The 57,671-nt window shown below is 44.0% G+C and carries 54 protein-coding genes and 1 pseudogene (2 of these 55 cut by a window edge); 26 read left to right on the top strand and 29 right to left on the bottom strand.

What is annotated here, in order from left to right; translation table 11 throughout:
• Both A3712_RS09140 and A3712_RS09135 read right to left on the bottom strand, forming a co-directional pair.
• Positions 1-328: the 5' portion of an AzlD domain-containing protein gene (locus A3712_RS09140; protein WP_063523174.1), read on the bottom strand. The gene continues 8 nt to the left of window position 1, outside the view; only the first 328 of its 336 coding nucleotides appear in the window; the start codon lies at positions 326-328; its stop codon lies off the left edge, out of view.
• Positions 329-330: 2 nt separating this feature from the next.
• Positions 331-1,068 (bottom strand): AzlC family ABC transporter permease, encoded by a 738-nt coding sequence (locus A3712_RS09135; RefSeq protein WP_063523173.1) that lies wholly within the window; start codon positions 1,066-1,068, stop codon positions 331-333.
• A 303-nt stretch (positions 1,069-1,371) separates the two neighbouring features.
• Here A3712_RS09135 and A3712_RS09130 point away from each other — a divergent pair, with 303 nt between their 5' ends.
• The 3 genes from A3712_RS09130 (at position 1,372) to A3712_RS09120 (ending at position 3,817) form a co-directional block, all read left to right on the top strand.
• A complete protein-coding gene (locus A3712_RS09130; protein ID WP_063523172.1) occupies positions 1,372-1,752 on the top strand; it encodes a RidA family protein in 381 nt (126 codons plus the stop codon).
• A gap of 54 nt (positions 1,753-1,806) precedes the next feature.
• Complete coding sequence (locus A3712_RS09125) at positions 1,807-3,081, top strand: L-cysteine desulfidase family protein (protein ID WP_063523171.1); 1,275 nt, start codon at positions 1,807-1,809, stop codon at positions 3,079-3,081.
• 88 nt (positions 3,082-3,169) lie between these two features.
• The gene (locus A3712_RS09120; RefSeq protein WP_063523170.1) at positions 3,170-3,817 is read left to right on the top strand and encodes a helix-turn-helix transcriptional regulator; all 648 of its coding nucleotides are present in this window, start codon (positions 3,170-3,172) and stop codon (positions 3,815-3,817) included.
• Between the two features lie 26 nt (positions 3,818-3,843).
• On the opposite strand, the gene A3712_RS09115 is transcribed toward A3712_RS09120, so the two are convergent.
• Positions 3,844-4,641 (bottom strand): sterol desaturase family protein, encoded by a 798-nt coding sequence (locus tag A3712_RS09115; RefSeq protein WP_063523169.1) that lies wholly within the window; start codon positions 4,639-4,641, stop codon positions 3,844-3,846.
• 72 nt (positions 4,642-4,713) lie between these two features.
• On the opposite strand from A3712_RS09115, the gene A3712_RS09110 reads away from it, so the two are divergent.
• Together A3712_RS09110 and nagK are read left to right on the top strand one after the other, a co-directional pair.
• Complete coding sequence (locus tag A3712_RS09110; protein WP_082856207.1) at positions 4,714-5,460, top strand: tRNA-uridine aminocarboxypropyltransferase; 747 nt, start codon at positions 4,714-4,716, stop codon at positions 5,458-5,460.
• 163 nt (positions 5,461-5,623) lie between these two features.
• Complete coding sequence (gene nagK, locus A3712_RS09105; protein WP_063523168.1) at positions 5,624-6,532, top strand: N-acetylglucosamine kinase; 909 nt, start codon at positions 5,624-5,626, stop codon at positions 6,530-6,532.
• Positions 6,533-6,664: 132 nt separating this feature from the next.
• Here nagK and A3712_RS09100 read toward each other — a convergent pair whose 3' ends face one another.
• From A3712_RS09100 to A3712_RS09075, 6 genes are all read right to left on the bottom strand, one after another.
• Entirely contained in the window at positions 6,665-6,931 is a 267-nt protein-coding gene (locus A3712_RS09100; RefSeq protein WP_004742251.1) for a DUF2960 family protein, read from the bottom strand.
• A 218-nt stretch (positions 6,932-7,149) separates the two neighbouring features.
• Entirely contained in the window at positions 7,150-8,967 is a 1,818-nt protein-coding gene (locus A3712_RS09095; protein WP_063523167.1) for a bifunctional molybdopterin-guanine dinucleotide biosynthesis adaptor protein MobB/molybdopterin molybdotransferase MoeA, read from the bottom strand.
• Positions 8,967-9,551 carry a molybdenum cofactor guanylyltransferase MobA gene (gene mobA, locus A3712_RS09090; RefSeq protein ID WP_004742253.1) on the bottom strand — a complete coding sequence of 195 codons (585 nt, stop codon included), beginning with the start codon at positions 9,549-9,551 and terminating at the stop codon, positions 8,967-8,969. The genes A3712_RS09095 and mobA overlap by 1 nt, the downstream gene beginning before the upstream one ends.
• Positions 9,529-10,248, bottom strand: coding sequence for an energy-coupling factor ABC transporter ATP-binding protein (locus tag A3712_RS09085; protein ID WP_063523166.1), 720 nt, complete (start codon positions 10,246-10,248; stop codon positions 9,529-9,531). The genes mobA and A3712_RS09085 overlap by 23 nt, the downstream gene beginning before the upstream one ends.
• 10 nt (positions 10,249-10,258) lie before the next feature.
• Complete coding sequence (locus tag A3712_RS09080) at positions 10,259-10,957, bottom strand: ABC transporter permease (RefSeq protein WP_063523165.1); 699 nt, start codon at positions 10,955-10,957, stop codon at positions 10,259-10,261.
• A gap of 211 nt (positions 10,958-11,168) precedes the next feature.
• Positions 11,169-11,975 carry a substrate-binding domain-containing protein gene (locus A3712_RS09075; RefSeq protein ID WP_063523164.1) on the bottom strand — a complete coding sequence of 269 codons (807 nt, stop codon included), beginning with the start codon at positions 11,973-11,975 and terminating at the stop codon, positions 11,169-11,171.
• Between the two features lie 300 nt (positions 11,976-12,275).
• Between A3712_RS09075 and A3712_RS09070 the strand changes: the two genes are divergently transcribed.
• The 3 genes from A3712_RS09070 to A3712_RS09060 all read left to right on the top strand — a co-directional run bounded on the left by A3712_RS09070 (position 12,276) and on the right by A3712_RS09060 (position 17,637).
• Entirely contained in the window at positions 12,276-13,739 is a 1,464-nt protein-coding gene (locus A3712_RS09070; RefSeq protein WP_063523163.1) for a sigma-54-dependent transcriptional regulator, read from the top strand.
• Entirely contained in the window at positions 13,729-15,756 is a 2,028-nt protein-coding gene (locus A3712_RS09065) for a sensor histidine kinase (protein WP_063523162.1), read from the top strand. Before A3712_RS09070 ends, A3712_RS09065 begins: the two co-directional genes overlap by 11 nt.
• 261 nt (positions 15,757-16,017) lie before the next feature.
• On the top strand, positions 16,018-17,637 hold the full coding sequence (locus A3712_RS09060; RefSeq protein ID WP_063523161.1) for a methyl-accepting chemotaxis protein: 1,620 nt from the start codon (positions 16,018-16,020) through the stop codon (positions 17,635-17,637).
• A gap of 135 nt (positions 17,638-17,772) precedes the next feature.
• Here A3712_RS09060 and A3712_RS09055 read toward each other — a convergent pair whose 3' ends face one another.
• Complete coding sequence (locus A3712_RS09055) at positions 17,773-18,663, bottom strand: mechanosensitive ion channel family protein (RefSeq protein WP_063523160.1); 891 nt, start codon at positions 18,661-18,663, stop codon at positions 17,773-17,775.
• A 1-nt stretch (position 18,664) separates the two neighbouring features.
• Positions 18,665-21,010 carry an AAA family ATPase gene (locus A3712_RS09050; RefSeq protein WP_063523159.1) on the bottom strand — a complete coding sequence of 782 codons (2,346 nt, stop codon included), beginning with the start codon at positions 21,008-21,010 and terminating at the stop codon, positions 18,665-18,667.
• 439 nt (positions 21,011-21,449) lie between these two features.
• Here A3712_RS09050 and A3712_RS09045 point away from each other — a divergent pair, with 439 nt between their 5' ends.
• Positions 21,450-23,033, top strand: a complete 1,584-nt coding sequence (locus A3712_RS09045; RefSeq protein ID WP_063523158.1) for an ABC-F family ATPase — start codon at positions 21,450-21,452, stop codon at positions 23,031-23,033.
• Between the two features lie 163 nt (positions 23,034-23,196).
• Here A3712_RS09045 and A3712_RS09040 read toward each other — a convergent pair whose 3' ends face one another.
• Together A3712_RS09040 and fdhD are read right to left on the bottom strand one after the other, a co-directional pair.
• On the bottom strand, positions 23,197-25,086 hold the full coding sequence (locus A3712_RS09040) for a methyl-accepting chemotaxis protein (RefSeq protein WP_063523157.1): 1,890 nt from the start codon (positions 25,084-25,086) through the stop codon (positions 23,197-23,199).
• Positions 25,087-25,362: 276 nt separating this feature from the next.
• Positions 25,363-26,187 carry a formate dehydrogenase accessory sulfurtransferase FdhD gene (gene fdhD / locus A3712_RS09035; protein WP_063523156.1) on the bottom strand — a complete coding sequence of 275 codons (825 nt, stop codon included), beginning with the start codon at positions 26,185-26,187 and terminating at the stop codon, positions 25,363-25,365.
• Positions 26,188-26,599: 412 nt separating this feature from the next.
• Between fdhD and A3712_RS09030 the strand changes: the two genes are divergently transcribed.
• From A3712_RS09030 to cobB, 10 genes are all read left to right on the top strand, one after another.
• On the top strand, positions 26,600-27,061 hold the full coding sequence (locus A3712_RS09030) for a DUF3305 domain-containing protein (RefSeq protein WP_063523155.1): 462 nt from the start codon (positions 26,600-26,602) through the stop codon (positions 27,059-27,061).
• A complete protein-coding gene (locus A3712_RS09025; protein ID WP_063523154.1) occupies positions 27,051-27,710 on the top strand; it encodes a DUF3306 domain-containing protein in 660 nt (219 codons plus the stop codon). The genes A3712_RS09030 and A3712_RS09025 overlap by 11 nt, the downstream gene beginning before the upstream one ends.
• A gap of 301 nt (positions 27,711-28,011) precedes the next feature.
• On the top strand, positions 28,012-29,679 hold the full coding sequence (locus A3712_RS09020) for a 4Fe-4S dicluster domain-containing protein (RefSeq protein ID WP_063523153.1): 1,668 nt from the start codon (positions 28,012-28,014) through the stop codon (positions 29,677-29,679).
• A 9-nt stretch (positions 29,680-29,688) separates the two neighbouring features.
• The gene (locus A3712_RS09015) at positions 29,689-30,327 is read left to right on the top strand and encodes a TorD/DmsD family molecular chaperone (protein WP_063523152.1); all 639 of its coding nucleotides are present in this window, start codon (positions 29,689-29,691) and stop codon (positions 30,325-30,327) included.
• A 78-nt stretch (positions 30,328-30,405) separates the two neighbouring features.
• The gene (locus A3712_RS09010; RefSeq protein ID WP_008217926.1) at positions 30,406-30,606 is read left to right on the top strand and encodes a twin-arginine translocation signal domain-containing protein; all 201 of its coding nucleotides are present in this window, start codon (positions 30,406-30,408) and stop codon (positions 30,604-30,606) included.
• Positions 30,607-30,616: 10 nt separating this feature from the next.
• The gene (locus A3712_RS09005) at positions 30,617-33,472 is read left to right on the top strand and encodes a formate dehydrogenase subunit alpha (protein WP_063523151.1); all 2,856 of its coding nucleotides are present in this window, start codon (positions 30,617-30,619) and stop codon (positions 33,470-33,472) included.
• 11 nt (positions 33,473-33,483) lie between these two features.
• A complete protein-coding gene (gene fdh3B / locus A3712_RS09000) occupies positions 33,484-34,092 on the top strand; it encodes a formate dehydrogenase FDH3 subunit beta (RefSeq protein ID WP_004742271.1) in 609 nt (202 codons plus the stop codon).
• A gap of 13 nt (positions 34,093-34,105) precedes the next feature.
• A complete protein-coding gene (locus A3712_RS08995) occupies positions 34,106-35,179 on the top strand; it encodes a formate dehydrogenase subunit gamma (protein WP_063523150.1) in 1,074 nt (357 codons plus the stop codon).
• Positions 35,163-35,579: a hypothetical protein gene (locus tag A3712_RS08990; protein ID WP_063523149.1), complete on the top strand. Its 417-nt coding sequence runs from the start codon at positions 35,163-35,165 to the stop codon at positions 35,577-35,579. The genes A3712_RS08995 and A3712_RS08990 overlap by 17 nt, the downstream gene beginning before the upstream one ends.
• 311 nt (positions 35,580-35,890) lie before the next feature.
• Entirely contained in the window at positions 35,891-36,625 is a 735-nt protein-coding gene (cobB, locus tag A3712_RS08985; protein WP_063523148.1) for a Sir2 family NAD+-dependent deacetylase, read from the top strand.
• A gap of 66 nt (positions 36,626-36,691) precedes the next feature.
• On the opposite strand, the pseudogene A3712_RS28220 reads toward cobB, so the two are convergent.
• The 6 genes and pseudogenes from A3712_RS28220 to potA all read right to left on the bottom strand — a co-directional run.
• A pseudogene (locus A3712_RS28220) lies at positions 36,692-36,818 on the bottom strand (GGDEF domain-containing protein); the annotation flags it as partial.
• A gap of 97 nt (positions 36,819-36,915) precedes the next feature.
• A complete protein-coding gene (locus A3712_RS08980) occupies positions 36,916-37,953 on the bottom strand; it encodes an extracellular solute-binding protein (protein ID WP_063523147.1) in 1,038 nt (345 codons plus the stop codon).
• Positions 37,954-38,133: 180 nt separating this feature from the next.
• Positions 38,134-39,168 (bottom strand): extracellular solute-binding protein, encoded by a 1,035-nt coding sequence (locus tag A3712_RS08975; protein WP_063523146.1) that lies wholly within the window; start codon positions 39,166-39,168, stop codon positions 38,134-38,136.
• Between the two features lie 148 nt (positions 39,169-39,316).
• The gene (gene potC / locus A3712_RS08970) at positions 39,317-40,087 is read right to left on the bottom strand and encodes a spermidine/putrescine ABC transporter permease PotC (RefSeq protein WP_004742279.1); all 771 of its coding nucleotides are present in this window, start codon (positions 40,085-40,087) and stop codon (positions 39,317-39,319) included.
• Positions 40,087-40,944 (bottom strand): spermidine/putrescine ABC transporter permease PotB, encoded by an 858-nt coding sequence (gene potB / locus A3712_RS08965; protein ID WP_063523145.1) that lies wholly within the window; start codon positions 40,942-40,944, stop codon positions 40,087-40,089. Before potB ends, potC begins: the two co-directional genes overlap by 1 nt.
• Positions 40,928-42,043 (bottom strand): spermidine/putrescine ABC transporter ATP-binding protein PotA, encoded by a 1,116-nt coding sequence (gene potA, locus A3712_RS08960; protein WP_063523144.1) that lies wholly within the window; start codon positions 42,041-42,043, stop codon positions 40,928-40,930. Before potA ends, potB begins: the two co-directional genes overlap by 17 nt.
• 330 nt (positions 42,044-42,373) lie before the next feature.
• Between potA and A3712_RS08955 the strand changes: the two genes are divergently transcribed.
• The 4 genes from A3712_RS08955 to ttcA all read left to right on the top strand — a co-directional run bounded on the left by A3712_RS08955 (position 42,374) and on the right by ttcA (position 45,996).
• Positions 42,374-43,189, top strand: a complete 816-nt coding sequence (locus tag A3712_RS08955) for a membrane protein (RefSeq protein WP_004742282.1) — start codon at positions 42,374-42,376, stop codon at positions 43,187-43,189.
• A complete protein-coding gene (locus tag A3712_RS08950) occupies positions 43,182-44,033 on the top strand; it encodes a glucosaminidase domain-containing protein (protein ID WP_063523143.1) in 852 nt (283 codons plus the stop codon). Before A3712_RS08955 ends, A3712_RS08950 begins: the two co-directional genes overlap by 8 nt.
• Before the next feature lie 122 nt (positions 44,034-44,155).
• Entirely contained in the window at positions 44,156-44,806 is a 651-nt protein-coding gene (locus tag A3712_RS08945; protein WP_063523142.1) for a DUF2987 domain-containing protein, read from the top strand.
• 296 nt (positions 44,807-45,102) lie between these two features.
• Positions 45,103-45,996 carry a tRNA 2-thiocytidine(32) synthetase TtcA gene (gene ttcA, locus A3712_RS08940; RefSeq protein ID WP_063523141.1) on the top strand — a complete coding sequence of 298 codons (894 nt, stop codon included), beginning with the start codon at positions 45,103-45,105 and terminating at the stop codon, positions 45,994-45,996.
• A 118-nt stretch (positions 45,997-46,114) separates the two neighbouring features.
• On the opposite strand, the gene uspE is transcribed toward ttcA, so the two are convergent.
• The 10 genes from uspE to ccoN form a co-directional block, all read right to left on the bottom strand.
• Positions 46,115-47,065 carry a universal stress protein UspE gene (gene uspE / locus A3712_RS08935; protein WP_063523140.1) on the bottom strand — a complete coding sequence of 317 codons (951 nt, stop codon included), beginning with the start codon at positions 47,063-47,065 and terminating at the stop codon, positions 46,115-46,117.
• Between the two features lie 132 nt (positions 47,066-47,197).
• Positions 47,198-47,944 carry an FNR family transcription factor gene (locus A3712_RS08930; RefSeq protein WP_017632474.1) on the bottom strand — a complete coding sequence of 249 codons (747 nt, stop codon included), beginning with the start codon at positions 47,942-47,944 and terminating at the stop codon, positions 47,198-47,200.
• 86 nt (positions 47,945-48,030) lie between these two features.
• Positions 48,031-48,705, bottom strand: coding sequence for a sulfite exporter TauE/SafE family protein (locus tag A3712_RS08925; RefSeq protein ID WP_063523139.1), 675 nt, complete (start codon positions 48,703-48,705; stop codon positions 48,031-48,033).
• A complete protein-coding gene (gene ccoS / locus A3712_RS08920; RefSeq protein ID WP_063523138.1) occupies positions 48,695-48,931 on the bottom strand; it encodes a cbb3-type cytochrome oxidase assembly protein CcoS in 237 nt (78 codons plus the stop codon). The genes A3712_RS08925 and ccoS overlap by 11 nt, the downstream gene beginning before the upstream one ends.
• A complete protein-coding gene (locus tag A3712_RS08915) occupies positions 48,931-51,303 on the bottom strand; it encodes a heavy metal translocating P-type ATPase (RefSeq protein ID WP_063523137.1) in 2,373 nt (790 codons plus the stop codon). The genes ccoS and A3712_RS08915 overlap by 1 nt, the downstream gene beginning before the upstream one ends.
• Before the next feature lie 5 nt (positions 51,304-51,308).
• A complete protein-coding gene (locus A3712_RS08910) occupies positions 51,309-51,788 on the bottom strand; it encodes a FixH family protein (protein ID WP_063523136.1) in 480 nt (159 codons plus the stop codon).
• A gap of 84 nt (positions 51,789-51,872) precedes the next feature.
• Positions 51,873-52,847 carry a cytochrome-c oxidase, cbb3-type subunit III gene (ccoP, locus tag A3712_RS08905; protein WP_063523135.1) on the bottom strand — a complete coding sequence of 325 codons (975 nt, stop codon included), beginning with the start codon at positions 52,845-52,847 and terminating at the stop codon, positions 51,873-51,875.
• Positions 52,847-53,023, bottom strand: coding sequence for a CcoQ/FixQ family Cbb3-type cytochrome c oxidase assembly chaperone (locus A3712_RS08900; protein WP_063523134.1), 177 nt, complete (start codon positions 53,021-53,023; stop codon positions 52,847-52,849). The genes ccoP and A3712_RS08900 overlap by 1 nt, the downstream gene beginning before the upstream one ends.
• A gap of 9 nt (positions 53,024-53,032) precedes the next feature.
• Positions 53,033-53,653 carry a cytochrome-c oxidase, cbb3-type subunit II gene (gene ccoO / locus A3712_RS08895; protein ID WP_063523133.1) on the bottom strand — a complete coding sequence of 207 codons (621 nt, stop codon included), beginning with the start codon at positions 53,651-53,653 and terminating at the stop codon, positions 53,033-53,035.
• Positions 53,654-53,664: 11 nt separating this feature from the next.
• On the bottom strand, positions 53,665-55,092 hold the full coding sequence (ccoN, locus tag A3712_RS08890) for a cytochrome-c oxidase, cbb3-type subunit I (RefSeq protein ID WP_063523295.1): 1,428 nt from the start codon (positions 55,090-55,092) through the stop codon (positions 53,665-53,667).
• Positions 55,093-55,350: 258 nt separating this feature from the next.
• On the opposite strand from ccoN, the gene A3712_RS08885 reads away from it, so the two are divergent.
• From A3712_RS08885 to A3712_RS08875, 3 genes are all read left to right on the top strand, one after another.
• Entirely contained in the window at positions 55,351-55,716 is a 366-nt protein-coding gene (locus tag A3712_RS08885) for a hypothetical protein (protein ID WP_063523132.1), read from the top strand.
• Positions 55,717-55,827: 111 nt separating this feature from the next.
• Positions 55,828-57,012, top strand: coding sequence for an FIST signal transduction protein (locus A3712_RS08880; protein ID WP_063523131.1), 1,185 nt, complete (start codon positions 55,828-55,830; stop codon positions 57,010-57,012).
• A protein-coding gene (locus A3712_RS08875; RefSeq protein WP_063523130.1) for an ATP-binding protein crosses the window boundary here: on the top strand, positions 57,012-57,671 show its beginning. 1,065 nt of this gene lie beyond the right edge of the window; 660 of the gene's 1,725 nt are visible here — the first part of the coding sequence; it begins with the start codon at positions 57,012-57,014; its stop codon lies beyond the right edge, outside the window. Before A3712_RS08880 ends, A3712_RS08875 begins: the two co-directional genes overlap by 1 nt.

Genomic DNA, 57,671 nt, shown 5'->3' with positions numbered 1-57,671 from the left:
AAAAGTTAGGCATAACGTGCTGGAAAAAAATCAGCGATGCAACGCCACTGATAACCACCCAAATCAAATCGAAGCGCAGGCTCACAAGCGTACAAACAATTGCGGCCAATACTTTTGGATTGTGTAGATCAAATTCCATATCTGGCCCTGCACCTAATATCTCGACAGCAATAATCGCAGGTAAAACCGTAACCGGAACAAAGCGCAGCGTCTTTTTGAATCGCTCCGACATCTCAAACTTGCCAGCTAAACCAATCACTGAAAATCGAATAACAAAGGTCGCTGCTGCCATCGTAAGAGTAATAAGAATAAAAGTTGTAGTATTCATTGTTATGCCACTCCACGTTCTTGATTTATTGGGTCACTTTGCGTAGCTTCTTGTTCCGCTTGCTCAGTCGATAGATCCATTCGGTAGCCTGCGTACACCCCAACAACGGCGGCAATTACAAGGCCTAAAGAGTAGGGAAGTTCCGCGAGAAGCACCCCAGTAAAGGTCGCGACAATCGCTGCAACAATACATTCACGGCTTTTCACTTGTGGAATTACGATAGCGATAAAGGCTGCGACCATCGCGAAATCCAATCCATAGTTAGCAATTTCAGGGAACGAAGAACCAATCAGAGCGCCAAGGAAATCTGCCACTACCCAGTTAACCCAAAAACCACCCATTGCCGCTAAATAGAACCAGTATCGACTTTCACCTTCTTGCTTCATCTCATTAATCGTCGCTGCATAGACCTCATCGGTAAGGCCGTAAGACATCAACATACGGACGTGAAAGGGATAGGATTTCATGTGCTCTGACATTGAAGCGCTGTAAAGCATATGGCGCAGGTTTATGATGAAGGTCGTAAACATGATGACCAAGATACTTGCTGATGACTGAACTAGCCCTAACGCCACCATTTGTGATGATCCGGCAAACACGGTGAAAGACCATAAGGTACTCTGAGTCACGCTCATCCCTGCGGTAATACTGACCGCTCCCACAATGAACGAAAACGGAAATGCGCCAACGCATAGAGGGAAGATTGCTCTTAACCCTGCCTGGATTTGTTGTTTATTCATGACATGCTCACCCTAGATAAAAAATTCAAATTTATTTGCAATTTATGGTAAGAATCGTATTGGCGAATGAAATTATTTTCAAATCAAGATTAAACTTTATTTGATTTAGATCGGTGTTTTGAAATCCTGAAAATAAGAATGATCAATTAAGTCGATTGTAATCAATGACTTAAGTTAAATTCCATTTTTGAGATCTTTGATTGATTGGTTTTCTCAATATTTATTGCAACTATTTTTGCATTTTATTGTTTTCAATGTTTAAACTGTAGTTGAAATATTTAGCAAATCTGAATAGGAAGAATCATGAAAGAAATCATTACAGCAAATCAAGCGCCTGAAGCCATTGGTCCATACTCACACGGTAACGCATTCGGAAACCTTGTTTTCACATCAGGTCAATTACCGGTGTGTAAAGAGAAAGGTGGTGTTGTAGAAGGTGGCGTGAGTGAGCAATCTCGTCAGTCACTACTTAACCTCCAATATGTTTTACAAGCTGCAGGCAGCGACCTAGACCAAGTACTAAAAACAACGTGTTATTTATCAGACATTAATGACTTTGCAGCTTTCAATGAAGTGTACAAAGAGTTTTTTGAAAAAGACTGTCCTGCACGTAGCTGTTTTGCAGTGAAGGATCTTCCTTTAGGCGTGAAAATCGAAATCGAAGCGGTGGCTGGTCGCAAGTAATTAGTCGTAAGTAGCTGCTCGTAAATAATTGAAGAATAGTGTGAGGTCCTTACTATGAAACACCAATGGCAACAGTATAAAGAGATTTTGAATACCGTCGTGAAACCCGCGCTTGGCTGTACAGAACCCATCTCCGCAGCTTACGCTTGTTCTGTTGCGACCAAGATGCTTGTGGGTGCACCCGATAAAGTTCGCGTGTATGTGTCGGATAATTTATACAAAAACTCTATGGGCGTGTTTGTTCCGGGGACAGGAAAAATTGGCCTACCTATAGCTGCAGCCGTGGGTGCGATTGGTGGGGACCCACACGCTGGCTTAGAAGTGTTGGCGAACATCAGCGAAAAAGATGTCGAAAAAGCACAAGCATTGATTGACGCCGGCCAAGTCAGCGCACACCGTAAAGACGTAGACGAATTCATCTATTGCTATGCAGAAGTAGAATCTGAAGGTCAAATAGCGGCCGTAGAAATCAGTGGCGGTCATACTCAGGTCATCAAAAAAACCTTAAATGGCACCGTTCTATTTAGTCAAGATTACGATCAAACAATATCAACGGGTTCTGTCTGTGATGGAATCGATATTGATATTAGTAGCATCTACAACTTTGCCACCAGTGCAGACTTCGACGATATTGCTTTTATACTAGAAGCATCGGTTCTCAACGGCAAGCTGTCAGAAGAAGGGTTGGCTCATGCCTATGGCCTTGAAGTCGGGCGTACTATGGAACAAGGCATTCAATTAGGCCTAATGGCAGAAGACTTGATGAATAAGATCGTCATGCAAACGGCTGCCGCGTCTGATGCTCGAATGGGCGGTGCGACTCTACCTGCCATGAGTAACTTTGGTAGCGGTAACCAAGGGATAGCTGCAACAATCCCTGTCGCGGTTATTGCCGAGCACTTTAAAGCGACTCAAGAGCAATTAGCAAGAGCCTTAATCATGAGTCACTTAGGTGCGATTTATATTAAGTCACACTACCCACCGTTGTCTGCATTTTGTGGGAACACAGTCACTAGCGCTTCAGCGGCTATGGCGATGGTATATCTAGCTAAAGGATCGTTTGAGCAAGGCTGCTACGCTATTCAAAATGTCCTGAGCGACTGTTCAGGTATGGTGTGTGATGGCGCTAAGTCTACCTGCGCAATGAAAGTGAAAACCTCAACCAGTGCTGCAGTTAATGGTTTCTTAATGGCAATGCGCTGTAATGAAGCACACAACCAAGGCATCGTTGCTGATGATGTTGAGACCAGTATTCGCAATATTGGAAAATTGGTTACCGCTGGTATGAGTGTTACAGACTCTACGATTATTGATATAATGTCGGCGTAATCAGACGTTTTTGATTCAGACTATTTTTAAGACGAACCGCTTGGTAATTTTTACTTAGCGGTTTTCTCGCTAAAAAAGGAGGGACTCAGTGTTCGAATTATCTCAAAGTGACTATGATATCCTGCACTCAATCGAGAACATCGTTGATGGCATCGCCGCAATGTATGGCGAGCATACTGAAGTGTTACTGCATAGTTTAGATGTTCGTAATCCTTCGATTATTAAAATTGCGAACAGCCATGTCACAGGGCGAGAAGTTGGTGCTCCAATTACCAATTTAGCACTGATGAAGCTTACTCAAGGTAACGATGTTTCAGGTGCTTACATGACAAAATGTCCCGATGGAAAAACCTTACGCTCAATGACGACCATCATTCGAAACCCTCAACAGCAAGCTATTGGTTTATTGTGTATCAACACCAACCTCGACGCACCATTTCAAGAAGTGATGCATTCGCTTGTCCCTTGTTTGCTACCAAATGTCGACCGTCCTCAAACGACGCCTGAAACCTTTGCGCGTAGTAATGAAGAGATGATGCATAGCTCAATTGAAACGGTAAGAGAACAGGTAAGTAATGATGCAGACATCGCGCCATCCAAGAAGAGTCGGGAGATTGTCACTCGATTGCATGAAATGGGGATTTTCGACTTGAAAGACAGTGCCCAAATTGCGGCAAAAGGACTCGATATCTCTATCCATACCATCTACCGCTACCTGCGCGAGCTGAAAGCCTAACGTTTGTTGGTTAGCTATCTCTTATTCTATTTGTTCTGGTTGTATCTAAATGGCTGGGTAATCAGTTTATCTAGCCTCTGTTCCTTCCCATCACGTATTTCCGGTACACCGATGCTTACCTTATCGTGACCAAGCTTGGGTTGAGCACGATACGTCTTAAACCAGGTATCCCACACTGATAGGAAGAAACCAAAATTAGAGTGAGTCTCTTTGACGATGACTGAATGATGCACTCGATGCATGTCTGGCGTGACAATCACTTTACGAAGCTGTTTGTCGAACCATAAAGGTAAACGACCGTTGCTGTGATTGAACATTGCACTCACATTCAACACGACCTCGAATACCACAACGGCTAGAGCCGGTGCGCCCAATACGAAAATCAACGCAACCTTAATCAACATCGACAAGATCATCTCAATTGGATGAAAGCGGGTACCCGTAGTTACATCTATATTCAGATCTGCATGATGAACACGATGAAGTTTCCATAGGGCTGGGATACGGTGGAAGACGAGGTGCTGAGTGTAAATAGCTAGGTCTAATAACACGACACAAAGGAACACGGTGATTTCAAAGGGTAGGCTGATGTTATTGAACAGACCCCATTGATTTTTTTCCGCAATCAGTGCCGCTTGAAATGCCGTAACAGGGATTAATGTCGCCAGTAAAACACTGTTAAGCGCCGTCAATGAGAAGTTATTCCCCCATCGAAACCACTTTTTTTGCGTTAGTGTTTTTCTAGGAGCTTGGTATTCCCACAGAGCACACAAGCCAAAAACGGTGATAAAACAGACAAGGCGAAGTAGTGATGGGTCCTGCATAAGAATTCCTTCTATCATTATCAAGCCACTGTAAGTACAATCGTGCCACTTTTCTAGTTCTATCTATCGTTATTGTCCATGAGAATTCACGCTTTCCACCGCTTGTACCAACACCGTTTATCACTTTCTACAAAACCATTTAACGCGCGTGGATGTAAGGTGGTGCGATGTGAGTATTGCAAAATCAAGCAAGACAGTTGTATCTGTGAACATCAACCAGACATAGATACGAACGTTGCGACCATGTTGATCTTGTCTGATAACGAAATCTTAAAGCCAAGTAACACGGGCCGTTTGATTGTAGACACGGTGAAAGACAGCCATGTGTACCTTTGGCATCGAACTGAGCCAAACACAGAGATGCTTGAAGTTCTTAAGAACGAAAAATATCAGCCTGTTATTGTGTTCCCAGAAGACTATACCGATGACAAATCGCGAGTGGTTCAAGACCTTCCGCAAATGCGTGATCCAAACAAAAAGCTACTTCTGATTTTCATCGACGGTAGCTGGCGTGAAGCAAGACGTATCTTTAGACGTTCTGAGTACCTGCAAGATTTGCCTGTGTTGTCGATTGAGCCTGAATCGGTTTCTCAATACATGATGCGAAAGTCAGACAATGAGCAACACCTCTCAACTGCAGAAGTTGCGAGCTTGGTATTAAAACAGGCTGGTGAGGAGCAGGGTGCCAAAACATTACAACTGTGGTTTGAAGCGTTTCGCGAAAGCTACATGCTAAGTAAGACTCGTTACAAGTCGGATCCGACCAAACCAAGCCTGAATGCTTTCATAACGCACAGTAAAAATGAGACGTCACTCTAACCTTTAACCGCTTTGTGCTGACTTGTTGTTCAAACAGACTCAAACACGAGATAAGTTTGTTATCTATCACGGTTTGTAGGGGGAGTGTTATGGATAATGTTCCTCAGTTGTTTTATTTAAAGAGTTTATTTGCCCGAATTTAGGGAAAAATTGGAGAGATTTCATGTATTACGGCTTCGATGTTGGCGGCACTAAAATTGAATTTGGTGCATTCAATGAGAAACTTGAGCGAGTAGCAACAGAGCGCGTTCCAACACCAACAGATGACTATCAGTTACTGCTTGATACGATCGCTGGTTTAGTAAAGAAATACGATAGCGAATTCTCTTGCGAAGGCAAAATCGGCCTTGGCCTTCCTGGTATGGAAAACGCAGACGACGGCACTATGCTGGTTGTTAATGTTCCTGCATCAACAGGTAAGCCACTACGTAAAGATTTAGAAGCGTTAATCGGTCGTAGCGTAAAGATCGAAAACGATGCGAACTGTTTCGCGCTTTCTGAAGCGTGGGATGACGAGCTAAAAGACGAGCCATCGGTTGCTGGTCTAATTCTAGGTACAGGGTTTGGTGGCGGTTTAGTTTACGAAGGTAAGGTATTCTCTGGTCGTAACCACGTAGCCGGCGAGCTAGGTCATATGCGTCTACCTTTGGATGCATGGTTCCACCTTGGCGACAACGCGCCGCTATTAGGTTGTGGTTGTGGTAAAAAAGGTTGTCTAGACAGCTACCTATCGGGTCGTGGTTTCGAATTGATTTACGAGCACTACTTTGGCGAGAAGAAGAAAGCGATTGAGATTATCCAAGCTTACAACGAAGGAGAGGCTAAAGCGGCTGAACACGTTGACCGCTTCATGGAGCTCTTAGCAATCTGTTTTGCGAACCTATTTACTGGCCTAGATCCACACGTTGTTGCACTGGGTGGCGGTCTTTCAAACTTCGAGCTTATCTACGAAGAAATGCCAAAGCGTGTGCCTAAGTACTTACTGTCTATTGCTAAGTGTCCGAAGATCATCAAAGCAAAACACGGTGATTCAGGCGGCGTTCGTGGTGCTGCATTCCTAAACATCAAATAGTGATGGTTTTCAGCGGACCAAGTTACGCAGAATAAATAAAAATGCCGCAATCTCGAAAGAGGTTACGGCATTTTTTATTGTTTGGTGATTAGAGCCAGTAACTCGTTATTAAGAGCGAAGCTCACCAGGAAATTACTTCTTCTTTTTACCAACACCAAGGTTTTCTTTTTGCTTCAGCGTAAGCTTTGAAAAACCTAGCTTACGGAAGTAGTTGTCTTGGTAGTTACGAACCGCTTTAGTATCTGAAATCAACTCAAGCTGCTGCTCTGTTTTTAGGTACTCAGTGATGTCGATGCCTTCAGCATCAGCAACCGCTTCTTGGATCGTGCGGTGTTCTTGTTTTGAAAACAGTAACTCTTTTTCTTCGTCTTTGTACGTGTACAGAATGGTACGAGCCATGATGCGCTCCAATAGAATTTTTACTTTGGGCGCACTCTACATAAAATCCGTACGTCGCTCAAGGTAATGGTAAGAAATCTTAAGCTTAACTGAGTTAATGGGTTACTTATTAAGGTTAGCTCAGAAATATAAAAGCCCCTTGCGACTAAACCATCGCAGAAGGGGCTTCAAACATTCGAACTTTAGTGCAATCAACACACCTTAGGCAGTTTTATTGATTAAACACGGTCTTGCAGTGGAATGATCGTCACTGTTTCACCGACTTTAACGGTATCAACCGATGGTGAAATTTCAATTAAGCAGTTTGCTTCACTCATTGAGCTCAGAATGCCTGAACCTTGTTTACCCGTTGTCTTAACTTCAAGTACACCAGATTCGTTCATAGTGAATACACCACGGCTAAATTCAGTACGACCTTGGCGAGAACGTAATTGCTCAGTAGCTATCGCATTCGCTTTTACTGGTGTCCAGTTTGTTTGACCTTGCAGCTTGCGGATCGCTGGTTCGACAAAGTTGATGAATGACACCATTACTGCGACTGGGTTACCTGGTAGACCGAAGAAGGGTTTATCTTCAATTTTACCGTAAGCAAGGGGACGGCCCGGACGCATGTTGATGCGCCAGAAGTTAATCTGACCCAGTTTATCTAACGCGAGTTTGATGTAGTCAGCATCACCAACAGACACACCGCCAGATGTTAATACCATGTCAGTCTCTAACGACGCAGCATGAAGGACATCCATCATATTCTGTTCGTCATCTTCAATGATGCCGTAATCAACGATCTCACAGCCCAGTTTTTGAAGCATACCGATAATAGTAAAACGGTTTGAATCGTAGATAGAATTTGGTTTCTGCTCGCTACCTGGTGCTTGAACTTCATCACCTGTAGAGAATACGCCAACTTTCACTTTACGTAGAACAGGGCAGGTGCCGAAACCCAGTGATGCCATCATGCCCATTTCTGGAGCTTCGATTCGCGTGCCACGTGTAAAGACAGGTTGGCCGATTTCAAGATCTTCACCCGCCATACGGACATTTTGTCCTACTGAGATTTTCGCGCCTGGGAAACTAACTTTGCCAGCTTCTTGAACAGCCTGCTCACGCATAACAACCACATCAACACCTTCCGGCATTGGTGCACCTGTCATGATCTTAACCGCTTCACCTTGTTGAACGGTCTTGTCGTAGCTGTGTCCTGCCATAACTTCAGCAACAACGTGGTAGCTATCCAGATCTAAGTCTTCACTACGAATGGCGTAACCGTCCATTGCAGAGTTCGTGTTCTGAGGTACATTGATCGGTGAAATAACATCTTCCGCCAATACGCGACCATATCCTTGTTCTAAGGCCACAGATTCCGTCAGCTCTAGTGCATCAATGCTATCAACAATCTTTTGCTGACCTTGAGTCACGGTAAGACCTGCGGGAGAGAAAGAATCGCAGCATACAATCGGTGTATTGTCTTTAGACGATGAACACGCCGCTGTTTTGCTTGTTTTCGATACAGGATCAAATGACTGAGTGTATTCAATGATGAAATCACGAATTGCTTCTAAGTCACTGATCGCCATTTGTGGTAGGTCAGATACGACTTTGCTGTCTGCAGCGATAGCAATGATGTTGTTATCGTTTGGATAAAGCCAAGGTTTACCGACTTCATCACGGTGAAGCTCGATTTTAGGGAAAGCGATGTTCTTGCAGCCTTCAACCAAAATCAGATCAAGCGAGCTCGTATCGAAACGTGTAAGCAGATAATCAAATTCAGCTTCGGCTTCTGGCGTTTCTGTCATCATGACATTACGGTTACGAGAGCTGATCAACATTTGGTTTGCACCAGCTTTACGTAAGCGATAGCTGTCTTTGCCCGGCTTATCGACATCAAAATCGTGGTGAGCATGTTTAAGAACGCCAACTTTCAAACCTGCGTCGGTTAACAAAGGTAATAGGGCTTCAATTACCGTTGTTTTACCTGTGCCACTGTAGGCAGCAAAACCTAATAACGGCAGGTTAGGGCGTTGTTTTGAATCTTTCATTATTGAAGCGTTCCGAATTGGGTAAGTTCTTCTGGCGTATTAAGGTTTACAAAGCAATTTGGTGCATCGCTGAAGTCGACGTACTCAGTGACGCACTCTTTATAGAGCAAGATAATCTTGCGATCACCACGCTCTAAAAAGGCTTCTAGCTTTGGAAGAACACGCTTGTGGAATAGGGTAAACACGGGTTGTTTGAATTCGCCATCGTGAGCCACAAGAATGTCACTGTCTTCTTTTACAGCCGCACAAAAGCGTTGTACGAGATCATCACTGATTTGTGGGCTATCACACGGGACAAAACCGACCCAATCTGTGGTCGCGTTTTTAAGGCCAGCATGAATACCGCCCAATGGACCTGGATAATCAGGGAAGGAATCGGAAACAACCGGAGCGAATGCTTGGTAACTGTCTAAGTTACGGTTGGCATTGATGGTGATGCTGACATCTTGTTGTGACAGCTTGTCTATAACGTATTGAATAAGCGGGGAACCGTTGAGCTCAACGAGTCCTTTATCTTTTCCGCCCATACGGCTGGCTTGTCCGCCAGCCAAAATAACCCAACTAGTTTGCGTTGGAAGCAGCATAAATATTCTCTTGTGCTTTGTTCTTTTTAATTACTTGCAGAAGCGGTGACTCGGTCAGGGTGTTGTCTTTGATCCACCATTGCTTCTTGCACAAATCGGTTAACACGTTGGTTTGGTGACTGGTAATGACTAAACTCGCGCCTCTCTGAAGAAGATCTTCGGCCATAATCACCAATCTTTCAATAGATTCTTTGTCTAAAGAAGCACTTGGCTCGTCCATCAGCAAAATTGATGGCTTAAGAATCCATGCTCGTGCCATTGCTACGCGTTGACGTTCACCACCAGACAACACAGAAATGTGTTCATCTGCTAGGGTTTCTAAACCTACCATCCTCAACGCGTTAATAATTTGAGCTCGCTTATCTTTTTGGCTCTCTTTATTAAAGCGAATCCCATAAGCGACATTTTGGTACACAGAACCATCAAATAGGTAAGGCGTCTGATGCAGGTAGATGATGTCTTTAAATTTTAGCCTAGGAGACAGCTTATGTTGCCAGCTTTGTATCGGTGACTGAATACGGCCAGAGCTCGGCTTAATCAATCCAGACAGAATTTTTAATAGAGTGGTTTTTCCTACACCGTTATCGCCCTTAAGATAAATCGCATCGTTTGGACCGATCGATAGCTCAGGGGTGTGGAACAAAACACGCTCTTTGTAGCGCATTGAAATTTGCTGCGTTGTTATTTTTATACTCATGACAGCGTTCCTAAGTTCTTAAATAGCCTTTTCCTCTCACACTCGAAAGGAAAAAGTTAAGGGCTAATGCCAGTGTCAATAAAACCATGCCCAACGCTACACCTTGAGCGAAAGCACCTTTGTGACTTTCCATTGCAATAGCAGTAGGGATGTTTCTTGTCATTCCCATAATGTTGCCGCCAACCATCATTGAACAACCGACTTCAGTCACAATGCGAGAAAACGCTGCTATGACTGCCGCCAACAGAGGAAAACGGGTTTCCCAAATCAAAGTACACGCAACACGAATGGTTGAAACTCCCAGAGTGCGTGCCGTTTCTACAGCTCGGCGATCACTGGCTTGCAGCGCACCGTGCATCATGGCAACTAGAATAGGGAAGCAGATCAGCATCTGACCTAGAATCATCGCCTTTTGAGTGAATAGCAGTTGCCAATCGCCCAATGGGCCAGAACGAGAGAGCATCATGTACATCAATAAGCCAATAACCACAGTTGGTATTGCTTGCAATGTGTTGATTACAGAAAGTAATGCCCATTTCCCGGGAAATTCCGTGTGGGCCAATAAGAAAGCCATGATGATAGAGGGAACAATTACTAGAGAGATGGCGGACAAAGATACACTGAAGGACACCGCGACGATTTGCCACAGATCGTGGTCAAAATTCACAAGTAAATTCAATGCATCTAGCGTTGTTTGCCATAAAGTCATGAAGTATCTCGTGTGAATCGATAATAGGTTTTTTTATCGGTAATGACTGATGTTAATCATAGCTGACGCAATATTGATGAGCCTTATTGGCCAGCTATTATTTATTTACTTGTTTGGTTTACTGACTAGTTAAGCGTAGTGCTATTTGGCAAAGAGTGAATCTTTAACCCTATTTAGCACAAGCTAGCGATTAGTCCGCGTAAGCGAAAAACTACTCAGCATTTGCAACAAACAGTTGCTTGCCATGCAGCTTAAAGTCGTTAATCAATTTTTGACCTTTAGGATTAACTAACCAATCGCTGAACGTTTTTGCTGCTTGATAATGAATGCTTGGGTAGCGCTCAGGGTTCACTAGAATCACTTGGTAAGGGTTGAATAGGTTTTCGTCACCTTGGAAAAGGATTTTAAGATCCAATTTGTTTTGGTAAGCCAACCACGTACCACGGTCAGTCATTGTGTAGCCTTGCATCTCTGACGCCATGTTTAAAGTGGGGCCCATACCTTGGCCAACACTGCGGTAACCGCCAAAGTTTGGCTCCATCTCAGTTTGAGCCCAGATACCCATCTCTTTCTTATGTGTACCTGAATCATCACCACGAGACACGAACGTAATATTGTCTGTCGCAATCGCTTTAAATACATCAGCCACTGCTTTTTGAGATTCAACTTTCGCTGGGTCACTTGCAGGGCCGACGATCACGAAATCGTTGTACATTAGTTTACGAGGCAGTACACCGTAGCCTTTCTCAACAAAGTTAGCTTCGGCTTTTGGTGCGTGTGTCATCACCAAATCCACATCGCCGTTTTCACCCATGCGAAGTGATTTGCCAGTACCCGCGGCTAAAACATCGACTTTGATACCCGAATCTTTTTCGAATTCAGGCAGTAGATAATCCAGTAAGCCAGAATGATAAGTGCTTGTCGTTGTCGCAAGCTTGATATGAGTGGTGTCTTCTGCGCTGCTAGCCGAGTAACTGACGATAGATAGAGCTGCAATAGTTACGGGAATTGCTTTCATTATTATGTCCATTTTGTTAGAAATGAATGATATGTCTTCTGTTTTAAAGGGCTCAAAGAAGGACACGTGCATAAGATGCCAATTATAGTAATTAGAAACCCTCTCCCTATAAGCAATCTTAATGCCAATAAATAATGCATCAAGTCTCATTAAATTGCTGTTATTTCGGACAAAACTGCGTCATTTTACGAGATAAAGTAAGCCAAAACATGAGCTAGGACAAAATGTCGCACATTGTCCCTGTTGAACAAAAGGTTAATTGGTACACTCTGTCCCAACTTTCCCTTTCGGCTGATCATTATGTCTTTACGTAGTTCAAACGCCTCTAACCTCAATCCAAGCACCTTGACTCAATATCAGGCGTTTTCGGTCCTGGTGGTCGATGATGAAATTGGCATGCAGGCAATTTTAAAGAAAGCACTAGGTAAGTACTTTGGCAAAGTGTCGAGTGCAGGCTCTGTAGAAGAAGCAGAAACGCTACGTTGCAATGAACACTTCGACCTGATCGTTCTCGATATTAATCTTCCTGGTCGCTCTGGTATTGAGTGGGAAGAAGCCTTCAATGATAGCGACCGAAAAGCCGATGTTATCTTTATGACTGGCTATGCCGATCTGGAGACGACTATATCCGCACTCAAACTCGGTGCTTCAGATTTTATTTTAAAACCATTCAACCTAGAGCAGATGATACAAGCTGTTCTTCGTTGTATGGATAAGCGCCTTGACCAAAGAATGCAGTACGCGTTGAAGCGTGATGTCAGCCGCCACATAAAAACCGAGATTATCGGTAACTCAGATAAGACCAAACAACTCAAGCTACTTATCAGCCAGTTTGCTCCATCACGAGCGTCCGTACTGGTAGAGGGTGAATCTGGTACCGGTAAAGAGTTAGTTGCTCGTGGTATTCATGAAGCCAGTAAACGGACTGGACCATTCGTACCAATCAACTGTGGTGCGATTTCCCCAGAGCTTCTCGAAAGTGAATTATTTGGACACACCTCTGGCGCCTTTACTGGTGCAAAGAAGAATCGTGAAGGTTTATTCAGAGTCGCTAACGGTGGTACGTTATTCCTTGATGAAATTGGCGAAATGCCACTGCCAATGCAATCTGCATTACTGCGAGTACTCGAACAACGAACCATTCGCCCGGTTGGCAGTGAGAAAGAGATTTCCGTAGATGTTCGTGTTGTCGCGGCAACCAATCGAAACCTTCAAGAAGAAGTCGAGAAAGGGCACTTCCGTCGCGATCTATTTTACCGACTTAATGTACTCAAGATTGATGTGACTCCTTTACGCGAACGACCATCCGATCTCGTCGAACTTGTTCCTTATTTCACCCGTCTATTGTCGAGTGAACTGGGTATGCCGTTGCCTCATTGGGCGCATGAAGACATCTTGGCAATGAATGAATACGAATGGCCAGGTAACATTCGTGAGCTAAAGAACATGGTTGAGCGCTGCATTCTATTAGACAAGCCACCAGCTCACTACTGGCGAGAGATAAATGGCGACCCTGCGCCTGCGAGCATTTCAGTGACGGTGTCACACGGAGCTGAAGTGCCAAACTTAAATACAACGGACGCTGCTGAAGGTTATCCGAACACTTGGACACTAAAAGAAGTGGAGAAAGCACATATCGAACAACTTGTGAGTTTCCATGATGGCAATAAATCTGCTGCAGCAAGAGATCTTGGCGTTGCACGCAAAACGTTAGAACGCAAATACAAAGATTGGAACACAGAAGGCTCTGAATATGCCGATTAGACGTCATTGGTGGGCAAAGTGGGTGTTCCGTTTCAAAACTATGGTGCGCTACCGCTTACTGTTTCTCACATCAGCGCCGATTTTTCTGACGCTTTGTGCTCTTGTCGCTATCACTTTTTATTGGTCAGTACACTATACCTGGCAGGGCGCTTTGATCGATGTTGATGAACGTCTCGACATCGCAGACAACAGTATTCATCTGATTCAAAACCAACAAGCTTATAACGTGCGCGCATTTGCTGAGTCTTACAACTTTCGAATGAAGCTTGCGAACGACGTGCCTCAAGATGAACTCATTCATTGGGTTTCAGAGAATAAGTCGCGCTATGAACTCGACTTTTTGCGCTGGCGCAGTGTTGAAAGCGTAGCGAAGAAACTCGAGTACTTAGATTTGACCAATAAATCGTCATTCTTTAGTGTGTTAGACGGTAAAGAACTGAATTATTTAGATCGTGACCTTGCCAAAAAAGCGGAAGTCCCGATACTCAATGGTCATGACGTTGAGAATCGTGGCTTGGTCAGCCGTACTGTCGTATCCATTAAAGATAAACATGATCATGTGATCGGCTTTCTTGATGGCGGGATCTTGTTGAATAACAGCACTCAGTTAGTCGATCAAATCAGCAACCTGATCTATCCGCAGAGAGAGGGCTTCAACCGTCATGTAGGAACCGTCACCGTATTTCTTGATGACCTTCGGGTGAGTACAAACGTCCCACTAAGCAGTGAAGACAGTGCAGGGCGTGCAATTGGTACGCGAGTTTCTCACGAGGTTCACTCTAAAGTCTTAAACCAGGGTAAAGAGTGGCTCGACAGAGCATATGTATACGATGCATGGTACATCACGGCTTATCAACCAATTCACGACCAGTTTGGCAACGTAATCGGCATGCTATATACGGGTTATCTAATCTGGCCACTCATTGAAACCTACCTGACCAACCTTGGCGAAATCAGCATCATCATTGTGTTGCTGTTGCTTGCTTCTGGTTTGATCGTTCACCGTGGTGCTCGGGATCTTTTTGACCCAATTGAGCGAATTCATAAAGTGGTGAAGCTCGTGCAATTGGGCAAAGACAAACGTATCGGTGCGTTGGGCTTGGATGATCAACACGAGCTTACCTTACTCGCTAAACAGTTCGATAAGATGCTGGATTTGCTTCATGAGCGTAATCAAGAGATTCAACAAGCGGCGTTAGAGCTTGAGTGTAAAGTGCATTCACGTACCGCCAGCTTGAAAGAAAAAACCGAAGAACTTGAGTTACACATTAAACTGCTCAATCAAGCGAGAGATAAGCTGGTGGTCAATGAGAAGTTGGCAGCGCTCGGCGAACTTACCGCTGGTATTGCTCATGAGATCAACAACCCAACAGCAGTGATTCTTGGCAACGTAGAGTTGATAAAATTTGAGCTCGGTGATGAAGTCAGCCGTGTCGGAGAAGAGGTCCATGCTATCATGGAGCAAATCGACCGAATCCGAAATATTACCCGAAGCTTACTGCAATATAGCCGACACGGTGGTGTACAGGATGAGATCACGTGGCAACACATCAACCCTATCGTTGATGAAAGTATCACGCTCGTGAAAACCGGGGCGAAAAAGCGCGACATGGTTTACGTTTCGAACCTAAACGCTAAAACATCGGTTGAAGTAAACCGAAACCAATTGCTGCAGATTCTGGTTAACCTACAAATGAATGCGATTCATGCCATGGACGGACAGGGAACATTAACGATTTCGAGTGAAGAGTGGGTTGAGAATGGCGTATCTCATGGTGCTATCGTGCATGTTGAAGACGAAGGTTGTGGCATCAAAGAAGAGCAGTTAAAACGAATCTTCTCACCATTCTATACAACGAAGCGCGACGGTACTGGCTTAGGCTTATCCGTATCTCAGAGTATCTTGAGCCAAATTGGTGGCGAGATACGCGTAGAATCCGAAGTGGGTAAAGGAAGCCGCTTTAGTATCTACCTTCAACAAAAAGCGACACCTCAATTATTGGTTTCAAATCTCTGAGTTAATTACAGTAGCTGTCACACGATCGCGACTTAAAGTGCTTGGGCTGCTAATTAAATTTTCAGCCCAAGCACGAAAATCCCGCTCTGCTAAATCATCACCCACAAAACCTCAACCTCTACCGGTTTGACCTACACCTCCTTTTAGCTATGTAACAAGGTGTATACTTTTTGATCTTGATGCATATCATCTGAACTGTACTAAATTTTGATAGCTTGGTCCAAAATCCATAATCAAAACATATATTAAAGTCAGTCAGCTATGAAATTAAGTAATCTATCTATCAAGTCAAAACTCGCCTCAATTGTCGTTCTATCGGTTGTATTACTGGTAATGGCATCAACATTTAACCTGATGCAACAACGAGCAGGTTCTATGGAAGAGCGTCAAGATAAGCTCAGCGCTCAAGTTGAAACGGCCGTTAGCTTAGCCAGCTATTACTACAGCCAACGCAGCGTGCTCGGTGAAGAAGTCGCAAAGGAGCGAGCGCTACAAGCGATTGAAACGCTTCGTTATGACAACACCAATTACTTTTGGATCCTCAACCAACAACTCAACATCATTAGCCACCCATTAAAGCCAGAGCTAAATGACACCAACGCGGGTAATTTGAAAGATGGAGCAGGAAAGCACCATTGGCGTGAAATGGTGAATATCTCGCGCTCTCCTCAAGAAAAAGGCTTTCTCGATTACCAGTGGGTGAGCCCTCAAGGTGAACTCAAAGATAAAATCTCTTACGTACAATTCTTCCCAGAATGGAACTGGATTATTGGCTCAGGAGTACTGGTCGCTGATATTCAAGAGGCTTTCTACGCATTAGCACTGAAAGAAGGCATGGTGGCGGTTGTTTTATCAGGCTTACTGTTTGCGATGGGTTACGCAATTTCTAATAACATACTGGTTCCGCTTTACAAGCTTATCGACAACACCCATAAGATTGCCGATGGTGACTTTCGTGTACGTATGAACATGACTCGCAAAGATGAGTTGGGCGATATGAGCCACCAGATCGATACCATGCTCGACAAACTGCAAACGACGCTTCGTACAGCAAACGAGTCTGCAGACCTGTCTAGCAATATGGCAAGTCATATTGCGCAGGCCAGTGAAGAAGCAGCTACCAGTGTCAATTCGCAACATGCACAACTTGAACTGTTATCGACGGCAATGACTGAGATGAGCGCGACCATCTCAGATGTCGCGATGAATGCAGAAAACACCGCTGCGAGTACCAACAAAGTGGTCGATCACGCTAACCAAAATGATGAAAACATGCAGGTAACGGCAATGACGATATCTCAAGTATCTGAGAATATTTTGACTGCAAATAACTTGGTCAGAGATCTTCAATCTGGAGTTACAGAGATAAGCCAAGTGGTTGGTGTGATTCGTGATGTATCAGAACAAACCAATTTACTGGCGCTCAACGCTGCGATTGAAGCAGCACGAGCAGGGGAACAAGGACGCGGGTTTGCTGTCGTTGCCGATGAAGTTCGTAATCTAGCGAGCCGCACACAGAACTCTACCAACGAAGTGCAATCGACCATTGAGAAGCTAACACAGCAAGCCGAACGTACATTCAATGCTATGCAAAGCAGCAACGAGAAAGTGGACCACAGTGTGGTAGCGTCTAACGAGACACGTCAGCAACTCGATGTAATTGTGAGTGAGCTACATAACGCAAATGATATGGTTTCGCAAATTGCGGCAGCGTCAGAGCAGCAGAGCACAGTAGCAACAGAGATGAGTGAGAGTGTCACTGGGATTCATTTGGCCGCAAACGAAGTCCTACAGGCTTCACAATCGTTAGCTGAGGACAGTCAGAAGATGGCAAACACCACTGAACACCTCACTGAACAATTGAAGTATTTTAAAGTTTAGTCCAATTCACCATGAAACTTATAGCGTTATAGAACTAATAGACGTTACATCGGCGACAACCGTAAAAAACACCTCCGAACCTTATTCAAATGCGGAGGTGTTTTTGTTTCGAGTAATCTAGCTATCAACCTGAAGCTAAGAGTGGGAAGCCACTGAGATTTTAGGTGGGTTGATATTGTGTTTCTTAAACTCTTTCATGACTCGAAGCGTAATATCGGTCTCGAACAGTTTCTCATAGGCTGTATCTACCACGTAAGCCTTACAGGTTAGCTGTATTGCTAGGTAGTTGTCGGTAATGGTCTGTTTGACTAACACCATCACAGGCTTGGGTAAGTGGATGTAACGGCTTGATGAGGCCGCTTCCTGTATCAGATCACGGGCGAGGGTAATGTCCTCACCCATACCGACATAAAACGGAATCACCACCTGCATATCCAACTCGCCATAGTTACCACTAGTTGTGACTTCGTTTAAGAACTTGTTGTTCGGAATCGTGATAATGTCGTCGTTCAAAGTTCTCATACGTACCGAGCGTAAACCGATAGTAATAATGTCACCGTAGTTACCTTCAAACGTGACGCGGTCACCTACCTGAAATGGTCTATCAATCATTACGGTGATACCCGCGATGAAAGAGGCCGCCAAGTCTTTAAGCGCGAAGCCGACTGATACCGCTAGGGTGCCACCAATCAGAGCCAAGATTTGGTCGTTAATTCGGAAACTCATCATAAACACGATAAGACCAGTGCTCACGTAAATAAAGAACTGCATGAACGACTGAAGCTTTTGCAGCAGCATTCGATATTGCACGAATTGGCTACCAAAGCTCGTCACCATTGAGTTAATAAACTTCAATAACAACCACATCGCTGCAATGACGATGATAGAGAAGAACACGCCACTCCAACGAACCAAACTCGCGATCTTAGAAATATTTTCTACATTGGCTAACTCTTCTGTCCCGTAAGTCGGGAAACTTACCGCCGTCGCCAAGCCAACAAGTAATAGGACAAATAACTTCTGCATTTTACTTCACCAATAAATGTTGACGGTCGAGAACGTTAGTAATATGACGGAACCAGTGATCAGAGATTCTTGCCTTATCTTCATTCCAGCCAATGTACCCACGGCTTTCGAAGTAGCGAAGAATACCGGTAATTTCGGCAATACTTAACTGAGTACATTCTGACAGCACTTCGGTAGATGCGACCTCTAACTGAACGATAGAGCGCAGTACCGCCAGCATAGGTTTTGGCATGTTCTCTAGTTCTTGCGCTTCTGGTACATGGAACAGCCTAACTACCGCTTGATCTGTCTCTTTGTTTCTGTTCAAAGAGAGACGGAAGAAACGCAGTGCAACGGTCGGGTTACCATCAGAGTAGTGCCACAAGATACGATAAAAACCTTGGCGCGCGCGCTCTTCTTCGCTCATGTCTTCTTGGTCCCACTGCTTTGGTACCACTAAACCATCAAAAGATAATGGCTTTTCAAGTTCAGTATTTATACGGCTAGTAAGCAACTCGCCAACTTGTTTCTCTGTCCAACGCGGAAGGAAACAGACCAAATCAAACAACAGGCGCTCGCCACGAGCTCGATCGACAAATCGCCAACTAGATTTCGCTATCGACATCACGATTCTGTGGTTCTTCTTCGAACGACGCAGTAAGTTAGTCAATCGAATCAGATCAGAAAGACCACCAACCATTGGTTTAACTAGGCGCTGGGCATTATCAATTGCAATCAGATAAGTCGTGTCGCTCTTACGAAGGTGCGCCAAGATTTGAATCTCAGTTGCGTCTTCTTCTAGGCCGATGCTTACCGCAAGGTGACACAGTAATTCTTGGTACCCCGAGTAAGGGCAGCTAACGAAAATTGGCTCTGCATTCGATACCTTGTGCAGCAGGGTATAAAGCAGCGTTGTTGCACCTACGCCACGTTCACCAGAAACAATGCAAATTGCTGGGCTATCAGACATTAAATAGCGCGACAGTTGTTTAACTTCGTCACCTGCATAATCAATAAGCTCGCTGTCGATAGAGCCTGGCAGAATGTATTCGTATGTTTGGTCACCTTTGATACGCACTAGGTTTTTCTGGTTCTTATCGAGATCAGATTGCTTAGCCACTTCGATCCTAAACAGATAAGCCAGTGCTTGACTGAATACCGTGTAGTTAGAAAGCAGCGACATGATGCGATGCTGGAAGTGATACACACTCAACCAAGCGATACCAAGTGCAGTCGCGAGGATATTAAGTAAGAAGGTATCTTGGCGATTTACTGCCCAGTTAACCCATACTGGACGGTCAGATATATGCTCTAGGCTATTGAAGACCTTAGCTCTCCATAAACGAAGTACCGAGATGGTCACCAACACAAACCAGAAGAATAGGACGCTGTAAATCCAACTGTAAATGGTGCCTTTACCTAGCGTAATACTGGAAATCTGAAGAATCACACCAGCAACAATGAAGCTCCACACATAACGTCGAATCGTTGAGAGGCGTAGGGCTATCACTTCTTGGTTTGATGTGCGACCCATGCGGTACGCAAACTCGAGAATGAAGCTGATGGCGATCGAGCCACCTAGAATCCACCATGTAAAGATCTCAAGGAATATTAGGTGTTGCAGGCTTGGGATACTTGAAAGCACACGCAGCGACAGCGTGATAGCAATTAACCAAGCAATTGCTCTATCCGCACGGCTTACATACCAGATTAAACGAATCAGGAATGGAGGGCTTGGTTTCGCTTCAAGTCGGTTAACGCGAAACAGTTCGATCATCCTTTTACTGTTCGTTAACCACCACGATAGTGCAAAATAGATGAACAGCACTTTTAACGCTGCACCAATTACAGGCACCGGCGAAATCAAGATGTCTTTAATAAGCGCTTTGAAGCTGCGTATTTGGAAATACACCAAGTATTCGATGTTTAGCTTTGTCAGCTCCCACTCTTGCTTAAACTGGGTAACACCGTAAGGGCCAAAACCGGTCAAGCGTTCTCTATTCCTTGCTGTGCTTCGCTCTAGTAAGTGCTGCTTACTCACATTCAAACTGTTCAATGTGACGTAGCTAGACTCCACATCGAACCACTGTTCTGGCTCGCTGTTTTCACGATAGGCTTTGAGTCGTTGATCGAATTTAGCGATTTGCTGATTCTGCACGCGAAGTACCTCTGCGAGCAGTCGGTTTACTTTGCGTTTATCTGACTCTTCCATAAACAGAGGGTCGGGTAGTTGGTCGATCCGATTGTTCAGATCTTGGGCGATTTCAGAGACCTGAGACTGTGATTGTAAGTCATTTTCTAAGTTGGCATGACTCGGCAATGAGAGCATGGCTAATATGAAGATTAATAAGCGCGGTAATGAACGCATAAAAGTCTCTTAGAATTATGAGGTTAGAATTAATATAGTCAGATATTCGAGCTTTGTGAAATATCATGCATCAATGAGGGCGAGTACTTTAGCCCCGAATCTGGGCTCATTGACATAACACTGTCAGCCATTGAGCGACTATTTGTTCATTAAAGAGTGTTGTGAATAGCTTGATGCAAAGTAGGTTTATTTGTAACGGATGGCTATGCGATATATTAAATTATTAAGACGGTTTTTATTCGTTGGTTCAGTACTTTGTTTGTTGCACGATCGGCTTATTTATAACTCCATAAATAGGAATCAAAAATGTGAGATACCTCAAACCATGATTAAGATAGGTTATCGCTAACTTATTCGCGGGTAATTGCAATCAATACTTGCAGTTAAAGCCCTGAACAAGTAACGTTGCGGCGTTTTTCACATTAAAAAGGTAAAGGCATTGATCTCCACAGCAAATATCACCCAACAATTCGGCGCTAAGCCACTTTTCGAAAATATTTCAGTTAAGTTCGGCGAAGGTAACCGTTACGGTTTAATCGGCGCGAATGGCTGTGGTAAATCGACGTTCATGAAGATCCTATCTGGTGAACTAGAGCCGACTTCTGGCAACGTAAGCTACGATCCAAACGAGCGCGTAGCTAAGCTAAACCAAGACCAATTTGCTTACGAAGAATTCACGGTAATAGACACTGTTATTATGGGTCACAAAGAACTATGGGCAATCAAGCAAGAGCGTGACCGCATTTACTCTTTGCCAGAAATGAGCGAAGAAGACGGCATGAAAGTAGCTGACCTTGAAGTTCAGTTTGCTGAAATGGACGGTTACATGGCTGAAGCGAAAGCGGGTGAGCTTCTTCTCGCTGTTGGTATTGAAGAATCACAACACTTCGGTCTAATGAGCGAAGTAGCACCTGGTTGGAAACTTCGTGTGCTTCTAGCGCAAGTTCTATTCGCAGACCCGCACATCATGCTTTTAGACGAACCAACGAACAACCTGGACATGGATACAATCCGCTGGTTGGAAGAGACACTAAACCAACGCAACTGCACAATGATCATCATTTCGCACGACCGTCACTTCCTAAACTCTGTATGTACACACATGGCTGACCTAGACTACGGTGAACTTCGCCTGTTCCCAGGTAACTACGATGAGTACATGACGGCAGCAACGCAAGCGCGTGAACGTCTACTGTCTGACAACGCTAAGAAGAAAGCACAAATTGCTGAACTTCAAACGTTCGTTTCTCGTTTCTCTGCTAACGCATCTAAAGCGAAGCAAGCAACGTCTCGAGCTAAGCAAATCGATAAGATTCAGCTTGAAGAAGTAAAAGCTTCTAGCCGTCAAAACCCATTCATTCGTTTTGAACAGTCTAAAGAGCTATTCCGTAACGCACTTGTGGTTGAAAACCTATCTCAAGGCTTTGAAGAAGACCTATTTAACAAGTTCGATGCAATCTTCGAAGTAGGTGAGCGCGTTGCAATCATCGGTGAGAACGGTGTGGGTAAAACAACACTACTGAACACACTAGCGGGTGAGCTTGAAGCTCGTACAGGTGAGTACAAGTGGTCTGAAAACGCAAACATCGGCTACTACGCTCAAGACCATGCTCATGATTTCGAAGAAGACATGAACCTGTTCGATTGGATGAGCCAATGGCGCCAAGAGGGTGAAGACGAGCAGGTTGTTCGTGGCTTCCTAGGTCGTATGCTATTCGGTCAAGACGACATTAAGAAATCAGTTAAGGTAATTTCTGGTGGTGAGCAAGGTCGAATGCTTCTTGGTAAGATCATGATGCACAAGCCAAACATCCTACTTATGGATGAACCGACTAACCACATGGATATGGAATCTATCGAAGCGCTTAACTTGGCTCTTGAGAACTACAAAGGCACATTGTTCTTCGTATCTCACGACCGTGTATTCGTAGACTCTCTAGCAACGCGTATCCTTGAAATCAAAGATGGCAAGATCAACGATTTCCGTGGTACTTACGCTGAATTCCTAAAAGCACGTTGCTAATCTAGACTAGTGCTTCGGACAACCGCTGTTTGTAGACATCGATAGTCTACAGATAACAGAAAGTGTCCTTATAGAATTAAAACGCCCTTATCAGCATAAAGTGATAAGGGCGTTTTTTATTACCTACAAGGTGGTGATAACCCACAACAAAGTGGACTACACATCAGTATTTAAACTGAGCCACAATCTTCTCTAATTTCACACTCACGCTCGATACCTGCTCACTACAACGCACAGATCCAGATACAACGGTATGTGTATTACTTGCTAGCTCAGCGATGTCGCTGATGTTTCGGTCGATCTCCGTAGATACCATGGATTGCTCTTCAGACGCTGTCGCTATTTGACTGTTAAGGTCGAACATCTCTCCGACTTGAAAGTGGATACCTTCAATCGCATTAACCACATCTTTAGTCTGGTGCTTAACTTGTTCGGTTTGTTCTAAGCTTGCCGACATCTTAGCGACTGTCTTCTCAATACCGGACGTCAAACCACGGATAGTCGATTCAATCTGATGAGTTGAGTCGTTAGTCATTAAAGAAAGTTCTCTCACTTCAGAGGCGACCACCGCAAAGCCTCTTCCATGATCGCCTGCACGTGCGGCCTCAATCGCCGCATTAAGCGCGAGTTGATTAGTTTGTTCAGCAATCCCTTGAATCGTTGTCACCACTTGATTGATTTCACGGCTCTGTTCTTCAAGTTGCACGATTAAGTCTTGCGACTCTGCAATGTTCTCAACCAAAACATTGATACTCGCATCGGTTAAATGCGTTTCTTGTAGGGCTTGATGGGCGTTGTCTTTGATTTTCTCTGCATTAGTCGCGGCATTCTCTATATTGGCTGTGACCTCGTTACTGGTCATCACCAATTCGTTAACTGCCGTTGCGACAGACTCCGATTGCTGTTTCTGTTTCTCTGCATTGCTCATGCTTTTGATCGCAGCTTCTTCAGAGCTACACGAGCTGTCGGTCAGTACCTTCATCACGCTCGACAGCTCTTTGATGTTTCCATGTAGCTTGATGATGAAAGTATTGAATGAGTGAGCAAGCTGCGCTAATTCGTCGTTACCTTTGGCATTCATTCGCACCGTTAAATCACCATCACCATTGGCAATCGACTCCATCATGACGTTAATCGCTTTTATACGCGCGAGTATGTTGCGACCAATGAACACCAACAACAAAGAAAGCAATGCGACAATAGCAGCGCCGAACAGATGCAACATATTTTGTGTATGTCTAACTGCCGCTGTAATCGCTTGGCTTATCTTATTCTGCACTTCTTCAATGGCTTGTTCCGTTTGATGGACATTGCTACGTAAGGCGCCTCTTAGCCCCAATTCTGCAGACAAACCTAGATTACTGTTAGCAACCAATAGAGTTTCAACTGCAGCCTTATATTCGGAATAGGCTTGTTCAGTCGCAATCGAGGTTTTGGAGTAGGGTTTGAACTCTATAAGTGCTTGCTCTAACGCTCGGTTCGTTTCATCATTCGTATGAGCAAGGTAATGGAAGTCTTTTTCTATTAGCTCCAACAGAGCAAGCTCCAACGTCAAGTTAGACTCGTGCTCGATAGAGACTTTCAGGTCTTCTCTTCTTTCGTTCAACGTCGCAACAAAACCCAATGGGGCGGTTGTGCGTTCTATATCGTTGACTTGATCGACTATTTGATGGAATTGTTTTTGATATTGATGAAGGGTATCTGAAATCTGAGTCATCTGATCGGATAGGTGAAGCTGGTGTGAGGTTAAGGTTTGGTTCAGGGTCACCAATCTTTGATTCAAGATGTTGGCAGTTTTATCGAAGCGTTCTGCGTACTTTTGGTCATTGCGGGCTAAGAAATCTTTCTCGTGTCGCCTAAGCGTTAATAAATCGACCGAGCTTCTGAGATTTTCGGTCGCAGCGATCTCCAATAATTCCAATTTATCTAAGCTGAGCTGCTCGTAGACAGCATAGATAAAGACGGAAATAAATAGGGTGAGGTTGATTAGAATGAACTTACTACGAATTGAAAGAGACAGCGATCTACGCTGAGGTTCAGATGGATTACTCATGGTTAATTCCCTTTAAGCCGGTGACGTAGATATTCATCTTTAATTTTATTAATAGATTCATTAAATTGATTAATATGTAACTAATAGCTTATTAAAGTGTTAAATCAAGATTTACTTTAGAAAAAGCTAATTTAAGACATGAAACGTGTAGGTTTAGATGGTCTGAAGCGTGAAACCTTTATCAGGGACGAATTGGAATGGAAACTTAAGGATATAAAAAAGGTGCAGTTGATACTGCACCTATAAAGTTTCACTAAGCAGGAGTTAACTTTACGCTTACTGCGCGCCTTTGACGTCGAAATCTATCTTGTCTGCACCTGTAAAGACTTGGAAACGTAAGCCTTTAGCTCGAGCAATAGTAGTGATGCCGAACTTCTGCGCCAAGTCTAAACCCATTTGGGTCACGCCAGAACGTGATAGCAGAACAGGAATACCCATCTGCGCCACTTTGATTACCATTTCAGAGGTAAGGCGACCTGTGGTGTAGAAGATCTTGTCTGCGCCATCTTCTTTATTGAGCCACATCTCACCCGCTAGGGTATCAACGGCATTGTGACGACCTACATCTTCCACAAACGACAACACTTGGTCATCTTTGCACACCGCACAGCCGTGAACCGCACCCGCTTTCTTGTAGGTGTCATTATAATGAGTCAGGGCTTCAAGAGCCGTATAGATTTCAGATTGCTTAATCTTGGTTTGAGGCACTTGGGAATCTTTCAACTGCTTCATCACATTGCCGTACATGGTGCCTTGACCACAGCCAGACGTTACCGTCTTCTTCTTCAATGCTTGCTCGAGTTGGCTTGTGTCTTCTTTGGTGATAACGGCTGCAGAGCTAGTTTCCCAATCAATAATAATAGATTCAACAGCTTCTGGATCAGAAAGGAAGCTTTGGTTTTTCAAATAACCTAAGACTAACGCTTCCGGGCGAGAACCCAATGTCATCAGAGTGACGATCTCTTTCCAATTCAGCATTACCGTAAGAGGGCGCTCACAAGCGATTTGTTTTGTTAGCTTCTCACCATATTCATCAAACACTTCAACTTCGATGGTCTGAAGTGGGTTTTCACTGGTTTTTATTATGTTTGGTTTTACCACAGTCACGTCCTACTTAATGAGATAGCAATGTTATGAGATAGGCGTTAACAAGAGCAGCATAGCTCTCGTTACTCAATGCGTTAGCTTGTATGTGTCGTTCACGTTTCAATGAATAAAGATACAACAGCATGGCGAAAAGCGATTGCAAATCTTATTCCAAAATCACGGGGATTCCTTAAAACATGAAGCATTAGATTAAAATAGCGCAAAAGATGAGCGCTCACCGAGACTAACTGTCTCAAACCAGCGCAATCGACTAACGTTATGAGGGTAACTTAGCGACAAACGCAACACAGATAAGGTAGGAGTCGAGCTGTATTGGCGTGTTTATTGCTTTGCAGAGGGTATATGATTATGCGAGTACAAAATGTCCTACGTACGATAAAAATAAAGAAAATCAATTGGGTGCAGTATGTCTGAGATAAAAGAATTCCAAGAACACTACGAAAAAACCGAATCAGCTTGGCCAATAGGTGTCCAAAGAATAGAGAAAGAGATCAAAACTGGCATTTGGGTAACGACTCAATGGGAACTCATCGGTTTTGAATTATCACCTGAAAATGAAACCCCAGACGTATGTTTGCTCCAGTTACACAAAGACGAACGTACCGACTACCGCTTCAATCTAAGCTCTCAGCAACCTAAGCTATTCTTAGTCATGGATAATGTTGACTCCGGTAAACCTATTATTCAATTACTGACGGCGTCGCAAACAGTCGCAGGCCAGTACATGGACGGAGACAACCAAGTATTGTCTTACGACATGCCTTTACCTGTACAAGCGTGGATGGAAGCCTTTATCGGTCGTCATGGTGAATTATTAGAAGCAAAACGCAAGAAACGCAAAGGGGCAGGTCGTTCTAATGGCAACTAACTTTTTTAGCCGTTGGTCTCAACGAAAGCTTGATGAATCGACTGATAAAGCGCTTGAAGCTGAACAGCCAGTTGAGGAAACCTCGGTTACTTCCTCTGAGTCTGCTTCTCAAACACGCATCTCTGCTGAAGAACTCGCACCAAATGACTCAGCTTCTATCGAGCCGACTGACGCTTTAGAAGAGTCTACTGACACTAAAGAGTCGGCATCAGAGACTACTGAAGAACTGTCTATGGCTCAATTATTGGTATCAGAAGCATCAGAAAGCGTAAAAAAAGCCGCATTACGTAAATTATTTCTCTCAGAAGAATTTAACGTGCGTGATGGCTTAGACGATTACGATGACGATTACAGTAATCTTAAGTCACTTTCTGAAGGTGTCGCTGAAAGCTTACGTGATTGGGTAAAAGATAAGACAGAAGAGGAAACGCCAAGCGAACAAGAGCAAGCTACTGAAAGTAAAGAAGAAGATTCAGTCAATAACGCTGGAGATAACGCTGAAGAAGTGGAATTAGATCTTGTTGAAAGTAACGAAATTACGGGACAGCAAAAAGAACTGTGTAAAAACACAGTTCCGGATAATTTCGACACCGACGCTATCGAAAATAACCCAAAAGAGGTGGGACAAAATATACCACACAAAGAATAGGTACATTTTGACTAAACACTCAATGAACCGCTTGCGACAAAATGTCCCAAGCGGTTTTTTTATTATAAATATCGATTTGATTTTAACCTAATCTATTGAAAATATTGAATTATTAAATTGGCGCGTAATTTGCATTAACTAGTCCAATATCGACTTTTTTGTAGATAACTCGCGTAAACTTGAAGAGTGAATGAATAGTTAACGAGACCATCAGTTGTTAACTGATTACTCAGCAAGTTCTTTAGCGCTAACTACAATCAAGATTGAACAGATTATCCATATCCAAAAATGGAACTGAGCAATGCTTAAACAATTATTAGAACAAGCAACTTCAAATAACGCAAAGGCGAGGTTGTATGCCTTTGAGAATACCGTTGAGTTAACAAACCTAATACCACCGACAGTCAGTTATGAAAGTGGTGGTAATACGCTAATTATTGGTCCAACTGCGATCATTGAAAGTGCTGCGGCTCAATTGCCTCAGTTAACAAGCCTGACACTACTTTCAACAGACGGTGCCAAAGCAACCAATACTGAGTCAGAGCTTTACTACGCAAATGCTGTTCAGGTTTCTGGGTTCCTTGGTACGTTCGAAGTTCTAATCGAAAACAAAGGCCTAACCAATAACCTTGCGAAAGTAGCAATCAATCATGACTGTTTTGATGTGGTTTTGGATTTATGTCTGAATAGCTGCATGACAGAAGAAGTGCCTGTTCCTGGGTATTACCCGGTAGGGCGCGGTTATCCAAAACTGGCTGAAGCGTTAGAAGAAATTCCTACGTTAATAGGCACGTTTGATAAGCCTAAGTTCTTCCGTTTAGACACAGACCTATGTGCACACAGCTCTCGTGGCGTTAAAGGTTGTGAACGTTGTGTTGATGCTTGTCCTGCTGGCGCACTTTCAAGTGAAGGCTCTGATAAGACGGGTCACAAGATTGAGATCAACCCATACCTATGCCAAGGGGTGGGTACTTGTGCAACGAGCTGTCCGACAGAAGCTATCTCTTACGCATTGCCTAATCCTGATGATACTCAAAAATTCATTGAACGTACGCTAGCTAACTACGAGCAAGCGGGCGGTTTGGGGCCAATCGTACTTATCTGTAGCTCACGTCATGAAACCTACAACGTGATGGCACTTAAAGCGCTACCAGACAACGTGATTCCGATTGTTGTCGAAGAGCTGCCATCTATTGGTATCGATACTTGGTTTGCAGCATTAGTTAATGGCGCGACTCAAGTTCTGTTTGCAGCATCTCGCTTTATGCCAGAAACGATCATTCGTGTTCTGAATAACGAAGTAGGGATTGCTCAAGAACTACTAGACCAAATCGGTATTCCGAAAGAAACCATCGATATTTTGTACTTAGAATCTCTACGTGAAGGTCCTCCAACACTGTGTGTGGATTCGTTCGACCTTGCACTTGGCGATCTTCAAGGCAATAAGCGTCAACGTCTATTCACAGCACTTGATGCGATGTCTTCAGCTCGTATTCCTGTTGAGAATATTGTTGAGCTTCCGTCAAACGCTCCTTACGGAAACGTTTCGTGTGATAGCAAAGATTGTACGTTGTGTATGAGTTGTGTGGCTGTATGTCCGACACGTGCACTTCATACCGACGGAGCTTCTCCATCTCTTAAATTTGTAGAACAAGACTGTATTCAATGTGGCCTGTGTGAAAAGGCATGTCCTGAAAATGTTCTAACTCTTACGCCTCGAATGAACTGGGTGAAAGAAGAACGTCAGAAAGCGGTTGTGATTCATGAAGAGAAAGCAGCGGAATGTGTACGTTGCCACAAACCATTCGCACCTCAGTCTATGATCGACATGCTACAGAACAAATTACGCGGTCACTCTCACTTTTCAGATGAAGCGGCGATTAACCGTATTGCTATGTGTGAAGACTGCCGTGTGGTGGATATGTTCGATTCAATGGCTCAAGACCCATTGAAACAATTGAAATACTAGGAGTTAGCCTTGGAAACGAATTTGGATCCGGCACAAGAACAGACACTAAGAACTGAGATCTACTTGGTTCTATCTGCACTATTTCGTTGCGCACCTTCTGAAGAGGTGATCGACTTTCTAAAAACGCTAGACATTGAAGCATCTGAAAGCGCAATGCAGAAAGCTTGGGGTGCTATTCAAAAAGCGGCAACAGATTCAAATCGAGAAGCACTAGAAGATGAATATCAAGATCTGTTCATCGGCATTGGTCGCGGAGAGGTCGTTCCATTTGGTTCTTGGCATCGCACTGGCGCCATGATGGAGAAGCCATTGGCTGATATACGTCATGATTTAGAGCTTTTAGGCATTGAGCGTGATGATCAAGTGAAAGAGCCAGAAGATCACATCGCGGCGCTATGTGAAGTGATGGCGATGCTAACGGCTGAGGAAGAAGCACTGCAACAAGCGGTATTCAATAAGCACCTTGGCCCTTGGTTCAACTCTTTCATACGTCAGCTTGCAGGGGCAGAAAGCGCGAACTTCTACAAATCAGCCGCTCAGCTATGTGAAGCATTCTTAACGTTAGAACAAGTGCGTTTTAGCGTGAATACAAAAAGCAGTAAGCACAAATTAAAGATTGATGTGAAAAACGTCACTGATTACGAGTAATCGAGCAGTACGCGATTATATCGATAGAGGGGCATTAAGCCTCCAAAAAAAGATCTACCGTAAGGTAAGGAAGCAATGATGAAAGATAATAAAGATATAAATACAAGCCGTAGGGATCTACTTAAAGGCTTGACGACTGCAGCCGTTGCTGGTGCCGTTGTTGCTGGTACAACTAAAGTGGCGACCGCTTCAGAAACCGTTGAAATTTCAAAAGAAGACGTGAAGAAGACTGGCTATCGTGAAACGCAACACATTCGCGATTACTACGACACACTTTAGGAGATAACGGATGAAACTTGTCAAACGCTCCGATAGTGTGAGCAAAGAAACCAATCAGCTCGGTGTGTCTCGGCGTGCCTTCATGAAAAACACTTCATTAGCTGCTGGTGGTGCAGTCGTAGGCGCAAGTCTATTTGCACCAGGCATAATGAAGAAAGCACAGGCTAAATCAGTCGATCCAGAAGCGAAAACAGAAGTGAAACGTACTATTTGTTCTCACTGTTCTGTGGGCTGTGGTATCTACGCTGAAGTTCAAAACGGTGTTTGGACAGGTCAAGAGCCTGCATTCGATCACCCATTTAACGCTGGTGGACACTGTGCGAAAGGTGCAGCACTTCGTGAGCACGGCCACGGTGAACGTCGTCTTAAGTACCCAATGAAATTAGAAGGTGGTAAGTGGAAGAAGCTTTCTTGGGAACAAGCGATTGAAGAGATCGGTAACAAAGCGCTAGAACTTCGTAAAGAGTCTGGCCCTGATTCAGTTTACTTCCTAGGTAGTGCGAAACACAGTAACGAACAAGCTTACGCATTCCGTAAGATGGCGTCGCTTTGGGGCACGAACAACGTTGACCACCAAGCGCGTATTTGTCACTCAACCACAGTAGCCGGTGTTGCGAACACTTGGGGTTACGGTGCAATGACAAACTCTTTCAATGACATGCACAACTGTAAATCGATGCTGTTCATTGGTTCAAACCCTGCAGAAGCTCACCCAGTAGCGATGCAACACATCTTGATCGCGAAAGAGAAGAATAACTGTAAGATCGTTGTGGCAGATCCTCGTCGTACGCGTACTGCTGCGAAATCAGATCACTACGTTTCTCTTCGTCCAGGTTCTGACGTTGCCTTTATCTGGGGTGTGTTATGGCACGTCTTTGCAAACCAATGGGAAGACAAACAGTTCATTAAACAACGTGTATTCGGCATGGACGAGATCCGTGAAGAAGTGGCGAAATGGACCCCAGCAGAAGTTGAACGTGTAACTGGTGTTAGTGAAAAAGACGTATACCACACAGCGAAACTACTTTCTGAAAACCGTCCGGGTTGTATCGTTTGGTGTATGGGTGGTACTCAGCACACGACTGGTAACAACAACACACGTGCTTACTGTGTACTTGAGCTTGCGCTGGGTAACATCGGTAAATCAGGCGGCGGTGCAAACATCTTCCGTGGTCACGATAACGTACAGGGCGCAACCGACCTTGGCGTACTTTCTGACACTCTTCCGGGCTACTACGGCTTGTCTGAAGGTTCTTGGCGTCACTGGTCAAAAGTTTGGGATATCGACTTTGACTGGGTGAAAGGCCGTTTCGACGACAACGCATACGGTGGTCAAAAACCAATGAATAGTGCAGGTATTCCTGTATCTCGTTGGGTTGATGGCGTACTTGAAGACAAAGACAAGATTCGTCAACGCGAAAACATCCGCGCGATGTTCTACTGGGGTCACGCGGTAAACTCTCAGACTCGTGGTCCAGAGATGAAGAAGGCCATGAAGAAGCTGGATATGATGGTTATTGTTGACCCATACCCAACGGTTGCAGCGGTAATGAACGATCGTACCGACGGCGTTTACCTGCTACCAGCAACGACTCAATTTGAAACCTACGGCAGTGTAACGGCGTCAAATCGTTCTCTACAATGGCGTGACAAAGTCGTTGAGCCTCTGTTCGAATCTAAACCTGACCACGAAATCATGTACTTGCTTTCTAAGAAGCTTGGTTTCTCTGATCAGCTGTTCAAGAACATTCGTGTTGAAAACAACCAACCTCTTATTGAAGACATTACACGAGAATTCAACAAAGGTATGTGGACGATTGGCTACACAGGTCAAAGCCCTGAGCGTTTGAAGGAGCACCAACAGAACTGGCATACGTTCCACAAAACGTCTCTAGAAGCTGAAGGCGGTCCAGCAAATGGCGAGACTTACGGTCTACCTTGGCCATGTTGGGGCACACCGGAGATGAAACACCCTGGTACACACATCCTTTACGATACGTCTAAGACGGTTGCTGAAGGTGGTGGTAACTTCCGTACTCGTTTCGGTGTTGAGTTTGAAGGTCAAAGCCTACTGGCTGAAGACAGCTACTCGAAAGGCTGTGAGATCAAAGACGGTTACCCAGAGTTCAGCGACAAACTACTGAAACAACTGGGTTGGTGGGATGATCTAACTGCAGAAGAAAAAGCGTCTGCTGAAGGCAAAAACTGGAAGACTGACGTTTCAGGTGGTATCCAACGTGTGGCAATTAAACACGGTTGTATCCCATTTGGTAATGCGAAAGCACGTGCGATTGTTTGGACATTCCCAGACCGTGTACCACTGCACCGTGAGCCGCTTTACACGCCACGTCGTGACCTAGTTGCTGATTACCCAACATGGGATGACAAAGAAGCTATCTTCCGTGTTCCTACGCTTTACAAGTCGATTCAAGAGCAAGACAAATCTGGCGAATACCCGATTATCCTGACCTCTGGTCGTCTGGTTGAGTACGAAGGTGGTGGTGAAGAGACTCGTTCAAACCCATGGCTAGCTGAACTTCAACAAGAAATGTTCGTTGAAGTGAACCCGAAAGACGCAAACGACATCGGCTTCAAAGACGGTGATGATGTTTGGGTTGAAGGTGCAGAGAAGGGCCGTATTAAGGTAAAAGCGATGGTAACACGTCGTGTTAAACCTGGTTTGGCGTTCATCCCATTCCACTTCGGTGGTAAGTTCCAAGGTGAAGATTTGCGTTCTAAGTACCCAGAAGGCACTGACCCTTACGTTATTGGTGAAGCTGCTAACACAGCAACCACCTATGGTTTTGACCCTGTCACCTTGATGCAGGAAACGAAAGTAACCCTTTGTAATATTCGTAAAGCGTAAGGAGTCTTAAAATGGCTAGAATGAAATTTCTTTGTGACACCAAGCGTTGTATCGAATGTAACGGTTGTGTCACTGCTTGTAAGAATGAAAATGATGATGCTCTGGAATGGGGTATTCAACGTCGTCGCGTGGTGACATTGAACGATGGCGAACCGGGTGAAAACTCAATCTCAGTAGCGTGTATGCACTGTACTGATGCACCATGTATGGCAGTGTGTCCTGCAGACTGTTTTGAACATACAGAAGACGGCATCGTACTTCACAACAAAGATCTTTGTATAGGTTGTGGTTACTGCTTGTTTGCTTGTCCGTTTGGTGCACCTCAATTCCCTAAACAGGAAGCATTTGGTGAGCGCGGTAAGATGGACAAATGTACCTTCTGTGCTGGCGGCCCTGAAACAGAACCAGGTTCTGTAGAAGAGCGTCAGAAGTATGGTGCGAACCGTATTGCTGAAGGTAAGCTTCCAATGTGTGCTTCACTATGCTCTACCAAAGCACTGCTTGCGGGCGACGCAGAGAAAGTTTCTGATGTTTTCCGTCAACGTGTTGTTGAACGTGGTGCGAAAGGCGCGGGTTGGACAGACGGTAATGACCTGTCTTACGACGCAACTAAGAGCTAAGTAGGAGAGACATATGCTTACAATGTTTAAGCGTCTCTTCCTTGTTATGCTGCCAATGTTGGCAACACTAACAATGCTTTCTCCTATGAGTCATGCATCTGAGACGAACTCATCACAAACTCAAGCAAGCTCAGCTGAAAGAGAAGTGGTTCAACTTGCTGGTGCGGATTACTGGCGACAAGTTAGAGATGGACAATCAGGTTACACCACATCTCAGTCTCCTGAGCATGGCGTACTCATTAGTACTCCAGGTCAAACTTGGTACATCTTAAAAGAGAAGTGGATGTCACCAGCGGGTGCCGTTGCTATCTTTGGCAGTATTGCTTTTGTCACTCTGATGTACGTAGTGATCGGTCCATTGATGCTCAGTGCGCCAAGGTCAGGTCGTAAGATCAAACGTTGGTCTCGACTGGATCGTGCATTGCACTGGAGCATGGCGTTTACCTTCCTGACACTTGCGTTCAGTGGTTTGATGTTGGTTTACGGTAAACACTTCTTGAAGCCATACATCCCAACGGATCTATGGGGCTTTATCATTCTATTGGCAAAGCAATACCACAACTACATTGGTCCGATTTTCTACGTGCTATTGATGGCAGTGCTTATCAAATGGTGGCGTAAATCGATCTTTAAGAAAGTGGATATCCAGTGGTTCTTGAAACTTGGTGGTATGGTAGGGAAACATAAAGGTTCTCACCCGTCTGCAGAGTTCTCAAATGCTGGTGAAAAAGCACTGTTCTGGCTACTCATCGTTATGGGTAGTGTCGCTGCAATCAGTGGTTTGGTATTGGACTTCCCAATCTTTGGTCAAACTCGCCGTGATATGGAGCTTTCAAACTTAGTACATATGTTGGCTGCTCTGATCCTTATCTGTGGTTTCGTGTTCCACATCTATATCGGCCTGTTCGGTATGGAAGGCGCACTAGAAGGCATGGTAACGGGTGAAGTTGATGAAACCTGGGCGAAAGAGCACCATGACCTTTGGTACAACGAAGTGGTGAAACAGGAGAAAAACGGTGTTGAACAAAACGCTAATGTCGCAACAGAGAAGAGTGAAGGGGTGAATAAGAATGAACAAACCTCATAAAGGGATTTGGGTTGCTTATATCCTAAGCTGTTTCACACCATTTACTTGTCTTATCTCTGGTGTCGTTGCAATTATCTACGCGGGCTATCGTTTGGATAAAGGCGCTGACGGCGAAGTCGTTGATACGCATTACTATGGTTTAATCCGATCGTTCTTCTTGAACCTAACCTTCTTTGTGATTCTTATCGTAACGGTAGCAACCTCAAACGGCGTGTTAATCGGTGTGAACGATTATTGGTATCAGAACCAATTTATCGATGATATCGCTTACTACATTCCATATGTAGGTATGTTATTCGGTGGTGTAGCGATTGTGGTTTGGTTTATCCGTATGTATCAAGGTATGCAGCGCTTAAGTCAAAATCTACCGCAAAGCCCGTCTACAGGACCAAACCTGTAACGCCAGTGCGTTAGCTAAAGCTCGAAAGCAAAGCCCAGTGATTGTATCACTGGGCTTATTGTTTTAAGTCTCTTGTGTAGAAATATAGCTGTTAACAGATCTCTATCCTAAGCGTCTGCGGCCGCTTTTTGCGTTTACTGGAATCAATGTGAGCATTTTACAAACAAAAGAAGGCAAACGACAAGAGAGATTTATGTCACAAATAGCTAATGAATTCAGTTGGCTAAGACTATGGTCTAATCCCCCAAACTATTGTTGGAATTTGAACAGTGCTAAGCTGTTACAAAGTGACATATTGAAAAGGACGTTATATGCATTTCCCATATCGAAATATCGTAGTTCTTACCGGTGCCGGCATTTCTGCGGAGTCGGGGATACAAACATTCCGAGCACAAGACGGGCTATGGGAAAATCATAAAATCGAAGATGTCGCGACGCCTGAAGGATTCGCAAAAGATCCAGATCTTGTACAAGCCTTCTATAACAAGCGTCGTCACGGCTTACAAAGCGAGAGTATCTTGCCGAATGCCGCTCACAAGGCACTAGGAGAGCTTGAAGAAAAACTTGATGGCAACGTTACTATCATCACGCAAAACATCGACAACTTGCACGAGAGAGGCGGTAGCATCAATATTATTCACATGCATGGTGAATTGTTGAAAGCGCGTTGCAGTGAGTCTAATCAAGTTGTAGAGCACAAAGACGACATCGAAACGGGTGAGCTTTGTCATTGTTGCCAAATCCCGGCACAAATGCGTCCACACATTGTTTGGTTTGGTGAAATGCCGCTAAGAATGGGTGACATCTATTCAGCTCTTGCAGAAGCAGATCTGTTTATTTCGATTGGTACATCTGGTGTTGTGTACCCAGCTGCGGGGTTTGTACATGACGCTAAAATGCATGGCGCGCACACGATAGAGATCAACCTTGAACCAAGTGCGGTTGAGAGTGAATTTGAAGAGAAGCGCTATGGTAAAGCCAGTATCGAAGTACCAAAACTGGTGAGTGAGCTATTGTCGGTTGAGAGAGGCTCGCTAACCGCTTAAATCAACACTATCACTGAAAAAAGAAGCAAACACTGGCCTGACTGCAAATAAGAGATCAGAAAGTTAGTGGATATAGATCTGAATCACGAGGGTGTTGGTTTCAAAAAATAGGTCGTAATTAGAGTCTATATGGATGAACTAACAGCTAACATCAAAAATGACGCCATAATCAGTAAAATAGGGTTCGCAGCATATTAAATCGAACTTCATATGTTTGAACATAGTCTTATATAAAGTGTAGATAAAAATAAAGCGGCTTATGCCGCTTTAGTCACCAATCAGTAACAAACTTAGTTGTTTACTTTTAGTTTTTGGAAGTACTCGTCATAAATGACGCTCGCTTGACCAACTTCATCTTGCCATACGCCGTTATCCATCACTGATTGTGGTGGGAAAACGTTCTTGTCTTCAGCAAACTCTTTTGGAAGAAGAGGGTAAGCAGTCTTCACTGGAGTCGGGTAACCGATCTCTAGAGCAATCTTAGCTGCGTTCTCTGGACGAAGAAGGAAGTCGATCATTTTATGAGCAGCTTCGATGTTCTTTGCACCTGAAGGAATTGCTAGGCTGTCCATCCAAAAGATAGCGCCTTTCTCTGGCCAGATGATATCAATCGTTGCGCCTTCTTGGCGTGCCATGTAAGCAGAGCCATTCCAAAGCATACCAAGAGACACTTCACCTGCCAGGTAAGGGTTCGCAGGGAAATCTGAGTTAAATACCAATACGTTAGGCATTAGTTTACGAAGCTCTTCGTAAGCTTCTTTAATCTCTTCAGGGTTAGTTGTGTTTGGAGAGTAACCCAGTTTAGATAGTGCGATGTGGAAAACCTCACGAGAGTCATCCATCATCATCAGCTGACCTTCCCACTGTGTATCCCACAGGTCGCCCCAGTTTTTCACTGAAGATTTGTCTAGCATGTCTGAGTTAATACCAATGCCCGTTGCACCCCAAATGTATGGGATAGAGTAGTTGTTGCTTGGGTCAAATGGCTTATCTAAGTAGTTTGGATCCAAATCAGCAAAGTGGCTTAGCTTGGTTTTATCAAGCTCTTGAAGCATACCTTCTTTACGCATCTTAGAAACGAAGTAAGTTGAAGGAACAACTAGGTCATAACCCGTACCTTGAGTTTTTAACTTAGCGTACATGCTTTCGTTAGACTCATAAGTAGAGTAATAAACTTTAATGCCCGTCTCTTTTGTGAAGTCTTCTAGTACTTCATTTGGAATATATTCAGACCAGTTGTAAAAATACAGTTCTTGGTCAGCTGCGAAAGAGGGTGTAGAAAGTAAAGTAGCAGCACACAATGCGCCGGTATACAGTGTTTTTTTCATTACTGTTCCGTTCATTTGTTTGGTTTGAAGCTGGGTAGTGAACCCAAAGTAAATGGATTTCTAAAAATCGCGCTATATTATAGCAGTGATGAAATAAAATAGGCAGCCTAAGCTGCCTACTCGTTGATATTCTTATTTTTAACTTGTTGACTATCGAATGAGACTAATCAAACAAAGCAGTTATTGGCCCGATTTAAGCTTCATGAAGTAGTCTTCGTACTTCACTGTCTTATCGCCAACCGCAGCTTGCCATTCAACACGATCAAGGTCTTCTTGAGACGGGAACAGAGCCCGGCTGTCTTTGAACTTCTCGTTCGATGCTTTCACTGCTGTTTGGTAGCCAGTATCGCGAGAGATTTGCTCAGCGATTTCTGGGCGCAGTAGGAAGTCGATCATCTTGTGAGCCGCTTCTACGTTTGTTGCACCAGAGCTGATAGCAAAGTTATCAACCCAACCGATGCCGCCTTCTTTAGGGAATACCAGTTTAATTGGTAGACCTTCATTTTGAGCCGCTGCTGCAGAACCGTTCCAAAGCATACCAAGACCAACTTCACCAGACATGTATGGTGCGCCAGGGTTGTCTGAGTTAAATACTAAAACATTTGGCATTAGCTTTTGTAGCTCAGCGTACGCTTCGTCGATCTCTTTCTCGTTAGTTGTGTTGCCTGAGTAACCCAACTTGCGTAGCGCAATATGGAACACTTCACGAGTGTCATCCATCATCATTAGTTGACCTTCAAGCTCAGGCTTCCATAAATCAGCCCAGCTTTGAAAATCTTCTGGATCGTACATGTCCGTATTCACAGCAAGACCTGTGATCGCAACAACGTGTGGAATAGAGTAGTCGTTGTTTGGATCGTATGGCTTATCTAAGTAGTTTGTGTCCAGATTTTTGAAGTTGTTCAGCTTCGTTTTGTCGATCTTTTGTAGCATACCTTCGTCGCGCATCTTAGATACGAAGTAAGTCGACGGCACAACTAAGTCATAGCCTTTGTTGTGTGTTTTTAGCTTTGCATACAAGGTTTCGTTCGACTCATAAGTCGAGTAAATAACCTTGATGCCAGTTTCATCGGTGAACTTTTCTAGGATCTCACTATTGATGTAAGGTCCCCAGTTCATGAATACTAGTTCTTTGTTATCTTTCGCAAAAGACGGTGCAGATAACATTGAAAGCGCACATGCACTACCAGCTAATAGAGTAGCCCATTTTTTCATTGACGTTAGCTCCAAACTAAACGTTGCCCTCAGGCACTAGATAGAAAAACAGAATGGCAATTTACCATTCTGTTTGTGATTAACACTTTTTGTAGAACATGAAGTTTCTCAACTTCTTATCAAGTCAAACTCGTAAAGAGTAGGAGGCTTACTTAATTTTCTCTCTCGCTAACAACTGAGAAATAATCACCAGTATTAGCGAAACCACTAACATCACTGTTGCTAGGGCGTTGACCTCTGGAGAAATACCTACTTTAACCATAGAGTAAATCTTCAGTGGCAAGATTTCATACGTTGGGCCGGTTACGAACGAGCTGATGATTACATCGTCTAAAGACAGTGTGAAGCTCAACAACCAACCCGCAGCAACCGCAGGCTTAGCAAGAGGCAGGATGATCTGTTTTAGAATCGTCCATTCACTCGCACCTAAATCTTTTGCTGCTTCAAGCATTTTCACATCGAAGCCATTCAAGCGGCTGTAAACCGTTACAACAACAAACGGCAAACAGAACGTAATGTGCGCAGCAAGTAGGGTAAAGAAGCCTAGTTGCACACCCATTACCAAAAACAGAGCCAGTAACGAGATTGCCATTACGATGTCTGGTGACATCATAACGATGAACAACATGCCATTGACTACGCCTTTACCTTTGAATTGGTAACGGAATAGGGCTACAGCTGTCAGGCTACCGACAATCGTAGCAGCTGTTGCTGAGAAAACAGCTACGTTAATCGAGTGCCACGCAGCCTGCATTAGGCTGTCGTTGTTAATAAGTGCGTCATACCACTTGGTGGTGAAGCCACCCCATTTCATACCAAACTTGTTGGCATTAAAGGAGTTCGCAATCAACACGATAATAGGTAGGTATAGAAAAGCGTATACCAGCGCCATAAAGCTGAACTTAACTGTGCGACCCATTAGTCTAGCTCCACCTTCTTATTCAATAGCTTGCCTGCTCGGTAATAGGCATAAAGCATAATTGCCATTGCAACCGTCAGCGCAATACTCGTTGCCGCGCCAAACGGCCAGTCTCGGGCATTGAGTACTTGGCTCTTAATCACGTTACCAATAAGCAAGTTCTTAGCGCCGCCTAGCAAGTCAGAAATGTAGAACATGCCTAAAGCTGGAAGAAGTACTAATAAACAGCCACCGATGATGCCAGGCATCGTTAGCGGTAATACAACTTTCAACAAAGTTTGAAACTTGTTTGCGCCTAAGTCTTTTGCTGCCTCTAGGTACGTGTCATCCAGTTTTTCAATCGCTGAATACAACGGGAGAATCATGAACGGCAGTAGGATATACACCAAACCGATCATTACCGCCGTTTCTGTGTACATAATACGCAGCGGCTTATCGATGATATCTAGCGCTAGTAAGCTTTTGTTTAAGACACCTTGAGCACCCAGTACAATCTTCAAGCCGTAAGTACGAATCAAAGAGTTCGTCCAGAATGGCACAATCACCAAAAACAGCATGAAAGGGCGCCATTTCTCTGGCATTTTTGCCACGATGTAGGCAAACGGGTAACCAATGATCAAACACAATATCGTCGCGATAATAGCCATATAGAAAGAGTGCATCAGCACTTTAAAATACAGCGGGTCGGCCAAACGGACATAGTTATCGAGAGTGAAGGTCATCTCGATCAAGTTTGCTTCGTCACGAGTTAAGAAGCTGGTACCGATGATCATGATGTTTGGAATCATCACGAACAGCACCAACCAACCTGTGATTAAAGCAACGATCGCGTTTTGTAAATTAAACTTCTTGCTCATCTTTTAATACCACTTCCCAGCTCTCAACCCAAGTTACTGCAACTTTTTGGCCCAGTGAGTGATCAACATCAGGGTCATCTTCGTTGAAGAATTCGCTTACCATTACGCGCATGCCAGATTCGAGTTCTACAACTGAATCTAAAGTCATGCCTTTGTAGGTACGCTCGACAATGTGGCCAACAATACCGCGTTGCTCAGACTCTTTAATCTCTTCAATACGAAGATCTTCAGGGCGAAGCAATACCTGCAGTTTTTGACCAGAAGTGATCGCCTTATCGTGGTAGATAATGGACTCTTCACCTTCAATTGCCGCAACAATGCGTTTTTCATCTAAACGAGATGTCGCTGTCGCATCGAATACGTTAATTTCGCCAATGAAGCGAGCTACAAAAAGGTTTTTAGGCTCTTCGTAAATTTCTCTTGGTGTTCCATCTTGCTCAATCAAGCCGTCACGCATAACAATAATACGGTCAGACATCGACAGTGCTTCTTCTTGGTCGTGCGTTACAAAAATGAACGTGATACCAAGTTGGCGCTGAAGTTGTTTCAGCTCGATTTGCATCTGTTTACGGAGTTTGTAATCTAGGGCAGACAGAGATTCATCCAACAAAAGAACTTTAGGCTTATTAACGACAGCACGAGCGATTGCGATACGTTGCTGTTGACCACCAGAAAGCTGGTGTGGTTTTCTTTGTGCCATTTGTTCTAGGCGCACCATTTTTAGAGCTTCCATTACACGAGGCTCAATCTCGCTATTTGGAACTTTCTGCATGCGTAAGCCAAATGCCACATTTTCGAAAACGGTCATATGTGGGAATAGGGCATAGCTTTGGAATACAGTGTTAACATGCCTTTGTTCAGCAGGGACGTGGGTTACGTTCTGTTCAGCTAGCAGTATTTGACCACTATCTGCCGTTTCAAAACCCGCAATCATTCTTAGTACTGTTGTTTTACCACAACCTGATGGGCCTAAGATCGTGAGAAACTCACCATGATTTACGTTTAGATCAAGATTGCCGATGACTTCCTTCCCATCGAAGCTTTTACTAATACCAGTTAGCTGTACTACTGGTTTTCCTACTGATTTTTTAGCGTTCAACGTCTGTTTTTCTCCACCTTGGTTCTGTTTGAGAACCTGTTGCTCTACACCTTTGAGGCGCGCATCATAATCACCAAAAACGTGAAATCAAAGCATTTTTTACCATTCGAAGATAAAAAATTTCGTAGGTAAAAGTAAACATCCTTTACCATACTGTTATTTACTGGGTTTACGCCCCAACAGGTGTCTAATTATTAACCATTAAGACGCAAAAGCAAGCCTTGTTACAGATTCATATTTTAGTTTGTATACGACATATGAGTATAATGAAGGTAATTTTTTATCAATAAGTTAGGTGGCTCAATTTAATTGGCGCCCCTCGGTATCACTATGAACAACGACATCGAAAAAGATTTTAATTTGGGCGGTAGTATAGACCGTGCACTTTCTGGCGATTATGAGCTCAAAGCAACGGCTGTATTCCAAGAGGCATGGAAACATACGGTAAGTCACTTTCTTTCGTTTTCGCCGGCAATAGTTGCTCTGATGTTCGTGCAACTGGCTATCTTCTATATTGCGTTAAAGCTCCAGCTAGGTGACCCAGCTGTTATCCTAGACGCCGTTATCGATCCTGAGGCTTTTACTCCGCAGATCGTTGAGTCGATCTTCATTGCTAATTTCAGCTATGAAGTTATCAGCGCACCTATCTATGCAGGTATCTGTTTGATGGCGATGAGTCATGCTGCTGGCCTACAGACTAAAGTTCGCCACATTGGCAAAGGCCTACAGTTTACGATTCCAGTCATCCTTGTGACTCTGTTCAGTCTGATGCTTCAAGGTATTGCAGGTATGATTCTGCCGTTTCTGTCGATTTACTTCTCGCTTGCGTTCAGCCACTCAATCCTGTTGATTTGCGATAAGAAAGTACCACCAATGCAATCCCTGCTTCTTTCTCTTCGTGCTGTAAACAAGAAAATCTTCACAGTTGCTTCTATCTACCTGTTAGTAATGCTGATGTTCATCGTCGCGGCAATGATGTACGGCATCGGTCTTATCTTCGTTTTACCTTTCTTCTTCCACGTGAAAGGCATTCTTTACCGTGAGATGTTTGGCATTAAACTCAAACTGATTGCGTCAGACAGACCAAAGAGCGACGACGACCACAACGGTAGCAACAACAAAGACCCACAGGTATTCGATGCATAACAACTCTAAATCAAGCGCAAGTAAATCACTTGCGCTAAAAGTGACAGCATTAGCCTTAGTTGGCTCAATCTCGTTAGTTGGCCCAATGCTTTACCAACAAGAGGAAGAGGGCAGGCGAGCAGGTCAAAAGGCTCCAGACTCAGAGCAAAAATTTGGTGATTTGACCGTCTCTTCTGATAAGCCTGACTTCGCAGTTATTGAAGATGGAAAAGAAAAGAAAGACACCTTCTTTTCTTATCTTCGCCCAAGTATCAATATCGAAAATAAGCGAATCACGAAAGAACGTGCGTTTCTAACCAAGCTTTCAGAGGCGGGGTTGAACAATGTTGACGCTGAAGACGCGTCATACGCAAGAAGACTAGGGAAACTGTATAGCCTGCCTGTACCTTTATCGGGCTTAGATGACGCTTGGCTGAAAGAAATGTTGAATCGTGTAAACGTGCTACCTGAAGCGCTTGTGTTAACTCAGGCAGCCAATGAATCGGCTTGGGGTACATCTCGTTTCGCCACTAGAGCGAATAACTATTTTGGTCATTGGTGTTACACCAAAGGTTGTGGCCTAGTTCCGCTACAACGTAACGAAGGTAGCTCACATGAAGTGGCAACATTCTCTTCAAGCCAAGAGTCTGTGCACCGTTACTTCATGAACCTCAACCGAAACCGTGCTTATGCCGACCTAAGAGCAATTCGCGCAAAACTAGCGGCAAAAGGCGACGATCTGTTAACAACTGGAACAGCAATAGAGCTCACCAACGGCTTGCTAAAATATTCTGAGCGAGGTTCAGACTATGTGACTGATTTACAAGCAATGATCCGTCACAACGAGGTATACTGGAAAAAGTAACTCGATTTGATAGTCATTTGGCGAGCTTAAACGTCAAGTTTGACCAATTAACATCACATAAAGAGCAGCTCATTTGCTGCTCTTTCTATTTATGAACGCTCAACTTCGACAAGATTATAACAATGAAAAAGACAGCACTCGCTTTATTAGCTTCTCTAAGCCTAGGGATCTCTTTACATGCTGCAGCGCAAGAATACATGTTTACCTATTCTAAGCTTTACACACAGCTTAAAAACAACACCAAAGAAGGGCATGAGGACGTTAAAGTTGCGGTCTTCTTTGTCGATCAGCAAGCCCAAACAACCTGTCATATCAGCAAAGCTTGGATGGAAAAAGAAGAACATTATGAAGAACTGAAAATCTCTCCAACTAACGAGCTACTGCTACCAGTAGACCAAAACCTTCGTTCAGCAAACCCGCTTATTTTTGTGCAAACAAAAGAACAAGAGTGCGCATACTCTTTGGTTGTTATGACTAGAGCACCTTTAGCTGGAACGGTTGAGGTTACACAGCTGGAAAACCTGCTACCACAGATGCAAGCAATGTTAGAAGACGTGAGCGGCATGTTCTCAAGCTGGTTCACACCGGACATCCAGGGGTTAACGCTTGAGTTTGCAGACAAGCTTGAAGGTAACATCACGCTTTCTAACGGCAAGCAGCTCCCGATTACACAAGGACGCGCTAAGTTCACACTAGAAGAGCTAGATGAAAGTGACAGCATCACGTTACCAGAAGCGACAACTCGTGTGTTACCTTACATTCCGGCTCAATAACCTTGGGTTAGGCGATTGACCACACGGCGTTAATCTAAGCAAAACATCGTAAAGCAGCCAACTCAAACCAAGCAAGGCTGCTTTTCTTTTCCTACAACCAGTGTGGTTTGCGCTTTTGAAGCTCATTTTTATGAAAGATGAGCGGTTATCACTAGATAAAGTGGCATCTTTCAACCAGTCACTTTGTTTATCCTGCCGTTACTATTTCAACATGAAATAAAAATCCGTATAATCCACGCCCTAAAACAGTCCCACTAGCAATCTACAGTCGGTAATACGACGGTGTGAGAGTCGCAATGAACCAAAACGATAATAGAAAAGAAGTACTAGAATTCAACAAACTTCAGAAACGTCTGAGAAGAAATGTTGGAAATGCCATCATCGACTACAACATGATCGAAGAGAATGATGTGGTAATGGCATGTATCAGTGGCGGTAAAGATTCATTTGCGATGCTAGATATTTTGCTACGCTTACGTGAAGCAGCACCAATCAAGTTTGATGTTATTGCAGTAAACCTAGATCAAAAACAACCTGGGTTCCCCGAACACATTCTTCCTGAATACTTTGAAACACTGAACATTCCTTACTACATCGTAGATAAAGATACGTACTCAGTAGTTAAAGAGAAGATTCCTGAAGGTAAAACAACATGTGGCCTATGTTCTCGTCTGCGTCGTGGTACTTTGTACTCATTCGCAGAGAAGATTGGCGCGACTAAGATCGCTCTTGGGCACCACATGGACGACATCGTTGAAACTATGTTCCTTAACATGTTCCACGGCGCTCGTTTAAAGGCTATGCCACCAAAGCTACGTTCTGATGATGGTCGTAACGTTGTTATTCGTCCATTGACTTACTGTCGTGAAACAGACCTAATCAAATACGCTGAACACAAAGAGTTCCCAATTATTCCTTGTAACCTATGTGGTTCACAAGAAAACCTACAGCGTCAAAGCATTAAAGCAATGCTGATTGATTGGGATAAGAAAACACCAGGCCGTGTTGAAAAGATCTTTAAATCAATTCAAAACGTTAGCCCAAGCCAGCTGGCTGACCGCGAACTGTTTGACTTCGTAAACCTTCCACTAGACCGTAGCGGTGAGCGTGAAGAGTACGAATTCCAAGAAGCTGAAATTTCATCTTCTAATATCGATGAGTCAATGTTCATCGACGTAACGAACGTATAAAACGAACAATCGTTGCAGAGCAATAGATGCACCTACAACAAACAAAAACGCCTCAAGCAATACTTGAGGCGTTTTTTTATGAGTTGAACTCGCAGTTAAGTTCGTCTGCTTGGGTGCATTAACCTTTCGAAAGGTTAGGGTCGAGCGGGCTAACGTAACCAGATGGCTTAAGCGCCAAAACATCACAGTTAATCTTATCGATAACATGCTCCGCCGTATTACCAATAAACACCGCAGATAGCCCCGTACGACCGGTTGTACCCAAGATTACCATTGCAGCGTTGTTCTCAGACGCGACACGTGGAATGACATCTTCAGGCAAGCCTTGTTCAACAACGGTCTGCTCTTCACACATACTGTGCTTCTGACGCAGTGCCTTCATCGCCGTTAAGTGATGACCGCGAACCGCATCAGTGTAAGAAGTTGGGTCAAACTCAGGCAGCTCAATCGTTATATTTGCCGGAGTGACTGGGTAAGCGTTCACTAAGAAAGGTTCCGCATCCAGACGACCAGTTATTTCGAGGAGTCGATCGACCATAGTATCATTCAGCTCTAGGTGCGCTTCCGTCTCTGAGCCTACGTGAACGGACGCATAAATTTTTGCGTGCTCTGGCCAGAAATCGTTTTTAACAAGCAGTACAGGGCTAGGGCATTTTCTCAATAGGTGCCAATCAGTTGGTGTGAAGATAACTGATTCCAAAGTATCGTGCTTGCGCGTTCCCTTAATCAAAATATCGTGACCACCGCTATAAACTTCGGCAATGATGGCTTCGTAAGGGCGGTTATGCCAAACCACTTGAACATTAAATTCAATAGAATCATCTAGGTAAGGCTGTGCAACTTTATTCATCCAGATTTCACGCTGATGGATAACACCTTTGCGCATTGCATCTCTTTCATCGACAGAAAGCATAGATGTCATTTCATACGAGAAATCGTAGATAGACAAAAAGAAAGTGATATGGCTCGTTGAGGTGCTTTTCTTAGCAAGTTGGATAGCACGAACTAGAGCAGGTTGCTCATCATGATTAATGTCTGCGACAACTAAAATTTTGTTATAGATACTCATAACTAAGCCTACTTTTCAGACCGAACATATAAATAATGTAGCGTAGTTATGGAGAGATTAAGAGAAATAAAAGAGGTTTTAAGGGAGAAACATGATGTAGCTCATTATTGAACTACATCCTTGATATCTAGACTATTCTTTTGAAACGCCAGCAAGTTCCATCAGCGCATCGTGATCTTCGATAGTGATATATTTGCCTTTAACGCTCAGAATGTCTGCTTTTTGGAAACGACCTAAAAGACGGCTAATAGTTTCAACCGTTAAACCTAGGTAGTTACCAATATCGCCACGAGTCATAGTTAAGCGGAACTCACGTGGGCTGAAACCACGTTGAGAGAAGCGAGTTGAAAGATTGTAAAGGAATGCAGCAAGACGCTCTTCTGCATTCTTTTTGGAAAGAAGCAGAATCATTTCTTGGTCGCCTTTGATCTCGTTACTCATCAGGCGCATAATTTGCTGACGCAACTTAGGCATTTTTCCTGATAGGTCATCAAGAATCTCGTATGGGATTTCACATACCATAGAAGTTTCTAGTGCTTGTGCGAAACTAGGGTGTAGGTCACCAGTAATTGCATCAAAGCCCACAAGATCGCCCGCTAGGTGGAATGCAGTAATCTGTTCGTCACCTTGCTCGGTAATCGTGTAGCTCTTGATCGTTCCAGAGCGAATAGCATAGAGAGATTTAAGCTCGTCACCGGCTTTAAATAACTCTTGGCCTTTTTGAATAGGCTTTTTTCTCTCAATGATCTGATCAAGTTGATCAAGTTCAGATTCATTCAAAGTGAACGGAATACAAAGTTGGCTAATACTACAATCCTGGCAATGGATCGCACAGCCACCAGATTGGACACGTTTCGTTACAGGCTTTTCAGAAATCATAACAATCTTTCACTATTTGATATACGTCAATATTTTAGCATTCCTTTATCCAGTTGGGTAGTAAAAAAACCGGATTTAAAGAGTGGCTATATGGTATAAATAATGAGCTGCAGTGACATATATCCAGTGTAGAAACCGTAAATCAAGATTAAAAGCGCACCGAGTTGACGAAATAAGTCAGCTTGTTGCAATTTCTTGAGGAAGCTTGCACCCATACCAACCGTCAGCATCGCTGGAAGCGTACCTAAGCCAAATGCAAGCATAATTCCAGCTCCATTATACCAACTGCCTGACACAGCCGCCCAGGTCAGCATAGAGTAGACCAGACCACACGGTAGCCATCCCCAAATGAAACCAAACGGCAGAGCATGGCTTGGATGCTTGAGTGGGAGGAAAGACTTACCGACTGGTGAAATATAACGCCACAGCTTCTGACCAGCCTTCTCAAAGAACAGCAAGCCAAACCACCACTTACCGATATACAGCCCCAGAATTATCATAAAGATGGCAGCGAACAAACGAAGCCAATTAAGTAGCGCGTTGAAATCGCTAAGTTGACCGATTGAAGAGATTGCACCGCCGATCACAGCACCAATAAGGGCATAGCTGAGTAGGCGACCAAGGTTGTAAAATAGGGGAATAACCGGGGAAGGTTTAGTATTGCCGATTGAAAGGAGCGACGCAATACCACCACACATTCCCATGCAGTGGCCCGCGCCGATCAGTCCGACAACAAAGGCTCCGATCCAATCAGGCGTCATCGTTCTTTTTATCTAGGTTGGTTGGGGATTCAGTACTAGCTTTGACATTCTTCACAGGCTTGCTGTCAGAGTGATCATGGGCTTTTTCGTCTTCGTCAAACAAAATGTTGTGACCTTGACGCTCCAGGTCTTCAAACTGTTCGCTCTTCACCGCCCATAGAAATATACCAACAGCGATGCACACCAGCACAATCGCAATGGGAATCAGGATATATAAACTTTCCATTATTTACCTTGCTCTTTTAAAAGCCTTAACGAGTTCGACACAACAATAATAGAGCTTGCAGACATGCCAACAACGGCAATGTATGGAGCAACCAAACCTGCTACAGCCAACGGAAGGATAAATAGGTTATATCCCAATGACCATGCTAGGTTTTCGCGGATTATCTTACGCGTTTTTAGCGCCAATGTACGGGACTTAAGTAACCTATCGAGCTTGTCACCCAATAAAACCATGTCTGCAGAGGCTTTTGCTACATCTGTTCCGCCGCCCATTGCGACAGAAAGGTGAGCACCCGCAAGAATAGGCGCATCGTTAATACCGTCGCCGACCATCATGGTGATGTCTTTCTCATCACGAGAGTTAAGGTAAGCAAGCTTATCCTCAGGCTTAGCATTCGCAACGATGTCGGTAATACCGATTTCTTCAGCAACAGACTTCGCATTAATCAAGGAGTCACCCGTCAGCAGAGTAGTTTTAATACCCGCTTCTTTGAACTTTTGGATGAACTCAATGCTTTCCTTACGAATCGGATCTTCATAAGTAAAGGTAGCGATATGACGTCCCGCCATCGACAAGTAAATGCCGTTACTTTGCGTCGGTTGAGTTTCACCAAGAATAAACTCACTACTACCGATCGCTACCTCTTGACCGTTCAACTCACCAGTAATACCCGAACCGATAACGTTGTTTACGGAATTGACTTCAACATTATCGGACACGTGAGTCTTGAATGCTTTCGCAATAGGGTGATTAGCATGCCGTTCTAGGCTCGCAGCCACTTTTAAACACGTCTCTTTATCAAGCTCTGAGAAAGTTTCCACACGGCTGATACGAATATCACCCTCAGTCAATGTACCCGTTTTATCGATGATCAAGTGGTTAACTTTGCACAAGGTTTCGAACACATGGCCTTTACGAAGCAAAATACCAAATTTACCCATACGGGAAGTTGAACAAGTAATCGCAGTCGGTGTCGCCAGTGAAAGAGCACATGGACAAGTCGCAACCAGTACAGACAACATGATCCAGAATGCGTCTTCTGGACGAGTTTGGTGCCAGTAGAACCAAGTACCGAAAGAGATAATCAAGATAACCGCTACAAAGTAACGAGCCACAATATCCGCAATTTCCGCAATACGAGGCTTGGATAACTGGGCTTCATCTTGCAGACGAACAATATTGGAGATCACGGAGTCCGCTTTTGATGTCATCACTTCCAGTTCAAATGACTCATCGCCATTCAACGTACCAGCGTAAACTGTATCGCCTTCGTTTTTCACGACATGGATAGATTCGCCAGTCAACATAGATTCATCAATATGAACTCGGCCCGAAAGTACTTTGCCATCCGCAGGGATGTGTTCGCCCGGAAGTACGCGGATCTTGTCGCCTACTTTTAGGGTTTTCACTGGCACTTGCTCGCCGTCTAGTGTTGTCGCCATTGCAGGGACTAGCTTAAGCAGGTTACCACTCGCAGCCGCTGCTTTACGACGAGCTCTCATCTCTAAGAAACGACCAAGCAGTAGGAAGAAAGTGAACATAGAAATAGATTCGAAGAAAACTTCTCCTTTCTCTGTCACGGTTGCGACCAAGCTTGCCACGTAGGCAAACAGCAGAGCGATCGAGACAGGCACATCCATACCCAGCGTTCGCCCCTTAATACTGCGCCATGCATTGATATAGAACGGCAAAGCAGAATAGAGCAACACAGGTGTAGCAAAAATAAGGCTTACCCAACGGAAGTAGTTTTTAAACTCTGGTTCGAGGTTGCCAAACACTTCAAGATATAAAGCCACTGCAAGCATCATTACCTGCATGGTTGCCAAGCCAGCAACACCGAGGCGGTATAGGTAGTTTTTCATCGATCGGTGGTAGGCGGCTTCTTGTTGATCAGCTTCAAAAGGCGCGGCTTTATAACCTAGAGTATGGATTGCTGACAACAATTCACTCAGTTTAACTTGCGTGTTATCCCAGTTAAGTAGGGCGCGGTTGGTGGTCGTATTCACACGAATGCTACCTACACCTTGTTTTGAAGAGACTTGTTTCTCGATGAGCCATGCACAAGCCGCACATGAGACACCTTCAAGCGACAATGTCACCTCAGAGACGTTCTCAGAGTTTCTTACAAACTCCAGTTGCACGTCTTCATTATCATAATGACTGAGTGCCAGAAGCTGCTCTGGCACCAGATCCGCTTTCTCAGCAGGGGCGGTGCGGTATTGGTAGTAAGAAACCAAACCGCTATCAACGATTGTCTGAGCTACCGTCTCGCAACCCGGACAACACATCTTACGAGGCGATCCTAAGATCTCGACTTCAAAATCCGTTTCCGCTGGTACATCTTCACCGCAGTGATAACAGGATTCACACATAAGCTTTAGTTCGTTAGTTGAGTAGGAGTTTCAATCGGGAAGTTCATACGACCTTGAACTAGCCATTCTTCGTCATGTGGAGTCAGCTCAATAAACCATGGGCCTTCTAAGTGATGGTCCAGAGTCAGTGTGTAGTTTCCTCTCGCATCAGCGGTTAGTAGCTGAGTGAAATCACGGTCTGGGAGCGTTCTGTGGACGAACATTGCGCTGATGGCAGGGAAGTGTTTAAGTTTACCTTTGTCTAATGTTATGATGATAGAGTTGCCTTTCTCATTAAGTGAAGCCGATAGGCCCAGCTCTTCGGCGATATTTACTTTTGAAATGTCGACATTAATGCCTTTTCCTTTTTTATAGTAATCCTCAGTCACTAAGTCTACAGAGTTCTGTGTAAACACAATAACCGTCATAATGGTCCAAATAACTACTGTCGCTGGCAACGCGATTAAGAACCACGGCCAAAACTGTTTATACCAAGGCTTTACCATAAAAAAATCTCAAAAAAGAATAAAAAGAAGAGGCTATAAAATAAAGGAAAGACAGCCTCTTAGAAAGAGGCTGTTATTGAAATGTTACTTATTATCTGAGTTGCTTAAGCTCCAAACGTAAGATGCAACGAGCTGTACTTTGTCTTCACCTAGAATGTCTTTCCAAGCAGGCATTACGCCAGAACGACCGTACATAACTGTTTCAGTTACGTCTGCACGAGAATCGCCAAATAACCAATCTCGGTCAGTTAAGTCAGGAGCGCCAACAGCAGGGTTACCCTTACCATCAGTGCCGTGACATGCTGCACACACTACGAAGCGAGCTTTACCAGCAGCAGCTTCACGCGCATTTACACTACGACCAGATAGGCTAAGAGTATAACTTACAACTTCTTTTACACCTTGCTCACCGAGTGCGTCCTTCCAAGCTGGCATTTGACCAACACGACCATGCATAATTGTTGTGACGATAGCCTCAGGCTCACCACCATATAACCATGCATCATCAGTTAGGTTAGGAAAACCTTTCTGACCACGCGCATCAGAGCCGTGACATTGAGAACAGTTTTGCAGGAACAAACGTTGACCCACTTTGATCGCATCAGCATCTGATGCAATGTCAGGGATTGAACGTAAACCATTTTCGTCGTGAGCCAGCTTTCTGAATGCCGCACCAAAGTAGGTGTCTGCATCATCAAGCTCTTTTGCGTACTCATCCAACTGCTTATTTGCTTGTGCAGCAGAAATGGCAGAACGAGATTCCTCAACGCTACGTACAGTTTGATTCGAGCTAGTCCACCCCAGAAGACCTTTAAAATTACCTAGGCCAGGGTATAGAGCAAGATAAATCGCTGAGAAAACAATCGTACTAATGAAAAGATATGTCCACCATTTTGGTAGTGGGTTGTTAAGCTCACGAATACCATCGTATTCATGGCCCATATCTTGACCTACTTCTACGCCAGTTTTATCTCTAAAACACCAACGAAGCAAGGCAGCACAACCAATTAGGGTACCAATAGTAATAACACTAACCCAAATACTCCAGAATGTACTCATTACCTTGTCACTCCTTCATTTTTAGAACTCGTTGCTGGCTCGTCGTCAGCAAACACTAGGTTCGCGTCTTCGTCGAAACGTGATTTTCGGTTCTTGCCATATGCCCACCAAACGATCCCGAGAAAGCAAGCAAAAACGATCACAGTCCAAATACTTTGAAATGTAATAATGTCCATAATCATTCCTTATTTCATTGCGTGACCAAGCGATTGAAGGTAAGCGATGATTGCATCCATCTCTGTTTTTCCTTCAACATCTTGTTTAGCGTTAGCAATTTGTTTATCTGTGTAAGGAACACCAAATTGGTTACGGAAAAGTTCTAGCTTATTTTGAGTCAATTTGCCATCAAGTACATTTTCAGCAAGCCATGGGAAACCAGGCATGTTTGATTCAGGAACAAGTTCGCGAGGGTCCATAAGGTGGACACGGTGCCATTCATCAGAGTAACGTTCACCTACACGAGCTAGATCAGGGCCTGTACGCTTTGAGCCCCATAGGAATGGGTGTTCCCAAACACTTTCGCCAGCTACAGAGTAGTGGCCGTAACGTTCAGTCTCAGAGCGGAAAGGACGAATCATTTGGCTGTGACACACGTTACAACCTTCACGAATGTAGATATCACGACCTTCCATTTCCAGAGCAGAATAAACGCGTAGGTTTTCTACAGGTTCCGTTGTCTGCTTTTGGAAGATAAGAGGGGTGATTTCTACTAAAGCACCAAAACTGATAGCAATAACGATTAAGATCGCTAATAGGCCGACGTTTTTCTCTACCAACTCATGGCGATTATTTGAATTTGAGCTCATTCTAAATCTCCTTAAGCTGGTTGAAGGATAGCTTTAAGGCTATCTTTAGGTGCAGAAACAGTTTTGTACGTGTTGTATGCCAGTAACAACATACCAGATAGGAAGATGAAACCACCTAGGAAACGTACAAAGTAGAACGGGTAAGACGCTTCTACAGATTCAACGAAGCTGTAAGTTAATGTACCGTCAGAGTTAACTGCACGCCACATCAGACCTTGCATCACACCAGAGATCCACATTGCAACAATATAGAAAACCGTACCAATCGTTGCTAACCAGAAGTGAACATTGATTAGAGATACAGAGTACATACGCTCTTGACCAAATAGCTTAGGAACTAAGTGATAAACCGAACCGATAGAAACCATTGCAACCCAACCTAACGCACCAGAGTGAACGTGACCGATAGTCCAGTCCGTGTAGTGAGATAGCGCGTTAACCGTTTTGATTGCCATCATTGGGCCTTCGAAAGTCGACATGCCGTAGAATGATAGAGAAACGATTAGGAAACGTAGGATAGGGTCGTAACGAAGCTTATGCCACGCACCAGATAGAGTCATGATACCGTTGATCATGCCACCCCAAGAAGGAGCAAACAGAACCAAAGACATAACCATACCTAGAGACTGAGTCCAGTCTGGAAGTGCAGTGTAGTGTAGGTGGTGAGGACCAGCCCAGATATACAGAGACACAAGTGCCCAGAAGTGAACGATCGACAAACGGTAAGAATAAACAGGGCGACCAGCTTGTTTAGGAACGAAGTAGTACATCATACCTAGGAAGCCAGCTGTCAATAGGAAGCCTACCGCATTGTGTCCGTACCACCATTGCACCATTGCATCAATTGCACCTGAGTAAATCGAGTACGACTTAAACGCAGATACAGGAACAGCTAGGCTGTTAACGATGTGCAATACGGCAACAGTGATGATGAAGGCTCCGAAGAACCAGTTCGCTACGTAAATGTGTGATGTCTTACGTTTAATCATGGTTCCGAAGAACACGATTGCATAAGCTACCCACACAAGAGTAATAGCAATATCGATTGGCCATTCTAGTTCTGCATATTCTTTACCAGAGGTTAAACCTAACGGTAGAGTAATTGCAGCCGACAGGATAATCGCTTGCCAACCCCAAAAGGTGAAGGCTACGAGAGGGCCACCAAAGAGACGCGTCTGACAGGTACGTTGCACAACATAATATGATGTTGCAAACAGCGCACTTGTACCAAACGCAAAAATAACCGCATTAGTATGCAGGGGACGTAAACGACTGTACGTCAACCACGGCGTATCAAAGTTTAGCTGTGGCCAAACTAATTGAGCGGCAATCAAAACACCAACGCCCATGCCGACAATACCCCACAAAATTGTAACTAGGGTAAACTGACGGACGACCGTATAGTTGTAGTTTTGTTCAAGCTGCTTTTCTTGGCTCATTTGCATGCTTCCAATTTCTTATTTACTACACTTTACTTCCAACACGACTCACGTCGTAATGCCACCCAAATTAGAAAAGGAAATTCAGCCTATTCAGGACCTTATTTCCACTTGCTGATTTTTAAAAAAAGTGGCATTTTCAACGCGACACTATACTTGAATTAACAAATCAATGACAGAGTAGTAACCTTACGCTTGGTCTGGAATTGGATTTTTATTTAAAAACTTTGAACTTTGTAACAAGGAGTAAAGATTATAATGGCGGCACAAAAGCTAACGAAAGGCAGGCTTGTTCAAATTATCGTCATGTTGGTTGTTTTATTAGCTGCATTTACTTGGAGAACAGTGACATACGATAATACCGAGACAATAACCTGTATAGTTTCAAAACCTTGTGAATTTGGTATTGATAATAATAATGTTTCGATTTCGGGCGATAGTCAGGGATATTCGATTGAAACATCTAAAACTGGCAAATTCATCATTAGCTACGATGGTAACGGAGTTTTGGAATCGAAAGGGGCGTCATCTTGGCTTTTACAAACCAATGATAAGACCTCCTCAATAACGGTTACATTTCCACAACAGGTCATGACGTATACAGTAAATCTCGCTAAAGAATAAAACTCAAAACTGAGCAACACCTCGCTCTTTGATAGAAATATTGACTAAACCAGTGAAACCCTGTGCATCAAAGTGTTATAAAGACAACATTAACAAAGTTTCCAGAACTCTATGAAATTTCTATCAAAAGTCTCTTATTCTCTAGATGATAAAATCGCCGTAGATGAACTGCTTCTTGGGGTAGAAAACCCCGAGGACATCGCTTGTCTCATCTGCTACTGCACAGAAGAGTACTCCACGCTCGCTGTGCAGAGATATTTCGTAGATGCTCTGCCTAATATTCCAATTCATGGATGCACGACATGCCATGGAATCATGACTGAAACTGGATTCCATTCAGGCCCTGTAATCGGTGTACTCATCATCTACGATTCTGGTATCAATGCATACGGAACCGGCATTAAGCACTTCAGTCAATCCGTCGAACAAAGTACCTTCGACGCAATAGATTCAGCGCTAAAAAACGCCAACCGTGAAGGTGAAATTCCAGACTTGATCTTGCTTCATTCTACTCCCGGCAACGAGGAGAAGGTTATGGCAGCCATCGACAGTAAATTCGGCACTCAAGTACCTATCATCGGCGGTAGCGCAGCCGACAATCAGGTGTCTGGAAACTGGAGTATATTTACTGAAGAGTCACTCTCAATTAATGGCGTTTCACTAACTGTCTTTTTCTCCTCTCAGTCTATCCATTCGTCATTCAGTGCAGGACACACACCTACGCGTTACTCAGGGACCGTAACAAAAGTAAGAGATAGAATCCTGCTCGAGATAGACCACAGAACAGCTGCCACGGTTTACAATGAATGGACTAATTTCCATGTAGGTGGTAGTGACGACGGCTATATCTTTGAAAAATCTTCTGTCTATCCACTAGGCCGGAAAGTCGGTACATCATACAACTATCCGTATTTCAAACTCTCTCACTCTATTCGAGAAACTGAGTGTAACGGTATTGAACTCTTTACGGATATCAATGAAGGCGATACCATTTATTTAATGCAAGGCTGCAAACAGCAGTTGATAACCCGTGCCGCTAATATCATTCATTCGTCTTACTACAATGATATGGAACTGGAAGAAAAATTAGGAGCGATTAACATCTTTTGCGCAGGGCCAATGCTCAATCTAAAGCAAGACATGGATGAGGTTTGCGACCAAATAAATCAAGCACTTAATGGACTCCCTTACATATGTCCATTCACATTTGGTGAGCAAGGAAGACTTTCAGGTGGAGAGAATGCACACGGTAATTTAATGGTGTCGTCAGCAACGTTTTATAGGTTAAAAAAGTAATGGGTTCTGAAGGTCAAGAAGCGCTGCAAGAAGCACGTATTGAACTACAAAAATTAAAAGCCCGTGAGAGAAAGCTGGCTGAAGAGAATAGGGTAATTCTATCGACAATCTCTGCAATCAGTAAGGCAAATAACATCTCTGAGATATTTTCTAGCCTCGAGTTTGTGTTGAAAAAGTACATTAAGTTTGACGACTTTATCGTGGTCTCTAGAGTAGGGAATGAAGGTAATTTCAAAACTCTACTGACCAACAATAAAGTCTTTGAAGAGATGGTCTTGAACGATCATGGTAAGCTATCTCGAGTCATCAATGGTGAGTGCGCCATTCTTTTTGAACCCAAATCTCTGGGTGAATTTAACACCTTGCATCCCATTGTTCTCGACCAAATCAACTCAGTGTTGATTACTGGTATCGACAGCGGACTAACACAGTCAGTCATCATTTTTATTCACTCGAATAACAAACATTTTAGCATTGAAACTAAGGCAACTCTTAACCGATTCCGCCCACTGATTGAGCGTGCTGTTTTCGACATAGAAAACAAGGAGAAGCTTGAAGCGACGGTTAGAGAACGAACCGCCGAGCTTGTTACAGCGAGGAAAGACGCGGAAAGAGCGAACAAAGCCAAGTCAGAATTTCTCGCGATGATGAGCCACGAA

This window comes from Vibrio sp. HI00D65 (assembly GCF_001635455.1).
Classification (GTDB): Bacteria; Pseudomonadota; Gammaproteobacteria; order Enterobacterales; family Vibrionaceae; genus Vibrio.
This window is presented reverse-complemented; position numbering and strand designations above follow the sequence as displayed.

What these genes read in the sequence shown, in the direction of transcription:
- A3712_RS09135 (WP_063523173.1), bottom strand. Translation starts at nt 1,068, where the DNA reads ATGAATAAACAACAAATCCAGGCAGGGTTAAGAGCAATCTTCCCTCTA.
- A3712_RS09130 (WP_063523172.1), top strand. Translation starts at nt 1,372, where the DNA reads ATGAAAGAAATCATTACAGCAAATCAAGCGCCTGAAGCCATTGGTCCA.
- A3712_RS09125 (WP_063523171.1), top strand. Translation starts at nt 1,807, where the DNA reads ATGAAACACCAATGGCAACAGTATAAAGAGATTTTGAATACCGTCGTG.
- A3712_RS09115 (WP_063523169.1), bottom strand. Translation starts at nt 4,641, where the DNA reads ATGCAGGACCCATCACTACTTCGCCTTGTCTGTTTTATCACCGTTTTT.
- nagK (WP_063523168.1), top strand. Translation starts at nt 5,624, where the DNA reads ATGTATTACGGCTTCGATGTTGGCGGCACTAAAATTGAATTTGGTGCA.
- A3712_RS09100 (WP_004742251.1), bottom strand. Translation starts at nt 6,931, where the DNA reads ATGGCTCGTACCATTCTGTACACGTACAAAGACGAAGAAAAAGAGTTA.
- A3712_RS09095 (WP_063523167.1), bottom strand. Translation starts at nt 8,967, where the DNA reads ATGAAAGATTCAAAACAACGCCCTAACCTGCCGTTATTAGGTTTTGCT.
- mobA (WP_004742253.1), bottom strand. Translation starts at nt 9,551, where the DNA reads ATGCTGCTTCCAACGCAAACTAGTTGGGTTATTTTGGCTGGCGGACAA.
- A3712_RS09085 (WP_063523166.1), bottom strand. Translation starts at nt 10,248, where the DNA reads ATGAGTATAAAAATAACAACGCAGCAAATTTCAATGCGCTACAAAGAG.
- A3712_RS09080 (WP_063523165.1), bottom strand. Translation starts at nt 10,957, where the DNA reads ATGACTTTATGGCAAACAACGCTAGATGCATTGAATTTACTTGTGAAT.
- A3712_RS09075 (WP_063523164.1), bottom strand. Translation starts at nt 11,975, where the DNA reads ATGAAAGCAATTCCCGTAACTATTGCAGCTCTATCTATCGTCAGTTAC.
- A3712_RS09070 (WP_063523163.1), top strand. Translation starts at nt 12,276, where the DNA reads ATGTCTTTACGTAGTTCAAACGCCTCTAACCTCAATCCAAGCACCTTG.
- A3712_RS09065 (WP_063523162.1), top strand. Translation starts at nt 13,729, where the DNA reads ATGCCGATTAGACGTCATTGGTGGGCAAAGTGGGTGTTCCGTTTCAAA.
- A3712_RS09060 (WP_063523161.1), top strand. Translation starts at nt 16,018, where the DNA reads ATGAAATTAAGTAATCTATCTATCAAGTCAAAACTCGCCTCAATTGTC.
- A3712_RS09055 (WP_063523160.1), bottom strand. Translation starts at nt 18,663, where the DNA reads ATGCAGAAGTTATTTGTCCTATTACTTGTTGGCTTGGCGACGGCGGTA.
- A3712_RS09050 (WP_063523159.1), bottom strand. Translation starts at nt 21,010, where the DNA reads ATGCGTTCATTACCGCGCTTATTAATCTTCATATTAGCCATGCTCTCA.
- A3712_RS09040 (WP_063523157.1), bottom strand. Translation starts at nt 25,086, where the DNA reads ATGAGTAATCCATCTGAACCTCAGCGTAGATCGCTGTCTCTTTCAATT.
- A3712_RS09030 (WP_063523155.1), top strand. Translation starts at nt 26,600, where the DNA reads ATGTCTGAGATAAAAGAATTCCAAGAACACTACGAAAAAACCGAATCA.
- A3712_RS09025 (WP_063523154.1), top strand. Translation starts at nt 27,051, where the DNA reads ATGGCAACTAACTTTTTTAGCCGTTGGTCTCAACGAAAGCTTGATGAA.
- A3712_RS09020 (WP_063523153.1), top strand. Translation starts at nt 28,012, where the DNA reads ATGCTTAAACAATTATTAGAACAAGCAACTTCAAATAACGCAAAGGCG.
- A3712_RS09010 (WP_008217926.1), top strand. Translation starts at nt 30,406, where the DNA reads ATGAAAGATAATAAAGATATAAATACAAGCCGTAGGGATCTACTTAAA.
- A3712_RS09005 (WP_063523151.1), top strand. Translation starts at nt 30,617, where the DNA reads ATGAAACTTGTCAAACGCTCCGATAGTGTGAGCAAAGAAACCAATCAG.
- fdh3B (WP_004742271.1), top strand. Translation starts at nt 33,484, where the DNA reads ATGGCTAGAATGAAATTTCTTTGTGACACCAAGCGTTGTATCGAATGT.
- A3712_RS08995 (WP_063523150.1), top strand. Translation starts at nt 34,106, where the DNA reads ATGCTTACAATGTTTAAGCGTCTCTTCCTTGTTATGCTGCCAATGTTG.
- A3712_RS08990 (WP_063523149.1), top strand. Translation starts at nt 35,163, where the DNA reads ATGAACAAACCTCATAAAGGGATTTGGGTTGCTTATATCCTAAGCTGT.
- cobB (WP_063523148.1), top strand. Translation starts at nt 35,891, where the DNA reads ATGCATTTCCCATATCGAAATATCGTAGTTCTTACCGGTGCCGGCATT.
- A3712_RS08980 (WP_063523147.1), bottom strand. Translation starts at nt 37,953, where the DNA reads ATGAAAAAAACACTGTATACCGGCGCATTGTGTGCTGCTACTTTACTT.
- A3712_RS08975 (WP_063523146.1), bottom strand. Translation starts at nt 39,168, where the DNA reads ATGAAAAAATGGGCTACTCTATTAGCTGGTAGTGCATGTGCGCTTTCA.
- potC (WP_004742279.1), bottom strand. Translation starts at nt 40,087, where the DNA reads ATGGGTCGCACAGTTAAGTTCAGCTTTATGGCGCTGGTATACGCTTTT.
- potB (WP_063523145.1), bottom strand. Translation starts at nt 40,944, where the DNA reads ATGAGCAAGAAGTTTAATTTACAAAACGCGATCGTTGCTTTAATCACA.
- A3712_RS08955 (WP_004742282.1), top strand. Translation starts at nt 42,374, where the DNA reads ATGAACAACGACATCGAAAAAGATTTTAATTTGGGCGGTAGTATAGAC.
- A3712_RS08950 (WP_063523143.1), top strand. Translation starts at nt 43,182, where the DNA reads ATGCATAACAACTCTAAATCAAGCGCAAGTAAATCACTTGCGCTAAAA.
- A3712_RS08945 (WP_063523142.1), top strand. Translation starts at nt 44,156, where the DNA reads ATGAAAAAGACAGCACTCGCTTTATTAGCTTCTCTAAGCCTAGGGATC.
- ttcA (WP_063523141.1), top strand. Translation starts at nt 45,103, where the DNA reads ATGAACCAAAACGATAATAGAAAAGAAGTACTAGAATTCAACAAACTT.
- uspE (WP_063523140.1), bottom strand. Translation starts at nt 47,065, where the DNA reads ATGAGTATCTATAACAAAATTTTAGTTGTCGCAGACATTAATCATGAT.
- A3712_RS08930 (WP_017632474.1), bottom strand. Translation starts at nt 47,944, where the DNA reads ATGATTTCTGAAAAGCCTGTAACGAAACGTGTCCAATCTGGTGGCTGT.
- A3712_RS08925 (WP_063523139.1), bottom strand. Translation starts at nt 48,705, where the DNA reads ATGACGCCTGATTGGATCGGAGCCTTTGTTGTCGGACTGATCGGCGCG.
- ccoS (WP_063523138.1), bottom strand. Translation starts at nt 48,931, where the DNA reads ATGGAAAGTTTATATATCCTGATTCCCATTGCGATTGTGCTGGTGTGC.
- A3712_RS08915 (WP_063523137.1), bottom strand. Translation starts at nt 51,303, where the DNA reads ATGTGTGAATCCTGTTATCACTGCGGTGAAGATGTACCAGCGGAAACG.
- A3712_RS08910 (WP_063523136.1), bottom strand. Translation starts at nt 51,788, where the DNA reads ATGGTAAAGCCTTGGTATAAACAGTTTTGGCCGTGGTTCTTAATCGCG.
- ccoP (WP_063523135.1), bottom strand. Translation starts at nt 52,847, where the DNA reads ATGAGTACATTCTGGAGTATTTGGGTTAGTGTTATTACTATTGGTACC.
- A3712_RS08900 (WP_063523134.1), bottom strand. Translation starts at nt 53,023, where the DNA reads ATGGACATTATTACATTTCAAAGTATTTGGACTGTGATCGTTTTTGCT.
- ccoO (WP_063523133.1), bottom strand. Translation starts at nt 53,653, where the DNA reads ATGAGCTCAAATTCAAATAATCGCCATGAGTTGGTAGAGAAAAACGTC.
- ccoN (WP_063523295.1), bottom strand. Translation starts at nt 55,092, where the DNA reads ATGAGCCAAGAAAAGCAGCTTGAACAAAACTACAACTATACGGTCGTC.
- A3712_RS08885 (WP_063523132.1), top strand. Translation starts at nt 55,351, where the DNA reads ATGGCGGCACAAAAGCTAACGAAAGGCAGGCTTGTTCAAATTATCGTC.
- A3712_RS08880 (WP_063523131.1), top strand. Translation starts at nt 55,828, where the DNA reads ATGAAATTTCTATCAAAAGTCTCTTATTCTCTAGATGATAAAATCGCC.